Below are 57,274 nucleotides of genomic sequence, written 5' to 3'. Positions count from 1 at the left end.
GCCTCGTGTTCCTGGGCATCGCGAACAACGCGTTCCTCAACAGCTCCTCGTCGCTGTTCATCACCAAGATTCAGGGCACGGTGGTGGACCTGCTGGTGGCGCCGCTGGGGCCCGGCGAGCTGATGGTGGGCTTCATCGGCGGCGCCATGGTGCGCGGCCTGGTGGTGGGCCTGCTCACGTGGATCGTCGCGGCGGTGTTCTCCGGCTTCAGCCTGGAGCACCCGCTGGCGACGCTCTACTTCCTCCTGCTGTCCAGCTACGTGTTCAGCGTGCTGGGCATGCTGGCCGCCGTGTGGGCGGAGAAGTTCGAGCAGATCAACTTCTTCCCCACCTTCGTGATGCTGCCGCTCACGTTCCTGGGCGGCGTCTTCTACTCGGTGCGCGAGCTGCCCTCGCCGTGGAACCACATCAGCCTCTTCAACCCCATGGTCTACATGGTGGAGGGGCTGCGCTACGGCATGCTCGGCAGCAGCCTGTTTTCACCCCTGGTGGGGGGCGCCATCCTCGCCGTCACCGCGGCGGTCGCGACGGGCGTCACGTACGCGGTGCTTCGCTCCGGGTACAAGATGAAGGCCTAGACGTCATCAGCCCGCCTGCCGCCTCCACGGGTAGGAAGGCGGGCCCCTCCCCGGTGGACAGGGCCTCTGTCTTTTTGGAAGTCGGCTGTTTCCCGCCCGGTGAGAAAGCGCGGTATCCTCCCGGACACCCATGGCGGTGGTCTTCGGGAAATACGAGCTGCTTCGAAAAATCGCGTCGGGCGGGATGGGACAGGTGTTCCTCGCCCGGGAGCACGGGACGGGCTTCGAGCGCCTGGTCGTCCTCAAGCTCATCTTGCCGCACCTCGCCGAGGACGAAGAGTTCCTGGAGATGTTCCTGGACGAGGCGCGGCTGGTGGCGCGGCTGTCCCACCCGAACCTCATCACCATCCTGGACCTCACGGAGATTGAGGGCCGGCACTGCCTGGCCATGGAGTACGTGCAGGGCGAGGACGTGCGCCGGCTGGACCGCTTCGCGCGCAAGCAGGAGCGCCCGCTGCCGGTGGGGCTGGTCATCCGCATCATCGCGGACGCGGCGGCGGGGCTGTCCTACGCGCACGGCGCGAGGGACGGGCACGGCCAGCCGCTGAAGCTGGTGCACCGGGACGTGTCGCCGCAGAACGTGCTCGTCGGGTTCGACGGGGGCGTGAAGGTCATCGACTTCGGCGTGGCGAAGGCGGCCACCAGCGGCCAGCAGACGGCGACGGGCGTGCTCAAGGGCAAGTACCCGTACATGTCGCCGGAGCAGGCCAACGGCATGGCGGTGGACGGCCGGAGCGACCAGTTCGCGCTCGGGGTCGTGATGTGGGAGCTGCTCACGGGCAAGCGCCTCTTCAAGGGCGACACGGACCTGATGACGCTGCGGCTGGTGCGCGACTGCCAGGTGCCGCCGCCGTCGCAGCTCAACCCGAAGCTGCCGCCGGGCCTGGATGACATCGTCCTCAAGGCGCTGGCGCCCACGCCGGACGGCCGCTACGCGGACTGCGCCGCGTTCCGCCTGGCGCTGGAGGACTGGGCGCTCAACCTGCGGCTGCCGTCCAGCAGCGCGCACCTGGCCGCGTACCTGCGGGAGCTGTACGCGGACCGCATCGCCACGGAGGCGGACCCGGCGAAGCTGGACCAGCTCGCCGAGGACGTGGACCTGGACGCGCAGTCCAACTCCTCGCGGGACGGGATGCCCACGTCGGGTGCGCGGGGGCAGTCCGGGTCGCGCGCGTCGAAGCTGGTGGGGCCGCCGTCCCGTCCGCCCACGCGCGTGGAGCCGGAGAAGACGCGGAACACCGCGGCCCTGATGCCGGAGCCCCCGAAGCGCCGCCCGTGGCTGCCCTTCGTGGTGGGCGGCGTGGCGCTGGTGGTGGGCGGCGCGGCGGTGGTGCTGGTGCGCGGTGGCGCGGAGACGGTGACGCCGCCCCCCGTGGTGGTGGCCGCGCGGCCCCCGGAGCAGGCGCCGGAGACGGCTCCGCGGCCCACGCCGCCGGAGCCCCCCGCGCCCCAGCCGGTGCACCTGATGGTGACGAGCGAGCCGCCCGGCGCCACGGTGCAGGTGGCGGGCGAGGAGCGCGGCATCACGCCGGTGGCGCTGCCGCTGGTGCCCGGGGAGCCGTCGGTGGCGGTGACGCTCGCGCTCAACGGCTACGAGCCGGTGACGCGGCAGGTGTCCGCGGCGGACGCGCCCGCGGTGGCGGTGGCGCTCCAGAAGCGGGCGGCGCGGCCAGCGCCCCAGCCGAAGAAGCCGCCCTCCGGGTCGTCGCTGGGCATCAAGACGGGGCGCTGAGGCGCCTCTTCGTGCCGCCGGTCCGGCGGACAAGCCTTGCCCGGGTGAAGCGCTTCAGGAGCGCTTCGCTCGCGACTCCGCGGCCACGACGACCACGTAGCCGTCCGGGTCCTTTGCCCAGAACTCCCAGCGGCGCGAGTTCGGGTTCACGTGCGGCGCCTCCACCCACTCCGCCTTCAGCGCCCGCGCCGCCTCCACGCACGCGTCGAAGTCCGTGGTCTCGAACCACAGCAGCACGCCGTGGCCTCGCGGCGCCGTGTCCGGCCCCATCAGGTTCGCGTGCTCGTCCAGGTCCCACGCGTGGAGCTGGAGCACGAGCTCGCCGTTGTTCAGCAGCATCTCGTACTCGGGCCCGCCGTGCCCGCTCTCGCAGCCGAGCACCGCCTGGTACCAGCGGCTGCTCGCCTCCACGTCGCGCACCGCGATGAGGGGCTGCGAACGGACATGGCCGGTGCGGCGGGGCTTGCTCGGCACAAGGGCTCCAGGAGGTCCGGGAAGGACGGGGCACGGCAGCCCCGTCCTCCGGTGAGGCACTACCGCTTGAAGTGGTCCGCGACGACGCTCGCCACCGCGGCGGTCAGCTTCTTGCCCGTGGGGATGTGCAGGAACTCATTGGGCCCGTGCGCGTTGCTGCCCGGCCCCAGGAGGCCCGTGATGAGGAACTGCGCCTCCGGGAAGCGCTCGCCCAGCATGCCCATGAACGGGATGGTGCCACCCTCGCCCATCGCCATCGCGGGCTTGCCGAAGCACGCCTTGGACGCGCTCTCCACCGCGCTGGACAGCCAGCCGGCCAGCGGCGGCGCGTCCCAGCCCACCGACGCCTTGTCGCCTTCGAAGGACACCTTCGCGCCGTACGGCGGATCCTTCTCCAGCGTGTCCTTCAGCGCCTTCGCGGCCACCTTGGGGTCCACGCGCGGCGGGATGCGCATGGACAGCTTCCACGTCGTGAAGGGGCGCAGCACGTTGCCCGCGCTCGCCAGACCCGGCACGCCCTCCACGCCCGTCAGCGCCAGCGCCGGACGCCAGGTGCGGTTGAGCACCAGCTCCACGCCGTCCGTCGTCACCGGACGCGCGCCCTCCACCCAGGGGAACTTCGAGAACAGCTCGTCGCCCATCGTCTGGGCGGCGGCCTTCGCCTGCTGGCGCCGGCCCTCCGGAATCTCCGTGTGCAGGGCCTGCACCTTGATGTGGCCCGTCGCCTCGTCCTCCACGCGCGACAGCAGCATCCGCATGATGCGCATGGAGGACGCCACCACGCCCGTCGCGTCACCGGAGTGCACGCCCTCCGTGAGGATGTCCACGCGCAGGTTGCCGGCCACCATGCCGCGCAGGCTGGTGGTCATCCAGAGCTGCTCGTAGTTCGCGCAGCCCGAGTCCAGGCACACCACCAGCGACGGCTTGCCGATGCGCGGCGCCAGCGCCTCGATGTACGCGGGCAGGTCGTAGCTGCCGCTCTCCTCGCACGCCTCGATGACGATGGCGCAGCGCGCGTGCGGCACGCCCTGCTCCTTCAGCAGGCGCAGCGCGGACAGCGACGCGAACGCGGAGTAGCCGTCATCCGCGCCGCCGCGCCCGAAGAGCTTGTCGCCCTCGCGCACGGGGGTCCACGGCGTCAGGCCCTCGCGCCAGCCGGTCATCTCCGGCTGCTTGTCCAGGTGCCCGTAGAGCAGCACGGTGTCGTCACCGCGCGTGCCCGGCACCTCCATGTAGATGACCGGCGTGCGGTCCTTGCCGTCCGCCGTCTTCAGCCGCACCACCTCCACCGTCAGCCCCGGCAGGTGCGTGGCCTGCGCGCGGCACCAGTCCGCGATGAGCTGGACGGCCTGCTCCATGTGGCCGGACTTCACCCAGTCCGGGTCGAAGGCGGGCGACTTGTTGGGGATGCGGATGTAGCGCTCCAGCGCCGGGAGGATCTCCTGCTCCCAGATGCGCTCGGACGAGGCGAGGGCTTGGTCGACGTTCATGGCGGCGCCATGCTGCCCACCCCGGCGCCCCCTGTCGATGGAAAGCCCCGCCTCCCAGGGGCGGGGACACCCCCACCGGGGCCTCCCCGCCCGCCCTGCGCGCGGCCTGCCGTCCTGCGTCAGACCGCGCGCGAGCCTGGCTTCACGCGGGGTTCAGGGCTGGATTTCGCGAACACTCAGCCACTTGAAGTCCACGTCCGTCGCGTTGTCCCAGCGGAACACCGCGATGGGGCCGCCCCAGGTGATGGGCGCCGCGGGCACGGCGCCGCCGCAGTGCTGGGCGTCGCCGCCCCACCTGCCGGCGTCCGTGTAGTCGTAGGCCTTCTTCCACGTCACCTTGTCCGCGTTCTCGTTGACGTAGAGCTCCAGCTTCACCGCCGTCTGGCCGCTGACGGTGACGTTGCGCATGACGGCCTTGAAGCCCACCCAGCGGCCCTTGAGCGCGGAGGTGGCGGTGACGTAGGGCGTCTGGTCATAGGAGACGTGCCAGGTCTCCTTCTCCCAGCGGGCGCGGCCGTCGTAGTGCAGGCCGGCCTTGTAGCTGCTGCCCTCGCAGCCGGAGTACTTGTCGTTGTGCTTCCCGCCGCGCGCGTACCACGCGAAGTTGTCCTTCGCGTCGGACACGGCGTTGACCTTCACGAAGCCGGTCATCTCGATGTTCTTCCAGTCGTTCGGCGCCTGCATGTAGCCGCGGCTCGCGAGCACGTCCCGGTCGTAGGTGGGAATCTTCCTGTCGTCATAGCCCGTGGACGTGAAGACGCTCATCCGCACCTGCTTGTCCTTCATCTTCCAGGAGCCGTCGCTGTTGCGCGTAATCGTGTCCTGCGGGTCGAAGCGAGAATCCGCCAGCGCGTTGTCCGCCAGCGTCCACGCCTCGCCCCCGGACTGCGAGGGGTAGAGCATGGTGACGCCGAAGCGGTCCTGGCCCACCGTGGGAGCGGGCGCGGGCGGCGGCGTGGGCGGCGGCGTGGTGGTGCCGGTGATGGCGGCCCACTCCGCGATGCTGGCCCAGGTGTTGACGGAGTTGCCGTTGACGGTGACGCGCACGTAGCGGGCGTTGCGCGGGGTGAAGCTGTAGCGCTCGAAGTTCGCGGTGGTGCCGGACGACGTCGTGGACACGGCCGTGGACCAGGTGGCGCCGTCCGTGGACGTGGCGAGGACAAACGTGTTGGTCCGCTCGTTGCCCCGGTGCCAGGCGATGTCCACCGCGGACAGCGACTGCACGCTGCCCAGGTCGCCCCGGAGCCACTGCCCCACGCCGTCGCTGGACCAGCGCGTGCTGAGGTTGCCGTCGATGGTCGCGGACGGCAGGTTGCCGTCATTGCCGCTGGCGGTGACGGCGGTGAAGCCGGACGCGGCGAGCGCCGGCGCGGAGGCCCCGAGCAGCAGGAACGCGCTCGCGGTGGTGAGGTGCCGCTTCCACGGCGATGGATGAGATTGAGACAAGGTGCTTCCTCCTGGGGGCCGTGTACCGGCCAGCCCCCGAGGGCATTCCCTGTCGTTGCATGTTTCACTGTCCGGAAATATCGCGGCCCGCCTCCCCTGCCTCCGGGGTGACGGGCCGCGCGTGAAACAGTGTCTGCCTTTGCGTGCGGGTTACTCGCGCAGCTTCACCACCGCCGCGGAGGGGCCCTCCAGGCGCACGACGTTGCCGGTGAGCGGGGACGCCTCCACGGCGCCGCCGTAGCGCGGGTTCTCGCTCCACATGACGATGCCCGCGCTCGCGTGCGGGTTCAGCGAGTGCACCAGCGAGCCGCGCAGGTTCACGAAGATGAGGAACGTGTCCCCTTCCGCGCGGCGCTCCAGCACGAACGCGTCCGGCCCCAGCGCGCGGGCGTCGTGCGTGCCCTGACGGCTGGTGAGCACGGGCTCCGTGGCGCGCAGGCGCAGCAGCTCCTTGTAGAGCGTGTGCACGCCCGCGGCCTCGGCGTGGTCCAGCTCGCCCCAGTCCAGCGTGGAGCGGGTGAAGGTGTCGCGGGCCTGCGGGTCCGGCACCTCCTCGCCCTTGAAGCGCGAGAAGCCGGCGAACTCCTTGCGGCGCCCCTCCGTGACGAGCTTGCCCAGCTCCGCGTGGTGGTCCGTGAAGTAGAGGAACGGCGTGCGCGCGTTCCACTCCTGGCCCATGAAGAGCAGCGGCGTGAAGGGCGACATCAGGAGCAGCGTGCTCATGGCGCGGTAGGCGGCCGGCGGCACGTCCTCCGACAGGCGGTTGCCGAGGGGCCGGTTGCCCACCTGGTCATGGTTCTGGATGCAGTGGACGAAGTGCCACGGCCCCAGCCCCTTCGGGTCCGTGCCGCGCGCGTGGCCCAGGTTCTTCGACTTCTGGCCCGTGTAGAACCAGCCCTGCCGCAGCGTCGCGGCCAGGTCCTCCGCGCTGCCGGTGTAGTCCTGGTAGTAGCCCTCGTGGTCGCCCGCGAAGGCGCGCCGGAGCTGGTGGTGCAGGTCATCCGCCCAGACGCCGTCCAGGCCGTAGCCGCCCTCGGACGCGGGCGTGACGAGCTTGCGCTCGTTGCGCTCGTCCTCGGCGATGACGACCACGCGGCGGCCGGGGGCGGAGGCGTGGGCACGCTCCACGATTTCAGCGAGCAGGTGCGGCTGGCCGTCATCCACCAGGGCGTGCGCGGCGTCCAGGCGCAGGCCGTCCGCGTGGTAGTCGCGGATCCACATCTCCACGTTGGAGAGCACCAGCGAGCGCACGAAGCGGCTGCCCTCGCTGTCGTAGTTCACCGCGTCGCCCCAGGGCGTGTGGTGCTTGCCGGTGAAGTAGTGCGGCGAGTACGCGCGCAGGTAGTTCCCGTCCGGTCCAAAGTGGTTGTAGACGGCGTCGATGAGCACCGCGAGCCCGTGCGCGTGCGCCGCGTCGATGAGCTTGCGTAAGCCCCTGGGTCCGCCGTAGGTGGCCTGCGGCGCGAAGAGGTCCACGCCGTCGTAGCCCCAGTTGCGGGCGCCCGGGAAGCTGGCCACCGGCAGCAGCTCCAGCGTGTTGACGCCCAGCTCGCGCAGGTGGGCGAGCTTCGGGATGAACGCCTCGAAGGTGCCCTCCGGCGTGGCGGTGCCCACGTGCACCTCGTAGATGACCAGGGATTGCGGATCCGGTCCCTTCCAGTGCGAGTCCGTCCAGCCATGGTCGGAGCCCACCACCTCCGACGGGCCGTGGACGCCCTGGGGTTGCGAGCGGGACCAGGGGTCGGGGAACGGATCCGCGCCGTCCACGCTGAGCTTGTAGCGGGCGCCCTCGCCCAGGTCCGGCAGCGCGCCGCCGAAGCAGCCGTCCGCTTCGGGGGGGAGCGGCACCTTGCGCAGGACGCGGTCCTCCGCGTCGTAGAGCACCACGTCCACGCCCTGGTGGCCGGGCGCCCAGACGCGCCAGCGCACCGAGGAACCCTCCACCCACGCACCCAGCCGGGGCGCCTGGGACCGAGCTTCAATCGATTGAGCCATGTGCGCCCGTGTTAATGCGCACGCGCGGCTCCGGGGAGCACCCCGCGCACGCGGGGAGCGGCGCTGTTCACGGGTCGACCTCTGGGCGCCCACGAGTGCGGACCGGAGGACGGACCCGGGATGCCGCTTCCGCGTCTCACTGAACCCGTGACATCCTGTTGTCAGCCCATGACCCCACAGGTAACATGCCGGAGTCCCCAGGGGTCACTTTCCACCCAATTCCAAGTATGTCAGACTCGGAAAGTTAGTCTTCTTTTTCTCGAATTCCCATGCTAATGAATGAGCCCCAGGAAAGCGCCCTCGAACCAGGACACCGCGCATGGGGATTCAGCGAAGCCATTGGGCCGTGCCCTGGGCATGGGCCGCGCTGATGGTGGCGTGCTCCACACCGAACCCGGATGTCCGCGTCCGTGAGCTTCCGGATGGACAGCTCCAGGTCACCGGTCCGCTCGCGGGCCCCTTTCCCACGGTGGAGGAACTCGCCGGGAACGCGTGTGAGATCATGACCCGGCAGCCTGGGGCATCGTCGGGTGATTACGGGATGGAGTACTGCGCGCTGGTCTATTACTCGGGTGCGGAGGACGCGTACTACCTGAGCCATCTGTCCGACGTCCAAGGCACGAGCGTTGGCCGCACGAAGTCCTGTCTGGTCCCCACGAAGCTGGATGATCCGCGGCACCTGGATGCCGTCATCCTGGGGAGGGGCCACAACCATCCCCACAACCGGCGCTTCTCCCAGAAGGACATGGGGCGCGACCGCGAGTGGGTTCCCTCGCGGATCGCCGACTCGCGGACCGGCAAGGTCCTCCGGCGGCATCTCCTGCTGTTCTACCGGGAGAAAGCGGGCGAGTGCCGTGCCTACAAATTCGACTACGCCGACCGCGAGGTGGCCGCGCTTCGTGGAGGCGTCTGGGTTCCCATCGGCTCGGTCAGCGACGACCAGGGCAACATCGAGCTCTACGAAGGGCAGGACTGGACGCCATGAACGTGCGCACGCGGCCTCAGCGTCTGGCGCCCCTTCTGCTCGGCGTCATGGTCTGTGTCCTGAGCCAGGGCTGTAGCTACTTCGGCTATTACAAATACGAGCGGCCCGAACGCATCCCTCCCGAAGAGGGGGCGCGCATCCGGGATCCGCAGGCGTTCCAGACGACGACCGAGCTGGATGGTCCGACCTTCGCCGCGTTCCAGGCCGCGATGAAGGACTTCTTCCCCCCGGGCGCGAAGGCCAGCGGCAATCACGAACGGCTGGTCCGCTGCCTCGGGCGCAAGGACCTCTTCGACGTCCGCATCCAGAAGGTGAACGACGATTTGTACGTCATCGCCTTCTCCGCCAACCTCGACCGCTGCGAGGAGATGCCACCCGACGCCGTGGTCCTGGACGCGGGCGCCACCTATCTCATCGACGGCAAGGGCCGCATCCTCGACATCCGGTAGGGTGGCTTGTCGCGCCCCGGGGCCTCCCGGATGATGGGGCGCCACCGAGCCCGCCCCTCCTGGAGTTCACCGCGATGTCTCCCCGTTCCGGCGTCGAACCCTCCGCCTTCCCCGAAGGCCCGCCCATCCAGGAGCGCGTGGCCGCGCTGGAGGTGCTGTCGCCCCAGGAGATCGACGCGCGCCTGGGCGACCTGGGCTACCGGGGCCAGCCCGAGGCCCGCCGCGCGGCCTCCGTGCTCGCCTACCGCCACCTGCGCCGCATCCGCCGGCTCTACCTGGAGGGGCTGGAGCCCGAGCCCGGCACCCGCGAGAACGCCCTCTTCCTGGGCCCCACAGGCTCCGGCAAGACGTTCCTCGTGGAGCTGATGTTCCGCGAAATCCTCGGCGTGCCCACCGTGCTCGCGGACGCCACCCAGTTCTCCGAAACGGGCTACGTGGGCGACGACGTCAGCACCCTCCTGTCCCGCCTCTACGAAGCCGCCGAGCGCGACCCGGCGTGGGCCGCCTGCGGCGTCATCTGCATGGACGAGTTCGACAAGCTCGCCACCAGCCGCTCCGACAGCCGCTTCTCCGGCCAGCAGACCACCAAGGACGTCAGCGGCTTCGGCGTGCAGCGCAGCCTGCTGCACCTGCTCTCCGCGGCGCAGGCCACCTTCCCGCCGGACTTCGGCTTCACCAGCCGGATCCGCTCCGAGTCCCTGGACATGGGCTGCATCACCTTCATCGCCTGCGGCGCCTTCAGCGGCTTCCGGGGCACGGCCGCGACCCTGAACCACGTGGAGCGCGTGGGCTTCGGCCGCGAGCCCGGCAAGGGCGGCCAGAAGGACCTGGAGTCCATCGCCACGCGCATCACGGAGGAGCACCTGGAGAACACCACCGCGTTCTCCCGCTACGGCTTCATCCCGGAGCTGATTGGCCGCTTCAACCGGCTGGTGTCCTTCGACCCGCTGGACGCGGCCACGCTGGGGGACATCCTCCAGGACACCGTGCTGCGCACCTGGGAGCGCGAGTTCGCCCACGAGGGCCTGGAGCTCACCGTGGACCCCGCCGTGCGCGAGTGGATCGTCGCCCGCGCCCTCAAGCGCGAGACGGGCGCCCGCGGCCTGCGCACCGCCCTGGCCCCCGCGCTGGAGCAGGCCGCCTACGAGCACTTCGGCCACGGCAGGGCCGCCACCGTGCGCCTGGTGCTCCAGGACGACGCCGTGCGCGCCGTGCGCGGCTGACGGCGGGAGCAGCCGACGCGCCGGGGCCCGGTCCGCGGGGCCCCCGGAGTGTCGGTCAGCCGGGCCCGTCCTTCACCCGCGAGCCAGACGCCTTACGGTTGAGGCACACAAAAGCGGCGCGGAGGCGGCCCATGGCACACATCAACCAGGAAATCCCCCGGGAGCAGTGGGCGAGCTACCTCGCCGGCATCAGTAAGCAGGACGTCACCCAGTGGGTGCGCGTGGAGTCCATCGACGCGGAGACCGGCGACCAGCCCCTGGCCGACCGCCTGCCCCTGGTGGACATCTCCCTGGAGCGCAAGGGGAGCGACTCCGGCGCCGTGCAGATCATCGTGGGCCGCGAGGACGGGCGCATCACCCACCGCATCCTCGAACCGGACCACGTCTACGCGGAGCTGGATGAAGAGACGGGCGCGCTGGAGTGCCTGGAGATTGGTGAGCGCGGCGGCAAGACGCTCATCTTCTTCGAGCGCCCCACGGAGGCCGAGGAGGTCTCCGCCCGCTTCTGACGCCCCCCAAAACGGCACGGGGCCGACGGGAGCGAAGACGCTCCCACCGGCCCCTGCCCCCTCACGAGCGTGACGCTTGAATCACGGGTACAGCGCGCGGGCGCCCTGCTTGTCCAGGGTGGTCAGCACCAGGTCGCCCGTCTGGGTGCCGTTGCACTGCGGGTAGTGCATGACCGAGGCGCGGTCGTAGGTGGTGGTCAGCGCGCGCCACTGGCTGTCCTCGTAGCAGCCGCTCGAGGTGGAGCGGGTGTGCTCGTGACGGAAGCCCAGCGTGTGGCCCAGCTCGTGGCGCAGGATGCCCGTCAGCGTCCAGGGCGACAGGTTGCCGAAGGCGCTGCTGTCGATGAGGACGTTGCGGCCGGAGCGGCTGGAGTTCGGGAAGAACGCGCGCGCCACGTAGGACTGGCCCGACACCGGGCGGATGTCGAACAGCACGCCCGTCTGGGACGCGGTGCAGGCGCTGTCGTACTGGGACAGGTAGACGAACTTCACGCTCGCCGTGGCCTGCCAGGCCGCCGTCGCGCTCGCCATCGCGTTCACGACCTTCGTCTTGTTGGTGCCGAAGTTGTTGCTGATGCAGTAGGTGAGGTTCGTCTTCTGCGTGCTGCTCCACTTGATGTCGCCGCCGATGTAGTACACGGCCAGGCCGTCCTGCGACTTGCCCAACTGCGCCTCGACGACGTTGCGGAAGTAGGCCGCCAGCTCCTCCTCGGAGTCCAGGGCCTCGTCACCGTTGACGATGATCTTCCCGCCCTCCCACGGCTCACGGTACGCCTGGGCCTTGAACTCCTCCCACGTGGGCTTCGCCTCGGACTCCTGCGCGGACTCGGGGCCACCGCACGCGCCGAGCATCAGCGAAACGCCGGCCAGCATCGCAACAGAGCGGAACTTGAGCATTGGGGGACTCTTCCTGTGTGCTTCGAGGGATGCGCGGCCACCACCTGGCCTTCCCGCCAGGCGCGGTCCGCCGCGCGCCGGGCCAATGAGCAACTGCCGGGCCAACGGCCGTCCCCAGGAGAAAAACAGGAAACGCGGGGATAGCTGGAGCGCATCCGCTCCAGCCCCCGCCCCGTCAACCGTCACTTCACGTGACGTTTACAAACCCAAGTCCCCTGAAAGACGGAGGTTTTTCCAGGAACCTCTCGCTGCCCAAGAAAAAGACAGCGAGGTGCCCTGATTCCGGTCAGACCCCTGAATGGGTTTCCAGGGAATCCCTAGAGGATGGCGCGGCGCATCTTCCAGTAGGTCTCCTTGGCCATGCGGAAGGTGTTGGAGCCCGGGGGCAGCAGGGCGCGCAGCAGCTCCGCGGACTGGAGCTGGAGGGGGCGCACGCAGTGGGCATCCAGTTGGTGGCGCAGATAGCCCACCATGTCGCGGCTGCGGTACTCGTTGAAGTAGTTGCGCAGCTCGGCCTCCGTGCGGGCCTTGCCGTTGTCCGCGTACTTGGCCACGTAGGGGCTGAAGTCCGGGTAGAGGCTGCCCTTGCCGAAGCCGCCGTGCACGGTGGTCTTCATGAAGTTGCCGATGAGCAGGTCGTCGAACACCTGGTACTTCACGGCGGTCATCAGCGAGTTGCGGGGCGCCTCGAAGGTGATGCCCTTGTGGAAGCGGCGCTTGTTGAACTCGATGACGTGCTCCTGGCCGCCCACGCGGAAGCGGAGGAAGTCCAGCACGGAGCCCAGGTGCTCGACGGCGCGGAAGTACTGCTCCAGTTGCTTCACCTCGTCCGCCTCCAGGCGCTCGCTCCAGTCGTCCCCGAAGTCCTTGGGGTCCAGCGGCTTGATGACGCGCTCCTTGGGGTGGATGGAGGCGGAGGCGTCGTTGGTGAAGTCGTGGCGCAGGAAGGCCGGGAGCATCTCGCAGGTGTTGGAGGCGAAGCCCCGCGCGTAGTCCGGCAGCGTGGTGGTGTATTCGGAAGCCCAGACGCTGTCGGCGCGCTGGTACTTGTGCATGGAGCTGAAGGGGACGAAGTAGCGCACGCCGTACGTCTCCGCCATGCGAGCAATCGTCTGTCCCACGGGCGTCTTCGCCGCCGCGTACGGGAGGATGCGGCGCCCGTCCTCGGTGAAGAAGTTCATCATGTCCGCGTCGCCGTAGCCGGACAGGGCCAGGAGGTACGTCTCGCTGTACTCCTTGATGACCCGGCGCACGAAGCGGCCCTGGCCGCGGTCACCGGCGTCGTTGAGGTTGACGATGAGCCGGCCGCCCACCTCCACCAGCAGCACCGCGTCCTGGTTCACGTCCGGGATGCACAGCACGCGGATGCGCGGGGACAGGCGGGTCCACTCGCGGTCCTGGAGCACCTGGACCTTGAAGCCCGCCTCGCGCAGGTCGTCCCGGATGCGGCCGCCCACGTGGTTGGGGACCAGCAGCGTGCGCTCGCGCAGCTTCTCCAGCGACGCCATGCTCAGGTGGTCCGGGTGGCCGTGCGACAGCCACACGAAGGGGCAGTCCAGGATGGACTGGCGCTGCTCCTCCGGAACCTCGTGGGACAGCGTCCAGCTTCCGAAGTACGCGTCTCCGTCCGTCCACGGGTCCGTCACCAGCACCGGCCCGTTGTCGTGACAGATGAGTGTGGCGTTGCCAATCGTCTCGAAACCCAGCTCCATTGCGCGCCCCCTTGAACCCCTCACGCCGCTCCCATTGCGCGTGTGGACGAAAAGGTGGCACCCGGACTTTTGCCTACAAGCTTGGGAAACATGCTTCACGCCTGGCCGGTAGCCCTCCGCGCCTGCGGCCCAGGAAAGGGCTTTCCCTTGTCAGGGGGTTCGCGGCGGACGGCACGCCCCACGGCGGATCCACGCTGTCCCCCGGGGCTCGCGTCCGGGGGCACGCCGCTGCCCTGACAGGGCGGATCCGCGCCGCCCCTGTCCACCGGCGGACACGCGGATCCGCCAGCGGTCAGCGGCGGCGGGACACGAGCGAGAGGATCTGCGGGCCGTAGCGCTCCGTGAGAGCGGGGCCCACGCCGTGGATGGACATCAGCTCCGCGCCGCTGGAGGGCCGGGCGCTGGCGATGGCGTCCAGCACGCGGTCGGTGAGGATGCGGAAGGCGGGCACCTTGCGCTTGCGGGCCTCGGTGAGGCGCCACTCCTTGAGGGTCGCCACCAGGGCGGGGGGCGGCTCGAGGTCGGGCGGCGCGTTGCGGGACGCGTTCCAGGAGGCCCGTGGGCCCGGCGAGGCGTCCGGCGTGGCGCGCGCCTTCCAGCCGCTCCGGGCCGGCGGGGCCTCCGCGGGGAAGGACTCCTGGCTGAAGTCCGCGTCATCGCGCGGGGCCCAGGACGCCGAGCCTCCCCGGCGGCCCTTGCCGCGTCCCCGGGGCGAGGCCTCCGCGCTGGAGGCGGCGCGCTTGCGGGACGTGCGCTTCGTGCCGCCAGCCGCCGTGCGGCCCTTGCGCTTCTTGGAGGGCACCTCGCGCGCCTGGGGCAGCACCACCTGGCCGGGGGCGATGACGCGGGCGCGGCGGCCGGTGTCCGTGAGGGCCAGCCGCTGGAACTGGATGACCTGGCCGTCCTTGTCGAACGAGTCCGACTCCAGGCGCACCAGCCCCGCGCGCACCAGTCCTCCGACAAGCCGCTCGAAGTCACGGCGGTGGAGCTGCTCCCCGAAGAGTTCGCGGTGGAGCCGTCCGGTGGCCTGTCCGTCGCGGGCGTGGAGGGCCTCCAGGATGCGGCCCAGCGCGTGGGCCTCCAGCGCGGAGGGCTCCTCGAAGCGGACCACCTCGCAGGACTCGGGGGCGCAGACGTCGCACAGGCCGCAGGCGGCGCCGGAGTCCTGCACGTCGCCGAAGTGCGCGACCAGGTGGCGCATGCGGCAGTCGTGCGCCTCCGCGTAGCGGCCCATCTGCTCCAGGTGGAGCTGCTTGCGCTCGCGCTGCGCGATGTACGCCACGGCCCAGCCCGCGCGGCCGCGCCGCACGTCCTCGTCCGGGGTCATCTCCACGCCGCCGTGGATCCACAGTTGCTCCAGGGCCTTGTCGAAGATTTCCGGGTCGCCGCGCACACGGGCCTGGATGGAGGCCTTGGGCTCCAGCTCGTTGGAGGTGGCCTGGTAGATGCGCTCCAGGACGGAGGGGTCCGGGTAGTCGCGGCGGTGGAAGAACTCGTGGGTGCGCCGGTCCACGAAGGCGTGGAGCAGCACCGCGCGCGAGTCCTTGCCGTCGCGGCCCGCGCGCCCCAGCTCCTGGTAGTAGCCCTCTAGACTGGCGGGCAGCGCCGCGTGGATGACGGTGCGCACGTCCGGCTTGTCGATACCCATGCCGAACGCGGTCGTGGCGACGATGACCTCCAGGTGTCCCTTGAGGAAGGCGGCCTGGATGCGGTCGCGCTCCTGGGGCTGGAGGCCCGCGTGGTACGGCGCGGTGTGGAAGTCGTGCGCGAGAAGGTCCGCGTACTGCTCCGCGTGCTTGCGCGTGGACGCGTAGACGATGGCGGGCCGGTGCTCCGGGTTCTTGAGCAGGGACAGGATGGCGTCGCCGCGGGCGCCCGGGTTGAGCTCGCGCACCTCGATGGCGATGTTGGTGCGGCGGAAGCCGTGGATGAAGGTGTGCGCGGCGCCGCCCCGTGAGCCGCGCAGGCCGAGCTGCTGGACGATGTCCTTCTGCACGTCCGGCGTGGCGGTGGCGGTGAGCGCCACCACGGGCGCGGGGCGCAAGAGCGGCAGGCGCGAGCCCAGCAGCCGGTAGTCCGGACGGAAGTCGTGGCCCCACTGCGAGATGCAGTGCGCCTCGTCGATGGCGATGAGCGAGGGCGTGCGGCGGGCCAGCAACTCCACGAAGCCGGGGACGCCCAGGCGCTCCGGGGCGATGAAGAGGAAGTCCAGGCGCCCTTCAAGGTACTCGGCGCAGACCTGCCGGGAGGTGGCCCGGTCGCGGCCGGAGTGGATGCGGTCCGCGGCGAAGCCCAGCGACTGGAGCCGCAGCACCTGGTCCTCCATCAGCGCGATGAGCGGGCTGACGACGACGGTGGTGCCCGCGCGGGCCAGGCCCGGGAGCTGGTAGCAGAGGGACTTGCCCGCGCCCGTGGGCATCACCAGCAGCAGGTCCTCGCCGGACGTGGCCGCGCGGCAGACCTCCTCCTGGTACGGGCGGAAGTCGTTGAAGCCGAAGGCCTCCTTGAGGAGACCGCGAAGCTTGTCCGGAGGCGTGGGCGCGCGGTGCACGCGCTCCGGCCGGGTGCCGCCCATGTTCACGGTTTGAGGCTGGCGTTTGGCCCGGCCGAAGCCCTCCGAGGAGGCCTGCACGAAGGCGGTGCGCACCTCCGCGGAGGGGATGTTGGGAGGGCGGTCCTGCACGCGCGGCGACGCGGCCGGTGCGGCGGCGCCCGCGGAGCCGTCGTGGAGGCCGTGGGCCGGGGCGCCCACCGCGAAACGCCAGGCACCGGGGACGTCGGAGCCACCGTGGCCGGATGCCCCCGTGTGACGTGCGTCGCCTGCCGCGCCGTGGCCGAACGCGCGGGGGCCTTCTCCCGTCATGCTCGCGGAGGCACCGACCTCATTGCGCGCGGTGTTGGCTCGGGCCGCGGCCTGGACGGTGGCGGTCGTGGCCTCGCGGGTCCGGAACAGCTCCTCGGTGGGTGCCTTCGCGGGATGCGGCCTCGCGGCTTCGAACCGTGCGCTCGCAGCCGCGGCTTCGTTCCGCGGCGCGGCGCCGGCCACCGGCGTGGGCGGCAGCGACGTGGGCGCCTGCCCCACGACCTCCCGCACATACGCCTCGATGCCGCTCATGAACGCATCCAGCGCGCCCTGCCCGCGCTCGATGCGCTGGAGCCACGCCTCCCACTGCCCCGTCATCACGGGGGACTTCACGTCCGGGTGCACCACCTGGATGAGGTGGATGCCCTTGTCCGTGGCCACCAGGCGCTTGCCCTCGCGGGTCAGGTACTCGCGCTCGAGCAGCAGCTCGATGGTCGCGGCGCGCGTGGCGGGCGTGCCCAGCCCCGTGTCGCGCATCGCGTCCACCAGCTCCTTCTCATCCAGCGTGCGCCCCGCGGACTCCATCGCCGTCAGGAGCGTGGCCTCCGTGAAGCGCGGCGGCGGACGCGTGCGCTTCTTCACCGCCTCCACGTCCTCCACCGTCTGCGCCTGTCCACGCGCGAGCCCCGCGGGCAGGTCCTGCGGCTCGTCGTCCGGCTCCTCTTCCTTGTCCTTGTCCGCGCCCTTCCTACCCTCCGGCTTGAGGCGCGGCGCCTTCTGCCCGCCCCCCACGTCCAGGACCTTCCAGCCCACCTTCTCCACCTGCGTGCCCGCGCTGTGGAAGCGGTCCACCACGGGCCCCGCGTCCCCCTTCGACGTCACCGCGGTGATGACCGTGGTCACCTTCCAGACGTGGTCCTCGTGCCACGCCTGGAGCAGCCGCCGGCACACCAGGTCATAGAGGCGCTGCTCGTCCGGAGACAGCCGCACGCCGGACGCCGGCATGGGCGTGGGGATGATGGCGTGGTGGTCCGTCACCTTCGAGTCATCCACGTAGCGCTTGCCCAGCGGGCGCTCGCCCGTGCCCGGCGCCAGGTCCTCCTGGTAGGGCGCGGCGATGGCGCGCACCACCTCCGGCAGCGTGTCCGCCACCGTCTCCGACAGGTGCCGGCTCGCGGTGCGCGGGTAGCTCAAGAGCTTGTGCTTCTCATAGAGCGCCTGCGCGACCTCCAGCGTGCGCTGCGCGCTGAAGCCGTAGAGCCGGTTCGCGTGGCGCTGGAGCTCCGTGAGGTCGTAGAGCAGCGGCGGCGGCATCCGCTTGGTCTCCGCGTCCAGCGACTCCACCACCGCGTTGCCGCCGCGCACGCGGTCGATGACCCGGCCCGCCTCCACGCCGTCCGCGTCCAGCCGGCGCGCCTCGCGCACGGACTCGTAGCCCGGCGGAACCACCGGCTTGCCGTCCGGCCCCGAGCGGAACCACGTGCCCTGGTAGCGGGCCCCCACGGGCGCGCCCTTGCCGCGAGGGGAGAAGGTGGCCACGACCTCCAGGTAGTCCCGGGGCACGAAGTCGCGGATGGCCAGCTCGCGCTCCACCACCATGGCCAGCGTGGGCGTCTGCACGCGCCCCACGGACAGCATGTTGCCGTAGGTGCCGCTCGCCAGCGTGTAGAGGCGCGACAGGTTCATGCCCACGAGCCAGTCCGCGCGGCTGCGCCCCATGGCGGCGGCGGCCAGCGGCGCGTAGGCCTTGCCGTCCTTGAGGTGCTGGAAGCCGTCGCGGATGGCGCGCTCGGTGAGCGACGACACCCACAGCCGCCGCACCGGCTTGCGGCACCCGGCGGCGTCGTAGATGTAGCGGAAGATGAGCTCGCCCTCGCGCCCGGCGTCCGTGGCGCACACCACGGCGGACACCTCCGGCGCGTTCATCACGCGGCGGACGACCTCGAACTGGGCTTTCGTGGAGTCAGACACCACCAGCGGCCAGTCCCCCGGCAGCATGGGCAACTGGGAGCGGTGCCACTTCTTCCACTCGGGGCGCATCTCATGCGGCTGGGCCAGGCCCACCAGGTGGCCAATGGCCCACGTGACGACGTAGCCGTTGCCGCGCAGGAAGCCCTCGCCGCGCTCGGTGGCGCCGAGCACCCGGGCGATGTCGCGCGCCACGGCGGGCTTCTCCGCCACCACCGCGAGGACGGAGCCCCGCCCACCGCGAGCCGTCCCACCGTCCACGCTCGCGTCCCGCGACACCGACCTGTCCCATCCGGGCGACTCGCCCATCTCATCCCACCTCATGACCTGTCCCCTCCCCGCCCCTGGCCGCCCACCCGCGGGGTCGGGCCCCCCACCGTGCGCGTCCCTACCCTTCCCTATCGCGAGAGGCTGACATGGCCAGGGCCCCCCTGTCCCGCTCCGTCACGCCCGCTCCCCCACCAGGGGGCCGGCATGAGGGCATCAGGGGTGGGGACGGCCTGGATCCAAACGGAAATCGCCCCGGCGCCAGCAGGCACCGGGGCGACTTTTCGCACCACGTCCCAGGTCTTCCTGCCTCAGTGCACCGGCGCGGGCCGCGACGCCGGCAGCTCCGGACGCACCGGAGGAGGAGGCACGGCGGGGGCCTGGAGGGACGCCGCCAGGGCGGGCATGCGCTTCACCACGTTGCCGGTGATGAGCCGCATGTCCCGGCCTCCCTTGGTGAAGAAGGTGTAGCCCCAGTTCAGCATCACGGAGGCGCGGTTGCGGAAGCCGACGAGGTAGGCGATGTGCACGCCTGCCCAGACGCACCACGCGGGCAGCCCCTTCATGCGCCACTTGTCGAAGAGCAGCCCCACCGCGTAGCCGCGGCCAATCACCGCGAAGCTGCCCTTGTCGTGGTAGCGGAACGCGCGCAGCGGCTTGTCCGCCAGGCGGGCGCGGATGGTCTTCGCCACGTGCCGCCCCATCTGCATCGCCGCCGGCGCGATGCCCGGCACGGGCTTTCCGCGCTGCTCCGCCGCCGCCACGTCGCCAATCACATACACGTCATTCAGGCCCGGCGCCGTCAGCAGCGGCGTCACCTTCACCCGCCCCGCGCGGTCCAGCGGCACCTCCAGCGAGCGCACCAGCGGCGACGCCGCCACCCCCGCGCCCCACAGCACCGTGCGCGTGGCGATGTGCTCGTCACCGAAGGTGACGCCCTCCGCGTCGATGCCCGTCACCAGGGCCCCGGTGCGCACCTCGACGTGCAGCTTCTCCAGGTCGCGCTTCGCCGCTTCCGACAGCTCCTCCGGATAGGTGCTCAGCACGCGCGGCAGGCCCTCCAGCAGGATGACCCGCGCCTGACGCGTGTCGATGCGCCGGAAGTCCTTCGGCAGCCCGTGCCGCGTCATGTACGAGAGCGCCCCCGCCAGCTCCACCCCCGTGGGCCCCGCGCCGATGATGACGAAGGTCATCCACTGGCGCTGGCGCTCCGGGTCGGACTCGCGCTCCGCCGCCTCGAAGGCCGTCAGCACGCGCTCGCGCATGCGCACCGCGTCCTCCAGCGTCTTCAGCCCAGGCGCCACCTGCGCCCACTCCGGGTGCTTGAAGTACGAGTGCGTCGCGCCCGTGGCCAGCACCAGCGAGTCGTAGGGAATCTCTCCGCCCTCCACCACGAGCACCTTGCGGCGCGCGTCCACCGACTTCGCCTCCGCCAGCAGCACCTCCGTGTTGCGCGAGCGCAGCACCGTGCGGATGGGCGCGGAGATGTCCGACGGGTTCAGCACCGCCGTCGCCACCTGGTAGAGCAGCGGCTGGAAGAGGTGGTGGTTGTAGCGGTCCACCACCGTCACCCGCACGTTGTCCGCCTTGCCCAGGGCCTTCGCGGCCTGAAGCCCGCCGAAGCCCGCCCCCACGATGACCACGTGATGCCTGCTGTCCCGGTCGCGTTCCATGGCGGACAAGGTGCGGACGCATGACGCGCCCGGCCAGCATCCGCTGTCTCTCGCCTGCCCGGCGGCTGGGGGACGGATGCCCGGCCGCTCCCCGGCCAGGCACCCGGATGCCAGACGCGGCGGCTCAGCCCGCCTTCGCGGTGCCCTTCGCCTGGTGCCAGGCGGCGAGCACTTCCTTCTCCCGCTCGGCGGACAGGCCCGCGCGCAGCTTCTCCTGGCGGTCCGCCGGCAGCGCGTGGAACCAGGTCAGCGTGTCGCGCACGGTGTCCGCGAGCGGCCGGGTGACGAGCCCCGCCTGCGTGGCCCTGGCGATGCTCACCGCGCCGATGCCGCTCTCCGGTCCGGTGCGCGGCACCCACGCGGGCATGTCCCCGAAGGCCGTCACCTTCTGCTGCTCCAGGAACGCGCTGTCCACCCAGGTGAAGCGCGCGTCGCTCCCGGTCGCCTCGCGCAGGGTCTCCAGCATGCCCTTCATCTTCATGGGCTCCACCGGGCCGGTGACGTTGAAGATGCCCGCGGTGCGGCGCTCCACGTTGCGGATGATGAACGCGGCCAGGTCGCGCGCGTCGATGACCTGCACCGGGTCCTCGCCGTCGCCGGGGGCCAGCACCTCGCCGCCCTTCGCCACGCGCAGCGGCCAGTAGGTGAAGCGGTCGGAGCCGTCATCCGGACCCACGATGAGGCCGGGGCGGATGTTCAGCGTGCGGCCGGGCAGCGCGGCCTCCGCGGCCTTCTCGCAGAGCGCCTTGAGCGGGCCGTAGCTCTCCTCGCCCACCTCCTCCGTCGTCTCGTCGGCGATGGTGCCCACGGCGTCGGACTCGCTGAGGTTCTTCTTCGTCATCTCCTTGTAGACGGAGACGCTGGAGATGAAGACGTACTGCCCCACGTTGGGCGCGAGCAGCTCCGCGGACGCCTTCACGATGCGCGGCACGTAGCCGGACGTGTCGATGACCGCGTCCCACTTGCGGCCCGCCAGCGCCTTCAGGCCTTCACCCTTGTTGGGGTCGCGGTCCCCCTGGAGCTTCTCCACGTCCGGGAACAGGCCCGGGTTGGACTTGCCGCGGTTGAAGAGCGTGAGCGTGTGGCCGCGCGCCTGCGCCACCTGCACCAGCGCGGGGCCCAGGAACCGGGTGCCGCCCAGGATGAGGAGGTTCAGGGGCTTGCTGGGGGCGCTGTCCCCGTCCCCCGCCGCCGAGCCTGGGCCCGGGCCCGCCTTGGGGGACGACGCACAGCCCAACACCTGGACCGCGCCCAGCGCGGCCGCTGCTTGAATCACGCCTCTTCGGGACAGCTTCATGCCGTGGTTCCTCCAGAAAGGGTCGTTTGCGGGATGGATTCAGCGGCGCGCGTGCGCTGCTGGCGCGCCAGGTACAGGGCCACCGCGAGCCACAGCGCGGCCACGGGCACGGCCGCCAGCGACAGGCCCGTCATGCCCAGGCCCAGCGCGGTCAGCCCCCCCTGCAGCCACGCGCTCAGCGTGTCGCTGCCGCGGTACACCACCGTGTCGATGAAGCTCTTGGACTTGTAGCGGGCCTCGCGGTCCACCGTGGTGAAGAGGATTTCGCGCGACGGGCGCTCCAGCGCGTAGTGGCTCGCGCCCCGGAGCGACTTCACCGCGATGAGCACCGCCAGCACCGGCGCGAACGCGAGCACGCCAAAGCCCACCAGCGTGAGCACCGGCGCCACCGCCATGGCCACGCCCAATCCCAGACGCGAGATGACCCGCCCGGTGACGAGCGTCTGGAGGGCCAGCGTCAGCACCTGCACCCAGAAGTCGATGTCCGCGAACGCCGCCGTGCGCGACGCCGCGTCCTTCGCCAGCGACGCGACGAGCTGCACCTCCTGGTAGTACAGGAACGTGGAGGTCGCCGCGTACAGCAGCACCTGCATCCCCAGCGCGAGCAGGAACGGCGACGTCACCAGGAGACGCAAGCCCGCGAGCATCCCGCCGCCCACCGGGCCCTCGCGCGTGGCGGGCTGGTGCTGCACGTCCCGGGCCCAGTGGCCCAGGCGGCGCACGCACTGCGCGCTCACCTCCAGCATCACCGCGGACACGAGGATGAGGTTCACCGGCCCCACCGGCTCCGCGAGCCTGCCCACCAGGAACGGGCCGACGATCATCCCCGTGGTGCCGCCCGCGGCGATGAAGCCGAAGAGCCGCTTGCCCTGGTCGCTGGCGAACACGTCCGCCATGAAGCTCCAGAAGATGGAGACGACGAACAGGTTGTAGACGCTCAGCCAGACGTAGAAGGCGCGCGCCACGCCCTCCTTCGCCACGCCCCACTTGAGCAGCGCGAAGAAGGCCAGCAGGTTGAAGAGGAAGAAGCGGTACACGCGCGGCACCACCACCCGCCGAGGGTAGCGCGCCACCAGCGCGGAGAAGGCCGGCACCGCCAGCAGCATCACGACGAAGGTGACGCTGAAGAGCCAGGGCAGGTGCTTCACGTCCCCGGCGGTGCCCATCTCGTTGCGGATGGGCCGCAGGATGGCGTAGCCGCACATCAGCGTGAAGAAGTAGACGAACGCCCCGAGGACCGCCCCTCCCTCCTCGTCACGGACGTCCACGAAGCGCTTGAGCATGATGGCGGCGCTCCCAACGCCACGGCTGGCAGGCTATTCCCTGCCTGCCAGCCTGTGGAGGAAAGAGGCTACCGGGCCGCGAGGATTTCGCGCACGGTGGCCTCCACCCGAGGCAGCGCCTCCTCGATTTCGGCGACGGAGGTGGCGCCCACGGAGAGGCGGAACCAGCCGGTGTCCTCCTGGAGGCCGAACGCCTGGAAGGGCACCACGGCGAAGCGGGCCTTCTCCAGCAGGCGCTTGCGGATGGCGTCGTTGGTCGCGAGGCCGTCCCTGCCCACCACGTTGAAGCGCACGGTGAGGTAGATGGCGCCCTGCGGCGCGATGGCCTCCACCGGCAGGCCCGCGTCCTTCATGCGCTGGAAGCCCTTGTAGAGGGCCTCCAGGCGCTGGTCGACGCGCTGGCGCATCGTCGTCAGGAAGGACTCGGTGGCGGGCACGTCGTCCAGGTAGCGCGCGGTGGCGACCTGCTCGGCCTTGGGGGCCCAGGCGCCCACGTGGCCCAGCACGTCGCGCATGCGGGAGATGAGGGTGGGCGCGCCCACGCCCCAGCCCACGCGCACGCCGGTGGCGGCGAAGGCCTTGCTGATGCCGTCCACGAACACGGTGTACGGCGCCATCTCCGGCACCAGCTCCACGGGCGTGACGTGCTTCTTGCCGAAGTTCAGCACCCAGTAGATGTGGTCGTACATCAGGATGAGAGGCTTCTGGCCGCGGCCCTCGCGCGCGCGGTTCTCCTCCACGATGCGCTGGCAGATGGCGCGCAGGGCCTCCGCGTCAATCATGGTGCCGGTGGGGTTGAGCGGGCTGCACAGGCACAGCAGACGCGCGGTAGACAGGTGCGGCTCCAACTGCGCCAGCGTGGGCATGAAGCCCGCGGACGCCTCCGTCGTCACCACCACGCTCTTCGCGCCCAGCATGTGGGCGTAGTGGTTGTTGTTCCACGACGGCACCGGGTAGACGACCACGTCCCCCGGGTCGAGCACCGCGCGGTAGGTGGCGTAGATGACGGGCCGCGCGCCGCCCGCGATGGTGATGCCCTCCAGCGGGTACTTCAGCCCCAGGGAGCGCTCGTAGAAGCGCTGCACGGCCTGGCGCAGGTCCAGCACGCCGTCGGACGGCGGGTAGTTCGTCTCGCCGGCCTGGAGCGCGGCGCCAATCTGGTCGCGCAGGCCGTCCGGGACGGGGAACTCCTTCGGGCTGAAGTCCCCCACGGTGAGGTTGCACACCTTCGTGCCCTTGGCCACGAGCTCGCGGATCTCCGCGGCGATGCGGAGGATTTCGCTGCCCACGAGCCCACGCACCATGGTGCTCACGGTGGTGTCGTCGCGAGAGGGACGCGGGAGGGAGGTCAAATCAATGGCCATGGTGCGGATCTCTCCAGTGCACGAAGGGGGGCCGGGGGGACGCGGCCCGTCGGACCCTATACGCAACGGCGCCGGGAAGGCGCATCTTCCATGGTCCTGGGGAGCGCGGTGTGCGAGGACTCGGGAAGTCCCCGGCTGACGGGGTTTGATGGGAGGAACCGGATGCGCCTGCGACAGGGGCTGTATGTGGTGGGAGTGGTGTTGGGAGTGCTGGGCCAGGGCTGCCAGAAGCAGGAGCCCCAGACCGTCCCCATGGACGTACCGGCCGTGCCTCCGCCCGCCAGGACCGTGCCGCGCGAGGGACCGGCCGCCACCGCCCCGGTGGTGCACCAGGTGCTGGACGTGAAGGAGGACGCGGGCGGGCCGGCGCCCACGGCGGCGCCGGACTCCGAGGGCGCGGCGTGGACGACGGAGACGGTCCAGAAGCCGCGCGGCGAGCCCCCGGCCATCACGTTGCGCTCGGTGCGCACGGGGACGCACGCGGACTACGACCGCACGGTGTTCGAGTTCGACGGGCCGCGCCTGCCGGGCTACCAGTTGGGCTACGTGAAGTCAGCGCAGCAGTGCGGCTCCGGCGACGACGTGAAGACGCCGGGAGAGGCCATGCTGGAGGTGCGCTTCACGCTGGCGCGGGCGCATGACGACCAGGGGCAGGCGACGGTGGCGCAGCGCTCGCTCAAGCCCGCGCTGCCGTCCCTGCTGGGGCTGGAGCGCGTGTGCGACTTCGAGGGCGAGGTGACGTGGGTGCTGGGCACCGCGCGCCGCGTCCCGTTCCGCGTGCTGGAGCTGAAGGACCCCACGCGCCTCGTGCTGGACGTCCAGCACTGAGGCGGCGGGAGCGCCGGCTACTTCTTGGGCGGCTGGGCGCGCTTCTTCGCGACGAGCTCGCGCGCGTCCTTCTCCGAGTCCGCGAAGTCCACGTCCACCGTCCACTTGCCGGTGAAGTAGAGCGCGAGCATCAGCGCCTTGGCGCCCGCGCGCTGCAGCGGGCCCGTGCCCAGGTAGACGTGGCCGCGGAACCACTCGGCCTTGGCCTGCGCCACCAGCAGCTCGCGCGAGTCCTTGTCGATGCTGGAGGTGGACACGTCGGAGATGACGAACACCGGTCCGTTCTTCGACACCTCCTGGCAGATCTCCAGCACCTTCTTCGAGTCCTCCATCTTCGAGGGCCCGTTGAACTTCATCACCAACAGGTCCGGCTCCTCGAAGTACGCGCGATGCGCTCCGAACTCCCACTCACGATGTTTCGCCACGCGGTCCTTGCCTCACCCTGATCAAAGAATTGCCCAGACCCGATAGCATCGAGAACAGGGTTTTCCAAGGAGACTGGTTAGACCCGCTCTGTCCCGGTCGACCCGGGTCGAGCACGGACGCGGTACGCGGAAGGCGTGACGCCGAAGCGGGCACGGAAGCGGCGGACGAACTCAGACAGGTCGCCAAACCCACACGCGAAGGCGACGTCCGCGATGCGCTCGCGGCCAGTCCGCAGGCGTTCAGCGGCGAGTGTCAGGCGACGGCCCAGGATGTAGCTGTAGGGGCTCTCTCCCACCACCTTGCGGAAGGTGCGCAGGAAGTGGTGGCGGCCCATGCCCAGCTCCTGCGCGAGCACGCCCAGGGAGAGGGGCTCCACCAGCCGGTCCTCCATGAGCCGGAGCGCGTCCGCCATGCGCCGCTCCTCGGTGGCGGTGACGGGCCGTGCGGGGCCCGCGTGAAGGCCGCGCAGCGCGGCGCCCGCCATCCGCAGCGCCAGCTCCTCCGCGCCGCGCGAGCCAGGCTGCCCGGCCAGCGCCCAGGCATCCGCGATGAGCGGTGCGAGCCGCTGGAGGGGCGGCAGCCGGTGCTGGGGGAAGTCCGTGCGTGTCACCCCGGACAGGTCGCGGGCCACCTCTTCCATGAGCTCGGGCTGGAAGTGGAAGGCGATGCAGCGGTCGCCCACGCCGTGCTCGTGGCCGCAGCAGAAGGACGTGTGCTGTTCCCCGAGCAGCAGCGAGCCGGGCGTCAGCAGCACGCGGCCGTTCCGGGAACGGTAGGTGAAGCTCCCCGACAGGACGGCGGAGACGGACACCCAGGTGTGCTGTTCCTCGAAGACGGGGTCCCTGGGACCGGAGCGGCAGAGGATCTCGCTCACGCGCCAGCCGTCTCCGGACGCCAGCCGGCGAGCTGTCGTCAGGTCCACTTTCCCCAAGTCGGCCACGCGCCTTCCTTCCATCCTGTCCCCATTCATTCAAGCGGGGTGACCGAATCATGGCGACGGAGACAACGGCAGTCACGCGGGAGCTCATCTGGCGGCGCGTGATGGATGAACTGGGATTCGAGCATGCACGCGTGCGGCGCGGGCCGGAGGGCGCGGAGCTGTCCGGCTTGCTCCTCGTCGCGGAGCAGGGTGCTCCGCTGAGGGCGGAGTACTCCATCGTCTGTGACAGCGCCTGGCGCACGCGCCGGGTCAGCGTGACGCAGTCGTGGCGCGGTGAGCACCGGGCGCTCACGCTGGAGCACGACGGGCAGGGCCACTGGTGGAAGGACGGGCAGGTCGCGCAGGAGCTGGAGGGCTGCACGGACGTGGACCTGGGCCTGACGCCCTCCACCAATGCGCTGCCCATCAACCGGCTGCGGCTTGCCGAAGGCGCCCGCGCGGAGATCCGCGCGGCGTGGGTGCGGTTCCCCGAGCTGGAGGTCGTGCCCGCGCGGCAGGGCTACACGCGGACAGGGCCCGCGCGCTACCGCTACGAGGGCCTGGAGAGCGACTTCAACGCGATGCTGGACGTGGACGCGGACGGGGTGCCCATTGATTACGCCGACCTCTGGCGCAGGATCGCGGAGGGGCCCACGGCGCCGGTGACCGCGAAGCAGGCGTTCGTGGAGGCACTGGTGAGCCCGGGGCCCTCCAGCGAGCTGGGTGACGCGGCGGCGACCTTCGGGTGGCTGGTGGGCGGATGGGAGGGGACCATCCAGGACCATGATGCGGATGGGAGCGTTCGCGAGAGCCCGGGGGAGTGGTGGTTCCACTGGGTGCTGGACGGACGCGCCCTGCAGGACGTGTTCATCGTGCCGTCGCGGCGCGCCCCCGCGCGGCCGGGCCCCGGCGCGAACAAGCGCTACGGCACCACGGTGCGCACCTTCGACCGGGCCGCGGGCCAGTGGCAGATCACCTGGGTCAGCCCCACGGGCGGCGCCATCAACCGGCTGGCCGGGGGACGGGACGGCGACCGGCTCTTCCTCCTGGGCGAGCACCACGGGAAGCCCATCCGCTGGAGCTTCTCCGACATCGGACCGGACCGCTTCACCTGGCTCGGAGAGGTCCAGCAAGCCGATGGGCAGTGGAAGCGCCAGTCGCGCTTCGACATGCGGCGCATCCCCTGAGCCTCCGGCCACGGGCGTCCAGAACCTGTCCGACTGTCGGACAGGTTCGTGCCGGTCGCCCCCGGGGGGCGCGCTTCAGCGCACGCCGCTTCGCAGCCGGACAGCGGCTTCATCCAGCCGTGTCAGCAACTCCGCGTGCCGTGCGCGGGCCTCGGCTCCGCCCGCGCGCAGCGCCATGGCGAGCACCTGCGGCAGGTTGAGCGCGGCCCCCACGCGCAGCCGCTGCTGGTAGTGCTCGGCCCAGTCCGTGGGGATGCGCAGGGACCAGTTGCGCGCGTCCACGGAGCCCGGCGCGTTGTACGTGTCCGGCATGCCCAGCAGGTCCGCGAAGAACACCATCACGCTGCGCGCGCGGCTGGCGAACAGGTCCGCGAACTTCGCCTGCGCGAGCAGCCCGGGGTCCCGCGCCAGCCGACGCGCGAAGTCCTCACGCCCCTCCGCTTCGGGATACAGCCGCTCCGCGAGGTAGTCCGCCTGCGCGCGCAGCGCGTGCCTCCACTGCCACTCGGAGATCAGCCGCCAGAGTGACTTCGTGTCGTGGTTGCCCACCATCACCCAGTCCTCGGGGGCCACGTTCTCGCTGCGGTACACGTCCGCCGGGTTGTTCAGGTCCGCCTTCTGCGTGACGCGGAAGCGGCCCAGGCCATCGCGGGCCATCACCCGGGACAGCTCGTACGGCAGCGTGCTCAGCACCTCGCACAGCACGTCCTCGCGGGCCCGGCCGTGCTCGCGCGCCGTGCGCACCACGGAGTCGAAGAGGAGGGCGTACCGGCCCACCTGCTCCTCCGTGAGTCCCTTCACCCACCCGTCCGCGTAACGCGGCAGCGAGCGGTCCAGTTGCTCCGGGGCCACGATGGAGTACCGCGCGAGCGCCGGGTGGTCCGGCAGGTCCGGCGAGGAGAACAGGCGCGCCCCGCCCTGCACCGCGCGCAGCGGATCCGCCGAGCCCGCGCGGTACACCCACGGGCACACGAGCCCGTGCGGATGGTCGATGCGCAGCCCGTCGTACTCGGAGAGCATCTTGCCCAGCCGCGCGTCCAGGTAGCTCAGCACCGGCCCGGGGCCCGAGCCGTCCGGAGCGACGTACTGCTCCGGATCCAGCACCGGGTAGTTCCACGGCTGGCCCTCCGGGTTGGTGCGGCTGGGCGGAGCCCCCATGAGGTACGCGCCCAGGAACAGCCCCTGCCGGGCCCACGTGTCCCGAGGCGAGAAACCAATCTGGAGGTCCCCGTACAGCTTGAGCCCCCACGCCCCCGCGAGCTCCCGCAGCAGCCCGTGCTGCTCGTGCACGAGGAACTGGCGGAAGGCGTACTGCTCCACGGCGTCGGCCTCGGCGGTGAGCAGCTCCCGGATGCGCGCCTCCGCCTGCATCACCTCGCCAGCGCGCGGCGCGAACAGGCGCCCATCCAGCGAGTCCGCCCACCCGCGCCAGTCATCCGGCGTGTGATACCGGGCGGCCAGCACGTCGAAGAGCGCATCCCGCTCCAGCCACTCGCGGTGCTCCAGGCGGAAGTCCGCGAAGCGGCGGATGAGCGCGAGGATGGACGCGGGAGCATCCACGCGGTCCCGCTCGCGCCGGAAGGTGTCCCACGCCTCCTGGAGCGCCCGCGCCTGGCCCCGGCACGCGGAGGCATACCGGGCCTCCGGTCCCGCGGCTTCGGGCACCTCGGAGACGAGCCGCGCCAGGGTGTCCGGGGACAGCAGCGCGCCCCAGGGGCCGTGCGGATCCGTGAGCGGCGCGAGCGCCACGTTCAGCGTATTGCGGGAGAACAACGTGCCGTCATACGGCGACGGGTTGTACGCGGTGGTCTGCCCCTGCGGCCCCAGTTGGATGCCGGTGAAGCCCAGGTCGCGCGCGAAGGCGAGGAAGCGCGCGGCGCCCTCGGAGTACGGCGAGCCGCGCCCCAGGTCCTCTCCGGGGAGGCCGGGGAAGCTGGGGTCATGGATGCTCAGGACCCAGCGGGTGACGCCCAGCGCCTCCAGGGCTTCGGTGACGAGCGAGCGGTGCGAATCGGGCAGCGGGGACAGGAGCTCCACACTCCGGACCCTATGGCCCCCCGCGCGATGCGCCAACCGTTCCTTGAGGGTGACGCGAGCATCTCCTTCGCGTCACTCCTGCCGGGCCTGCGGTTGGGGCCGGGGCTCGCCGCCGCCGCCGTGCGCCGGCCCGTGGGTCTGGCCGCCCGGCTTGAACACCCGGCGCAGCTTCCCCGTCGTCCACGCGCGGGCGTCCGTCAGGATTTCATACACCGTCGGAATCACCAGCAGCGTGAGCAGCGTGGACGTGATGACACCGCCAATCACCGCGCGGCCCAGCGGCGCCCGGAAGTCGCCACCCTCGCCGTGCCCCAGCGCCACCGGCACCATGCCCGCGATGAGCGCGAAGGTCGTCATGATGATGGGCCGCAAGCGGATGCGCCCCGCTTCGATGAGCGCCTCGCGCAAGGGCATGCCCTTCTCGTGCTGCCATTTGGCGAAGTCGATGAGCAGGATGGCGTTCTTCGCGACGATGCCCATGAGCAGGATGACGCCGATGAGGCTCATGATGTTCAGCGTGTCCCCCGTCACCACCAGCGCCAGCACCACGCCAATCAACGACAGCGGCAGCGACACCAGGATGGCCAGCGGGTCGATGAACGAGCCGAACTGGATGACGAGGATGAGGTACATCAGCATCACCGCCACGCCCAGCGCCAGGAACACCCGACCGAACACCTCCTGCTGATCCGCGGACTCACCGCCCGTGGACACCTCGTAGCCCGGCGGCACCTTCACCGCCTTGAGCCGCGTCTGGATGTCGCCCATCACCTCCGACAGCGACCGCCCCGCCACGTTCGCCTGCACGTTGATGACCTTCTCGCGGTTCAGGTGGTCGATCTGCGCCGGGCCCACCGTCTGCTTCACGGTCGCCACCTGCCCCAGCGGCACCACCACCGGCGCGCCCGTGGCGCTGGTGCCCACCACCAGCGGCAACTGCGACAACTGGGACGGCGTCTCCCGGAACCGGGGCGCCAGGCGCACCATCACGTCGCGCGTCTCGCCAATGGGGTCCACCCAGTCGCCGGAGTCCAGGCCCGCGAAGGCCGGCCGCAGGGACTGCGCCACCTGCCCCACCGTCACGTTGAGCTGGCCCGCGACCCCGCGGTTCAGCTCCACCTCCAGCTCCGGCTTCTCGCCGCGCGTGGACAGCCCCACGTCCACCGCGCCCGGCACCTGCTTCACCTCCTTCATCACCTGCTGCGCCAGTTGGTTGAGCCCCTTGGCCTCCGGGCCGCGCAGCTCCAACTGGATGGACTTGATGGCCCCGCCAAAGCCGCTGGTGAAGACAGACACGTTCGCGCCGCCCACCGCGAGCAGCTCCTGACGCAGCGTCTTGCCCAGCACCTCCTGGCTGGCCTTGCGCTCCGCCTTCGGCTTGAGCCGCACGTACACCAGCGCCTGGTCCACGCCCGGTGAGCGCAGCGGCAGCGGCACGCCGATGGTCGTGTACGTGTACGCGACCTCCGGGTGCTGGCGCGTGAGGCGGGACACCTCCTCCACCTTGCGCCGCGTGTAGTCCAGGCTGGAGCCCGCGGGCGTCTCCACCAGCATCTCAATCTCCGAGCGGTCGCTCACCGGCACGAAGCCCGCGCCGCCGAAGACGCCCTGCAGCGCCACCGCGCCCACCAGCGAGCCCACCGCCAGCAGCACCATCGCGAGCCGGTGGTCCAGCGCCCACGCGATGACGCCCTTGTAGCGGTCCGCCTGCCGGTCGAACCAGTGGTTGAAGCGCGCAAGCCCGCGCGAGATGAAGTTGCGCCGCTCGCCCTTCTCCACCTGCGGGTCGGGCCAGTACGCGCTGAGCATGGGGTCCAGCGAGAAGCTCACGAACAGCGACACCAGCACCGAGCACGCGATGGTGAGCGCGAACGGCTTGAACCACTGCCCGGCCACCCCGTACATGAACGCCACCGGGACGAACACCGCCACGATGGAGAACGTCGTCGCCGCCACCGCGAGCCCAATCTCGCTCGTGCCCTCGCGCGACGCCGTGTAGTGGTCCTTGCCCATCTCCACGTGCCGCACGATGTTCTCGCGCACCACGATGGCGTCGTCGATGAGGATGCCGATGGCCAGCGTCAGCCCCAACAGCGACATCGTGTTGAGCGTGAAGCCGAACGCCCACACGCTCACGAACGACGCCAGCACGGACACGGGCAGCGCCAGGCCGGTAATCACCGTGGAGCGCCACGAGTTGAGGAACAGGAACACCACCAGCACCGTGAGCAGCGCGCCTTCAATCAGCGCCTGCTGCACGTTGACGACGGAGTTCTCCACGCGCGTGCCCGCGTCGCGGACGATTTCGAGCTTCGCGTTGGCGGGCAGCCGCTGCTGGAGCGTCTTCACCCGCTCGCGCACGCCGTCCGCGACCTCCGTGGTGCTGTAGCCCTTGGCCTTGATGACCTCGATGCCCACCGCCTGCGCGCCGTTGTAGAGCGACAGGGTGCGCGGCTCCTCGGTGCCGGCGAACACGTCCGCCACTTCCCCCAGCCGCAGCGTGCGTCCGTTGCGCTCCGCGATGGGCACCTGCGCGAAGTCCTCCGGCGTCTCCAGGCGGCCCTTGAGCCGGATGGTGCGTTCTTGAAGCTCGGTGTTGAGCCGGCCCACCGGCGCCGCCAGGTTCTGCGCCTGGAGCGCCGCAACCACCTGCGCCACCGACAGGCCCGCCGCCTGGAGCGACGCGGGCCGCACCTGCACCGTCATCTCCCGGTCCACGCCGCCCACCACCGTGGCCTGCGCCACGCCCGGCACCGAGCGCAAATCCCCCACCACCATCGGGTCCGCGATGAGCGACAGCGCGGGCACGTCCAGCGCGTCCGACGTCAGCACCAGCGACACGATGGGTTGGTCCGACGGGTCGAAGCGCGTGAGGATGGGCTCCTCCATCTCCTGCGGCAGGTCCGCGCGCTTGCTGGAGATGGCGTCGCGGATGTCCTGGGACGCCTCCTGCACGTCCTTCTCGAAGTCGAAGAAGACCGTGAAGTTCGCCAGGCTGTCCGTGGAGCTGGACGTGGTCTTCTTCCCGTCCACGCCGGAGATGGCGAAGATGGCGTCCTCGATGGGCTCCACGATTTCGCGCTCCACCGTCTCCGGTGAGGCCCCCGGGTACGCGATGGTGACGTTGATGACCGGCTGCTGAACGTCCGGGAACTCGTCCGTCTCCAGGTTGATGAGCGCGACGATGCCGAACACGACGAGCGCCACCATCGCCGTGATGGTGATGATGGGGCGCTTGATGGCGAAGTCGGAGATGAACACGGACGACTCCTGCGGTGCTGCTTCAAGAAGTGGAGACGCCTCGCCGCTACTTCGCGGGTGCCTGGGCCGGGGGCGTGGGAGTCCCGGCCGCGGCCGGAGCCCGCGCGGGGGCACCGCCGCCGGACGCGTTGCCCGCGCCGCCCACGCCCTGCTGGGCTTCCGGCGGAGAGACGGGCCGCTGCTTCTTCGGACCTTCCGGCGCGCCGGTGAGCTTCACGGGCGTGCCGTTGGTCAGGTCGCGCGCGGAGCCGAGCAGCACCACGTCCCCGGCCTTCAGCCCCGAGCGCACCTCCACGGCCTGCTCCACGTCGTCCCGCAGGCCCAGCGTCACCGGCACCTCCTCCACCTTGCCGTTGGAGATGCGCTGCACGGTGGGCGGCTCCTGGCGCGTGTCCAGCGCGTCCACCGGCACGGCCAGCGCCTCCCGGGACTGGGACGCCACGCGCCCCAGCGCGAACAGGCCGGACAGGAGCGTCTGCTCGCTGTTGGGGATGCTCACGTAGATGCGCACCTGGCCCGTGGCGGGGTCCACCGCCGGGTTGATGCGCTCCACCTCGCCCTTGAAGGCGCGGTCCTCGTAGCCGTTCACCCGGAAGTCCACGTGCGTGCCGACCTTCACCTGGCCCAACTGCGCCGAGGGCACCGAGGCCTCCAGCCGCAGCGTCTCCGGATCCACCACCGTGAAGAGCGGCGCGCCCGGCTGGACGATGTCGCCCGCGTTCACCTGCCGCTCGCTCACCACTCCCGTGAAGGGCGCGGCCACCTTCGTGCGAGACAACTGGTCCTGCGCCAGCTTCAACTGCGCTTGAGCCTGCGCCAGTTGGCCCTCCGCCTGCGTCCGCGACAACTGCGCGCGCTCGAAGTCGCGGCGGGTGATGACGCCCTGCTTGACCAGGGTCTGATTGCGCTGCTCGTCCGCCTTCGCCACCTGCAAGGCGTTGCGCGCCACGCGCAGGTTGGAGCTGGCCGCCAGCACCTGCTCGCGCAGCGTGTGCTCCTCCACGCGCGCCAGGAGCTGCCCCTCCTTCACCGTCTGGCCCTGGTCCGCGTTCACGTCCAGGATGCTGCCCCCCACCTCCGCGCGGACGCTGGCCATCCGCCGCGCCTGGAGCGTCCCGGAGACGACGGGGCCGTTCTCCAGCCGCATGGGCTCCACGCGCACCACGTTCTCCGGGCCCAGCGACACCACGGTCGGCGCGATGGGCGCGGCGACCTCCTGGGAGCGCTGCCCGCAGGCGCCGGCCAGCCAGACGATGGCCAGCACGGCGCCCCACCGCGAACCCGTGCGCCGGGCTCGAAGACCCGCTGTCTCTTCGGTGCGTCCCACGGCCTGCCTCCCCGGCCCCCAGGGGCATGCGGCCCTGGAGCTCCACCCGGGGGCGTCCCCGGGGCCGGGTAAACGTGGTGCCGCCCCCCCGGCCGGGGAAGTCGTGCCACCACCGGCCGTGAACCTGGAGAACACACCCGGCCTGGCCCCAGGGCAGGCGGAGGGGCATGCGGACGCCGGCTGGAAGGACGACGGCCTCCGTCCCACGCGAGGGGACGGAGGCCGCGCTGGCTTCACGTTCGAGCGGGGCTCAGTGGACGCTGGGAGGAGCGACCACGAACGACGTGGTGAGGCAGCTCTGGTTGGCCACCTGGTCCAGGAACGTCTGGCGCGCCAGCACCTCGTTGAAGGTGCGCACGGGCGCGCCGTCCGCGCGGTCCGGCACGGTGAGCGCGCCGCTGAGGAACGGCGACAGCGCGCCGGTCCAGCTCACGTGGGTGAAGTTCGTGCCCAGTTCGTCGCCGTGGCAGCCGTCGCAGGTGTTGAGCGAGAAGACGTGCCGCGCCTGACGGTTGGGGATGACGGCCGCCGGCTGGCTCCAGAAGGGCGGGACGGCCACGGGGTTCGTCACGATGGCGCGGCCCGCGCGGAAGGTGCCGCCGGCCCACGGCAGCGGGACGGAGTACGTGCCCGCGAGGATGGGCCCCGTGTTGGCGTTCACGTAGGACGGGAACAGCGTCGTCTGCCGGCTGCGGTCCGGCGTCTGCGCCACGGTGTGGCTGTTGAGCAGCCCCAGCGCCGGGGGCGGCGTGGTGGAGTACGAGTTCGGGTTGATGGTGCCGTTCCAGAGGCGGAACTCGCGCAGCTCCCAGGGGTGGGCCAGCCAGTCGTCGTTGGTGCGCACCTGGTTGATGGAGCTGCGGTTGGGCTTGCGCGGGGACAGGTCGCGCTTGGCGAACTGCTCCGTCAGGTTCTCCAGCGCCGCGTTGTACGCCGAGCTGCCCAGCGCCAGCCCGGACAGGGCCTGCCACTGCTGCGCGTAGGTCTTGATGGCCGCGCAGCCGCTCTTGTCCACCCCGTACTCCAGGATGACCAGGAAGGGCACCGTGTAGCAGCTCGACCCCGTGCCCGAGGTGGCCGCGAAGATGAAGCGCCCCTCGCCCGCGCTGCCGGCGCCGTAGGCCGGGTTGCTGCCGGCCAGGTCCAGCCGGTTCACGATGGCGATGAGCTTGAACGGCGACTTCGCCAGGTTCAGCTCACCGGAGGCCAGCTTCGGCCAGGGCCCGATGAGGTTCGACGCGATGGACGGGCGCGCCGGGTTCACGAAGCCGTTGATGGTGCGCGGCTGCTCCCACTGCCGCAGCCACTCGCGCACGAAGGTGGTGGGGGCCACGCCCGTGAAGGGCTGGTTGGCCATCTCCGTCATCAGGTAGTTGAACGTCCACTTGCCCGTCGGATTGCCCGCGCCGGTGCACGGGTCATACGTGCGCGTCACGTCGTTCACGACGGCGGGCGCCCGGATGATGAGCGAGCGCGCCGGATCCACCAGCGACGCCAGGCCGATGGGCTGGATGGGCACGGGCTGGCCCACCGGGAACTGCGGGTTCAGCGCCGTCACCGGCACGGTGCGCACCAGTTGGCGGTTCTCGAACACGGCCGTGGTCAACTGCGTCTGCGACTGGGACTGCGCCTGGGCGATGCGCTGCTGCTCCGCCTGGAGCGCCACGAAGTCGAACGTGCCGGAGGCCGTGAAGAGCAGGTCCCCCGCCACCGCGTCGCCGCCCTGGCCGTCGTCGCGGAACGTCAACTGCTGCGCCCCTTCCGTCATCGCCAGCGTCCCGCCGCGGAACGCCTCGTTCTCCGCGCGCTTCGGGTCCAGCTTCAACTGGAACACCGTGGCCGTGGACCGGCTGACCTCCGCCTGGGGCGTCGCGAACAGGGACTCCACCACCGGGCGCGCCGCGTCGCCCTCCAGGGCCTGCAGCGTCGCACCGAGCGCCACCTCCAGGTCACCGGACGGGTCCGCGGCCCGGGCGGTGGCGTCCACCTGGGGCGCGGAGGGGGCGGGGGTCCCGGACGTCTCCGGGGCGGGCTGGCCACAGCCCACCGCCAACGACGAGGCCAGCAGCGCGAACGGCAGACGCTTCCGGGAATGCTTCCACAGCAGGGACAGCTCGGGCTTCATGGGGAGTGCTCCACTCACGACGGGGTGACCGCGACGACAGCCTCGCGATGGGGCACCTTCCCCCTCACCGTGCGCGGAGCCCCGGACACACCGGCCCCGTCCCCCTCCGTGAAAGCGGAAAACGCCCCACGCGCCTCCGGTCCTTGCGACGCGGAGGCGAATGGAGCGTTCCTATATCATGAAACACTGACTTTTATCGACTTCCAGATTTTGTAACCTAAGCCGTTACAAGTCTGGGATTGCTGTAACCTGCCAGGCTACAGCCCGCTGGTGCCGTAGGGCGACTCGCTGATGAGGCGGGTGCCGGACTGGAAGTGGCTGGTGCTGCCGCAGTCGGGGATGGGGTTGAAGCCCGCGCACGTCACGGGCTCGTGGGCGCGGGTCTCCGAGGTGAAGCAGCGCGCGCCGGCCTCGTTCCACTCGGCCTCCACGCTCCAGGACTCGGTGTCGGCCTGGACGCCCACGCCGTCGTAGAGGTTGACCCACTGGCCATCGGTGGTGTGCGACGCGCCGTCGCCGCAGAAGTCCGCGCGCACCATGCGGGTGCAGGCCTGGTGGTGGCCCGCGAGGCTCTGGCCGTTGACGGTGGCCCAGGGCTTGTAACCGAAGTGCATGCACTTCGCGATGGCGGCGCCCTCGCACGCGAAGGTGAAGGCGGCGGTGTCGTCAATCTTCGCGCCGCCGCCCGCCACGCCCTGGAGGTAGTTCCAGCGGCCGGCCACGGCGATGGCGGAGAGCGCCCCGCCGTTCGCGTCCTGGCACACGGCGCGCCAGCCGCCGTCCGAGCCCTGGTAGGAGACCTGGTAGGACCACAGGTCGCTGTCGACGCCGCTGCCCTGGGTGATGCCGTCCACCCGCAGGAGCACGGTGGAGCCGTCGCCCAGGTTGCCGACGAAGCGCGCGCCGTTGAAGCCCATGCCCGTCACGGGGTTGGGGCCGTCCAGGCCGACGAAGACGGAGCCCTGCAGCCGCACGTTGGTCAGCGGGTTGCCGGAGGCGGCGGTGGCGCCCGCGTACGCCACGGACACCAGCATGCCGCCCAGCTCGCTGTTGTTCAGGTTGCGGCCGTTGAGGTTGCGCCCGTTGAGGTTGCGCCCGTTGGGAGAGACGACCTCCGCCACCTGCATGCGGAGGGAGGGAGCCTCGGGCTCCGACGATTCCGTGCCACAGCCCACCGCCACGGCGGCGAGACACGCCGCGACCACTCGCTGCAACGTCCTCATCTGGATGCCCCTTCCCGACCCCGACCCCGACCCGCACCGCGCTTTCACGGCACAAGGTCTGTCCGGTGGGCGGGAGCGGCAACGGCGCGTGGCCCGTCCGGGCACTTGCAGCGTCCAGTGGCTTCCAGTGGGTGGAGCCCCCGGGGTGACGCCAACGGTTCCCGGGGGTTTCAGTGTCCGGTGGTGCTCAACCGCCGGACGCGGGCGCGTCCGCGCACACGCGCAGGCCCACCGTGACGTCGCGCAGCGAGGCCTCCGGCAGCTCGCGGTTGGAGGACCGCGCGCTCGTCACGTTGAAGGTGAAGCTGCCGCCCCGGGCCACCGGGCGGCCGGGCTCCAGCCACGAGCGCGTCCACTCCCACACGTTGCCGGCCATGTCGTCCGCGCCGAAGGGGCTGCGGGACGCGGGGTGGCTGCCCACGACGTCCGGGCCGAAGCCGCCCGGGTCCTTGCCGTAGGTGACGTCCACGTTGGCCTCGTCCGGGCCCAGCCGGTTGCCGTGGGGGTACTCGCGGCCGTCCACGCCGCGCGCGGCGCGCTCCCACTCCAGCTCCGAGCACAGCCGCGCCCCCGGCACCCGGCCGGACTTGGACAGCCACGTCACGTAGGCCTCCGCGTCCGCGAAGGTGATGCCGCTCACCGGGAACTGGCGCCAGTCCTGCTCCGTGCGCTGCGAGCGCCGCGCGTACCGCACGGGCTCCCCCGTCCGCGCCGTGTAGCGCACGCCGCCGGGCTGGAAGCGCAGGCGCCAGCCGTTGCCGTCCGGCTCCAGCGCCAGGCCTCCGGCGTAACCGCCCGTGCCCACGCGGGGCTGGCGCGAGGCGCGCTCCTCCGGAGGCAGGGCCGCCAGGTACTGGAGCCAGTCCGCGTACGTCGTCTCATGGCGGGCGATGAGGAAGCCCTGCACGGGCACGGTGTGCAGCGGGGTGGCGTTGAAGAAGTCGCGCACGCTGGACTCGGCGGCGCTGCCGAAGCGCACGTCCCCCGGAGGCACGTACACGAACCCCGGCGGGAGCGAGCCCGCGCGGACGAGCGGCAGGACGGCGTCGCGCGCCTCCCCGCGCGTCAGCAGCAGCGGCTGCACCGACGCCTCGTGGCCCGGGGCGCGCACGGTGAGCTGGTAGGACCCCGGCGGCACGGTGAGGCCGGTCCAGGGGAGCGCGCCCGGGAAGGGCAGGGGCTCGCCCACGACCTCCGGCCCCGAGGCCTCACGTGAGACGGGGCGCAGCTCCGCGGAGGCGCCGGGCGCGTCCACCTGGAGGGACAGCCGCGCGGGCGCGTTCCAGCGGCTCCAGCGCACGCCGTCGGGGTCGTAGAGGCGCAGGCGCTGGAGCAGCGCGGGCAGCACGGGCTCGTGCTCGCTTTCGGCCCACAGGGCGCGCTCGTAGAGGAAGTCCGCCAGCGCGTCGCGCACGTCGGTGCGGGTGGGGGCCAGCGCCAGCGCGCGCTCCAGCCGGTCCGCCACGGCGTCGAAGTGGTGGGACAACTGGGCGCCATGCCCCGCCACCTTCGCCCAGGTCCGGTCGCCGTCCGCCTTGTGGCCCGTGTCGTAGAGCTGGAAGGCCTCCGCGCGCTCGGCCTGGAGCGCGTCGCGTTCGCGGCGCACGGACTCCAGCTCCGACGCGGCCGAGGCCAGCTCGCCGCGCACGCGCACGTCGAGGACGCGGCGCTCGCGCCACTGGAGCCCCGCGTACACGAGCCCCAGCGACACGAGGAAGCCCAGCGCCAGGCCCACCTTCAGGCGGCGGCTGCGCACGCCGGTGCGGCGCGAGGCGAGGAGGAAGGACTGCTCGCGCCGGGTGAGCTCGGACGGCTCCAGCAGCTCCGTCTCCGCCAGTTGGCGCGGGCCCCAGAGCGACTCGCGCGCATGGCCCAGGCGCTCCCACTGCGCGGCGGCGGCCTCCAGCCGGGCCTGCACCTCGCGGCGCTCGCCCGCCTCCACCAGCCAGCGCGCCAGCGTGGCCCAGCCGGAGAGGAGCGCCTCGTGGGCCAGCTCGTACGCGGTGCCGCCCTCCCCTTCGCGCGCCACGAGCAGGCGCGCGCGCACCAGGGCCTCCAGCGCGGCGCGGTAGCGCGGGTCGTCCCCCACGAGCTCGCGGTCCGTCTTGCGCGCGCGGGTGCCGTCCGCCGTCACCAGGCGCAGCATCACCCCGCGCGCCGCCGAGCGCTGGTCGGGCAGCAGGCGGGCCACCGCGGCGTCCGCGTGCCGGGCGAGCGCGCCGGACACGCCGCCCAATGAGTCCAGCGCCGCCTGGGTCATCACGCCCCGGGACTCGTCGCGCGCGTCCCACAGCTCCGCGAGCGCGAACTGGAGCAGCGGCAGGCCGCCGTCGGAGGCGGCCGTGGAGGCGACGAGCGCGTCCACCACGGCCTCGGACTCGAAGCGCACGCCCTTCACGCGCGCGGGGCCGACGATGGCCTCGCGCGTCTCCTCCGGCGTGAGCGCGCGCAGGAGGTACAGCGCGTGCGGCACCTCCGGGCCCAGGCCGGGCACGGCGGTGAGGCGGGTGAGGAAGTCGCTGCGGCCGGTGGCGAGCAGCCTCAAGCCCCCGGCCGCCTCCGTGAGCGACCCCAGCGCGGCGCCCGCGAGCGCGGCCTCCTCCGGCGGGGACAGCGTCACCAGCTCCTCCAACTGGTCCATGTAGACGAGCAGCGCGCCCTGCGTGCCCAGCTTCGCGCGCAGCCTGCGGCCGAGCGACGTGGGGTCCTGGCGCAGCGTCTCCGCGAGCGGCTCCTCGTCCACCTCCAGCACCGGCGCGAGCGCCACGGCGAGCGCGGACACGGGCCTGCGCCCGGGCACCAGCCGCGCGGTGCGCCAGCGCCGGCCGTCCTCCAGCGCGCCGTCCGCCACGGCGGGGAGGATGCCCGCCAGGCACAGGGACGACTTGCCCACGCCGGAGTCGCCCGTCATCAGCAGGAAGGCCTCCGCCTTGAGCCGCTCCAGCACGGCGCGCTGCTCGCGGCGGCGGCCGAAGAAGAGGCCGCGGTGCTCGGCCTCGAAGGCGCGCAGGCCCCGGTAGGGGTTGCCCTCCGGAATGGCGGCCGGGAGCTCCTCGCGCGTCAGGGCCTCCAGCGAGTCGAGCAACTGCGCCGCGGACGCGTGGCGCTGGGCCGGGTCGCGCTTGAGGCACTTGTCGATGGCGGCGGCGAAGCCCGGGTCCACCGTCGGGGCCACCTCCTGGAGGGGGCGCACGTCGCGGGTGCGCACGGCCTCGGACAGCTCGCGCCAGGGCACGTCGCGGAAGGGGCCCCGGCCCGCGCACAGCTCGTAGAGCACGACGCCCAGCGAGTACACGTCGCTGCGCGCGGTGAGCTCCTCGCCGGCCCAGGCCTCCGGGGACATGTAGTAGGGCGTGCCCACCAGCGCGCCGCGCGGCAGGGACGGCAGGAAGACGCCGTCCAGCGAGCGGGCGCCGAGCGCGGGGCTGGACTCGGGGTCCCAGTCCGCGGGCAGCTCCGGCGGCGGCAGGGGCGCGCGCGGCGGGGTGGACTCACCGGCCTCGGCGCGGTCGAGCAGCTTGGCCAGGCCGAAGTCGAGCAGCTTCACCTCGCCGCCCTCCGTGAGGACGGCGTTGCCGGGCTTGATGTCGCGGTGGAGCACGCCCCGGCGGTGCGCGGCGCCCAGGCCCCGGGCCAGGTCCCGGCCAATGCCCAGCGCGCGCTCCCAGGGCACGGGCCGGGTCAGCCGGTCCAGGCTGACGCCCCGGATGAACTCCGAGATGAGGTACGGCTGGTCCTCCAGTTGCCCCACCCGGTACAGGGTGACGACGTTGGGGTGCTGGATGCGGGCGGCGGCGCGGGCCTCCACCAGGAAGCGCGCCAGCGCGTTGGAGCCCAGCGCGGGGATGAACTTCACCGCGACGGGGCGCTCCAGGAGCGTGTCGTGCGCCAGGTACACCCGGCCCGTGCGCCCCCGTCCGAGCGGCCGCACGATGCGGTACTCGTCGAACTCCTCGGGAGGAGTCCACGCGTCGGGCGGAGAGGACGAGGCGGGAGAGCCCACCAGGGTTGCCTACGTTTCCCGCGTCCAGGGGTCAACCGGGGGGCCCGCGGGAGCCCGCCCCGGCGCAGGGTGCCGCGCCCGAATGTCCACCCATGGACACCGCGGGGAGCAGCCTGGGGTTACTCCTGACCCGAGCGGGGCTTCGCCTTGCTGGGTTTGAGCATGTTGCGGATCTTGTTCTCCAGGTCCTGGGGCAGGCAGGGCTTGGCGACGAACTCGTCCGCCCCCACGGACAGGGCGTGCTCGGCGTTGCCGGCGAGCACGTGGCCGGTGAGGGCCATCACGGGGATGTCGCGGGTGCGGGTGTCCTGCTTGATGCGCCGCGTCGCCTCCCAGCCATCCATGACGGGGAGGGACAGGTCCATGAGGATGATGTCCGGCTCTCCCTCCTGGGCCTTCTCGACGGCCTCCAGGCCGTTCTTCGCGGTGTCCACCTCAAACCCGCAGAACTCCAGGTATTCGGCGTACATCTCGCGGGCGTCGTCGAAGTCGTCGACGACGAGGACGCGCTGCTTGGCGTTCACGGGAGCGGGCCCACCGCTCGCGGTTGGCTCACCCTCTGGAGATGTCAGGACCGCGTTCTTCATGGAGCAGAGGCCTCGCATGTAGGGGAGGGGCGGAGCGAATCTAAACACGTCCACCGAAAAGCGCCCGTTCTCACAAGTTTTCCCTGGACGTCTCCCAGGGTAGGTCCGCTGTCCGCCGGGCGACAGGGACACAGCGGACGACAGTGTAGGTGGGCGGAGGGACTGGGGGTGGGGGTCAGTGGTTGAGGCGATACACGTGGACCTTCGCGCCATCCGAGAACAATGGAGCAGTCCCTTCAAGCCACGTGAGGAGCGGCTCGTCGTCCGCGACCATTCCGAGCATCGGGCGGCTGTAGGGGATCATGCCGGGTGACGGATTCAAGATCCCGCCAAGCGCCTCCCATTGAGTCCCGTTCCACCGTCGCACCTGGCCCTTGCCAGACCTGTTGGCATCGGTTCCCACCGAACCATGGAGCACCACGACAGGGCGCCCCTGGGTGTCCAGCTTCACCGAAGTCACGGTCGTGCTGTCCACACCCGGCAGAGCCTCCAACGCGCCACCCCACGGCTCCCAGGCGCTTCCCGTCCACTTCTGCAGGAGAGTCCTTGGCTTTCCCGTGAGCGTATCCAATGTCGCCACCAGCGGAGCATTGCCGGCGTCGAACGACAGGGCCGTCGAACGGCCTGACAAGGTGGATCCGATGTCCTGCCACGCGGTTCCAGTCCACCGCATCGCGGTGTTCGAGGGAACTCCTCCAATCTGCTCTCTCAACACCACGAATGGATATCCCTGGCCATCGACATCCATGAAGAAGGAGTCCACGACCGAGTTCACTCGCAGCTCGATGGCGGCCCCCAACTGCCCCCAGGCTCCGTCGCGCCATTGGCGGACGTAGATGCGATTCCACCCCGTGCCAACCTCATGGGTCGCGAGGGTGAGAGACGAGTGAGCGCCCTGAGCAAACCGCCAATCCGGCACATAGGTCGTCTGCGAGACGGGCGTCAACGCGGCGCCAACAGGTTCGAAGGCCTGCCCATTCCAGCGGCGGACGAACCATTGGATGTCATTGACATCTGGGTTCTCGAACCACGCGAGCGTTGGACTTCCGCCTGCATCTACCTGGAGCGTTCCCTGATAGGCATTGACAGGCCTACCCGAACTCAGTGGCGTCCCGATGACCTCCCAGGAGGTTCCTGTCCAACGACGAACGTGAACCTTGAGTGTCTCTCCCGCGCCCCCGGTCCACGCAACCATGGGGCGCAGGTCCGCTCCCATGCCAAATGAAGTGCTCTCGACGTAGGATTGAGTGGACGAAGCAGTGAGTGACGTCCCCAGGTGAAGATACGCGGGCACGAACCACGACCAACCCCTGGGTACCGCGTCGAGCCGGTTTCCGGCGAGATCGACGACCGTATCCGCCATCACCACCCGGACCTGCTGATTGACCGGTAGCGGCGAAGTCGGGCGCAGGGTCAAGGTTGTTCGATCCTCCGACAGAATAACCGTCGCCTCCAAACGCTCGGTCTCCGTCATGAGTTGTATCGACTGTCCATTCACGGTGGCCGGGTCCAAAGGTTCCGAGAAGCTGGCTTCAATGGGCGCCAGGACCGAAACCTCAAAGGCACCATGGGCGGGCACCTGGGCAACCATGCGTGGCTTCGTCCGGTCCACCAGCACCTGGCGCGGGGCGCTCAAGAACTCCTGTTCCCCTCGGAGCGCGCGGATGACGAACGCATGCGGTCCCTCTGAAATGGATTGGGTCTCCCAATCCAGGACGAAGGGTTCTTCCAAGGCAGAGACAGCGGTTCCATCCACGAGCAGTTCCACACGGTCCGGGGCAGCCCCCGTCAGTCGAACCTGGAGCCTCGCGGTGCTTCCGACCTGTGCCCCTTCCATGGGTGACACCCATTGGATGCCAATCGGCTCCTGCTCCTGCGGGTCCGTTCCTGCGTCACTGCCTGGAGGCGTCTCGGGTGGGACAGCGAGGTCAGGAATCTCGATGCATGCCACAGGCATGAGCAGCATCGCCATCCAGATGAGGCTGAGATTTTTCATGGTGACGCGGCTGAGCAAGAAGGAGTCCATCCGGAAGTGGACCCGCTCCGTATGCATCCTCGGCATGTTGCGCGTCCAGCGACGCTGGGACACGTCTCCATTCAAGACGGGAGGATCCCATCTCGGGGACAGCTTGAAACGAAGATGCCCCCGCGAAGCATGGGCTTCACGGGGGCATCCAGGAGGAGTCAACCTCCTACGTCAGGCTGACGCAGCAAGGCTCAAGGGTTAGTTGGGCAGGGGCGGCGGGGGCTGCTGGATGATGCCCGTCAGCTCCAGGTCCGCGTTGATCGGCTGGCCCCAGATGGACTCGTAGACGTCATTGGTGCCCAGGACGGGCGCCAGGTTGCTGAACACCACCTGGACACGCATCCGGTCCACGCCGACGAGGGCGTTGCCGTTGTAGATGAAGGAATAGCGGGTGCTGTACCCGGACGGCTGGATGCCAAACACCGGCAGTTCGGCCGGCGTGCGCGTCTGGATGGGCCTCGTCGGCTCGGCCATCTCCAGGGGGAAGCCCTGGCCACTGTTGTTGCCAATCTCACCGTAGGAGTTGCCACCCGTGCCGCCGACGCCGTCGATGTCGGCACCCAGGAGGACCTGGACGGACTGGCCGACCTGCTTCGCGATGGGCGCGCTGAAGGACACGTACACGGTCTCACCGGCATTGAGCTGGAACGCACCAACCGCCGGCGGCCGCTCGGTCTCCTGGTACCGCATCTCCGCGATGGTCAGCGCTCGCGGCGCGGACTGGTCGCCGCCGAAGAAGAAGCCCGTGCGGCTGTAGTTGCTGCCACCCTCGGCGGCCACCGCGCGCACGAAGATGTTGTACTCCTTGCCCTCCTGCACGATGCCGTTGCCCGGGGTGATGGTCGCCGAGTAACCGCCGACGTTCACATTCGCCGTCACCGGCAGGGACTCCTTGGCGTACTCGTCCGTCAGGCGCACGAACACCGAGCCCGGCTGCACCGGCTGGTTGAAGTACACGTAGATGGGCTCGCCAGGACGCACCATGTTCCGGAGCGGATCCACCTCCGCGGCGCCCTTCAGGCTGGACACGTTGCCACCCTCGATGGTCAGCGCTCCCGCGCCCGACGGCTTCGAGTAGGCCAACTGCGCCAGCGTCGTGGCCTGCGTGCCCACGATGGAGCCACCCGAGTAGCTCTTCGTGTAACCGCCCGTGTCCACCACGCCGTCACCGTTGGTGTCCAGCGGCGCGATCCACAGGTTGTACGAGCCGTTCAGGCGCGCCAGCTCCACGCCGGAGGGGATGCCGTTGAAGGTCAGGATGCCGTTGGAGTCCGCCGTGGACTCCACGTAGACCTTGCTCACCACCGAGTTGGCCTGGTCGTAGTTGCTCAGGATGACCGAGCCCGCCCGGTCCACTTCCAGCACGCCCTTCGCGCCCACCGCCGGACGGCCCTGCGGCGTCACCACCGTGACGGCCAGCGAGCCGTTCAACTGCGTCAGCGTCACCGGGCCGAAGCTCGCGTTGCCGTTGTTGATGGGCACCGTGCCCGCGGACGACGGCACCGTGGAGGTCGCGCGCAGCGTCGAGTAGCCGCTCTTGCTGAACGTCAGCAGCACCTGCGCGCCCGCCGGCACGTCCGTCATCACGAAGTTGCCGCTGGCGTCCGTCGTCGCCGACTTGCCCGTCGGCTGGCTGCCAATCGTCATCGCGACCGTGACGTCCGCGATCGGCTGCAGCGTCGTGCTCAGCACCTGGCCCGACACCGTGCCCTTCGGCGTGGAAGGCACCACCACCGACACGTTGTTCGGGTCCCGGATACCGTCCGCGACACCATCATTGTCCGCGTCAGTCGGGTCACCGCACCCCCAAGCCAGCAGCGGCAACACGGCCATCAGCACATGCTTCTTCATCGTCCCCACCTTGAATTTATGACGGAATTTTCACGCCCCAGACGCTCCAAAAGGGCGGAAATCGGACACTCCCCGACCCAGCCCCACGCCGTCAAGGTGGGGTGATTTATACCCAAGGGCTTCCAAGCGCCCCGGACTAGGATGACTCGCCATGTCAGACATCAACGACCCCTGCCTGGGCTGCGCCATCGTCCGTGGGGAGGTCCACCCACCGGGTGGCGTGCTCGCGCGGGCGCCCGGGCTCGTGCTCCACGGGGTGGCGTCCCCCAGCCCCGTCCCGGGCTGGGTGGTGCTCACCAGCGAGCAGCACGTGCGCGGCTGGTATGACCTGGACGAAGCGGCCTCGCGGGAGCTGGGCCCGTTCGCCGCCCGGGTGATGCGCGCCCAGCGCGAGGTGCTCGGCGCAGAGCACGTCTACGCCTTCGCCATTGGGGACGTGCTGCGCCACTTCCACCTGCACCTCGTCCCCCGCTTCGCGGACACCCCGTCCCACCTCCGGGGTCGGGGCGCCTTCGACGCGGCCCCGGCGGAGCACCTTCCGCCGGAAACGCTGGAGGCCGCGGCCCGGCGGCTGGCGGCGGCGCTCGCCCGCTGACCCACGCCGGGCGTGCGGCGCACGTCAGGGCCGGCCAGTGTCATGGACCTGACACCGTATCGGGGGAAGAATGCAGGCGTCCTCATGCGTGCATTCCCCCTCGGCCCCTGGCTGCTGTCCCTCTGGCTCCTCACCGCCGGTCCCGCGCTCGCGGACAACAACGCGGACGAGGCGGACATCGCCTTCGAGTTGGGCAACGACGCGTACTCGCACGGCAACTACACGGAGGCGCTGCGCTCGTACTTCACCAGCTACCGGCTGGTGCCCAACCGCAACGTCCTCTTCAACATCGCGCGCTGCTTCGAGGCCCTGGGCAAGTTCAACGAGGCGTACCGCTACTACAACGACCTGCTCGGCGAGGACCTGCCGGCCGAGGACGCCTCGGAGGTCTCCCGCTCGCTGGAGCGGCTGCGCCCCAAGGTCGCCCTGGTGCGCGTCACCACCAATCCCCGCGGCGCGGAGGTCTTCGTGGACCGCGCGGACCTGGGCAGCCGGGGCCGCTCGCCGCAGACGCTCGCGCTGTCGCCGGGCCGCCACAAGGTCCTGGTCCAGAAGTCCGGCTACCGCCCCACCGAGGCCAGCGTCACGCTCGTCCGCGGCCGGGAGGTGCCGGTGGACCTGGACCTGGCCCTCATCACCGGCATGGTGGACATCACCGGCGCCCCCGAGGGCGCGGAGGTGCGTGACAGCCCCACCGGCCCCGTCCTGGGCCGCATCCCCGCGAAGCTGCGCCTGTCTCCGGGCCAGCGCGTGCTGCACGTGCGCGCGCCCGGCCACGCGCCCGGCCAGTACGTCATCGACGTGCCCGCCGAAGGCACCCTGCCGCTCGCGGTCACCCTGACGGCCCAGACGGCGCCCAGCGGCCGCGTCGTCGTCACCGCCAACCACGACGGCGCCACCGTGCGCGTGGACGGCCGGCCCGCGGGCTTCACCCCCACCGTCGTCACCCTGCCGCAGGGCGAGCACGTGCTGGAGGTGGAGAGCCGCGACGTGCGCCCCGTGCGCCAGAAGGTCACCGTCGTCCCCGACCAGGAGGTGAAGGTCCACGCCACCCTGCGCTACGAGCCGCCCCCGGTGCGCGCCGCGTCCAAGCGCCTGTTGGCCGTGGACGAGGCCCCCGCCTCCACCACCGTGCTCACGCCGGAGGAGCTGCGCGCGTTCGGCTGGCGCACCCTGGCGGAGGCGCTGGCGGGCGTGCGCGGCTTCTTCCTCACCGACGACCGGACGTACACGTACCTGGGCGTGCGCGGCTTCTCGCCGCCGGGCGACCTCAACACGCGCATCCTCATCCTCTGGGACGGCCACGCGATGAACGACGTGTGGGCCGGCCAGGGCTACGCGGCGCACGACCTCAGCGTGGACCTGGAGGAGGTGGAGCGCATTGAAGTGGTGCGCGGCCCCGGCAGCGCGCTCTACGGCACGGGCGCGTTCTTCGGCGTCATCAACGTGGTGCCGCGCGAGTCGCTGGGCCTGGACCGGCGGCTGGAAGTCACCGGCGCCGTGGGCGCGCTGGGCGCCACGCGCTTGCACGCCACCACGTCCTGGGAGGACCCCCAGCGCTCCGTCCTCTTCAGCCTGGCGGGCATGAAGTCCCACGGCGCGGACACCACCCGCCTGGGCGACCCGGGGCCCATCGTCACCGGCCTGGACGGGGAGAAGGCCGGCACCGGTTCGCTGCGCGCGCGCCTGGGCAACCTGTCCCTGGTGGCCCAGTTGCACGGGCGCAGCAAGGACGTGCCCACCGCGCCCTATGGCACCGTGGTGGGCGCGCAGGGCACGCGCGTGCAGGACGTGCGCGGCTTCGTCGAGGCCAAGTACGAGCGCCCCCTGTCCGAGCGCTTCGTGCTGTCCCTGCGCGGCGCCCTGGACCTGAGCCGCTACAAGGGCCACTGGAACTACGGCGGCGACACCTCCGAGACGAACACCGACTCCGGGGCCGCGGACTGGCTCACCGCCGAGGGCCGCCTGCTGGCGGTCCTGTCCGAGGCCAACCGCCTCACCGTGGGCGTGGAGGGCCAGGCCCAACTGCGCGTGGACCAGAAGAGCGTGGGCCCCGCAGTGGCCGCGTCGCTGAACGCGCCGACGCGCTCGCTCGTGTCCGTGTACGCGCTGGACGAGTGGCGCCTGCACCCGCGCCTGAGCCTGTCCCTGGGCTTCCGCGTGGACAAGTACTCCGACCTGGACTCGCTGCCGCTCACGCCCCGGCTCGCGGTCATCGGCCGGCCGTATGAGCAGGGCCTCACCAAGCTCGTCATCGGCCGCGCGTTCCGCGCCCCCAACGTCTACGAGCTGTTCTACGAGGACAACCTCCTCACCCAGCGCCCCGCGAAGCAGTTGAACCCGGAGACCATCACCACCTTCGAGGTGGAGCACTCGCACGACCTGACGCACGAGCTGCGCGTGACGGTGGCGGGCTACCACAACCGCATCTCCCGGCTCGTCACGCTCACCACCGAGTCCCTGGCCACGCCCGCGTGCGGCACCCCGAGCGCGCCCACCCAGTGCCTGGTGTACGCGAACAGCTCCGGCGAGACGCTCGCGTGGGGCGCGGAGGCCGGGCTGCACTGGCAGCCGGGACGCTGGCTGCTGGTGGACCTGAGCTACTCCTACGTGACGCTGCGCAACGCCTCGCAGGACGTGGTGGAGGCCGCGCCCGCGCACCTGGCCTCCGGGCGCTTCCTCCTGCCCGTGGGCAACGGCGACATGCGCATCGCCACGCAGGCCACGTACCAGAGCGCCCGGGTGCCCGGCATCGCGGGCGCGGACAGCGGGGAGGCGCTGCTCGTGGGCTTCGGCGTGTCCGGGGACTACGGCCGGCTGCGCTACTTCGCGGGCGTGAACAACCTGCTCGACACGCGCTACACCTTCGTCGTGAGCGACGACGTGTCGGCCGGGCCCGTGCCGCAGTACGGCCGCACCTTCAACCTCCAGCTCACCGGCAGCTTCTGACAGACTTGCGCGCCATGAACGACCTCCGCTTCGACTTCATCGACCCCCGCCATCCGCTCTACGCGGGCGAGCTGGAGCTGCGCTTCCGCGTGCTGCGCGAGCCGCTGGGCCATGCCCGTGAGGACGTGAAGTTCCCCTTCGAGGACGACAGCCTCCACCTGGTGGCCCACGCGAACGGCGACGTGCTGGGCTGCGTGCTCTTCCACCCGGAGGACGCGCACGGCGGCCGGCTGTTCCAGATGGCGGTGTCCCCCTCCCTGCAGAAGAAGGGGCTGGGCGCGAAGCTGGTGCGCGCGCTGGAGGAGGAGCTGCGCACGCGCGGTTTCCGCCACGTGCACCTGCACGCGCGGGCCCCCGTCGTCCCCTTCTACGAGCGCCTGGGCTACGCGCAGTACGGCGAGCTCTACGAAGAGGTGGGCATCCCCCACCGGAACATGCAGCGCGACCTCTGAGGCCTCAGGTCGCGGGGGCGTGGGCCGCGGGCAGCCGGCGGCCGCTCCAGAGCACCACGACCAGCGCCGTGAGCGACATCGCCGCGCCCACCGCGCACACGCCCGGCCAGCCCGCGCGCGTCCAGGCCTCCATGCCCGCCCACGCGCCCGCGGCGCCGCCCACGAAGTAGGTCACCATGTAGAGCGTGTTGAGCCGGCTGCGGGCGTCCGGCCGCAGCGAGTACACCCGCGCCTGGTTGGCGATCTGATTCGCCTGCGCGCCCAGGTCCAGCAGCACCACGCCCAGCGCGATGCCCCACAGCGAGTGCCCCCAGAGCCACAGCACGCCGAAGGACGCCAGCAGCACGGCGATGGCCAGCGCGTTGATGCGCCGACCGACGCCCCTGTCCGCGAAGCGGCCCACCAGCGGCGCGATGGCCGCGCCCGCCACGCCCACCACGCCGAAGAGGCCCGCCACCTGCGCGTCGTAGTGCCCCGGCAGGGAGCGCAGGTAGAGCGCCAGCGTGGCCCAGAAGGCGCTGAACGCGCCGAAGGTCAGCCCTCCCAACAGCGCGTGCAGCCGCAGCACCGGCTCCGTGCGGGCCAGGTGGATGAGCGACCGCATCAACCGCGGATAGGGCATGGACGCCACGGGCGGCTGCGAGGGCAGCGTGAAGCGCAGCACCGCGCCCGTCACCCCCATCAGGCCCGCGGCCACGAAGAACATGGTGCGCCAGCCCAGGTGCGTGCCCACGAAGCCCGCCGCCGTGCGCGACAGGAGGATGCCGATGAGCAGCCCGCTCATCACCGTGCCCACCACGCGCCCGCGCTCCGAGGGCGCCGCGAGCTGCGCCGCGAAGGGGATGATCATCTGCGGCACCACGGTGGTGACGCCGATGGCGAAGCTCGCCGCCACCAGCACGTTCAGGCTGGGGGCGAGCCCCGCGGCCACCAGCGCCACGCCCACGCAGCCACACAAGAGGAGGATGACCTTGCGCCGCTCCAGGCTGTCCCCCAGCGGCACCAGGAACAGCATGCCCACCGCGTAGCCCACCTGCGTCAGCGTGGGCACCAGCCCCAGCGCGCTCCCGTCCGCGCCCAGCGTCCGGCCGATGTCTCCCAGCAGGGGCTGGTTGTAATAGAGGTTCGCGACGGTGACGGCGCCGGCCACCGCCATCAGCCAGACGAGCGAGGGACGGAGCGAAGCGGAGGGCGCGGGGTCGGAAGGCGTCTGCATGGCGGACGGCGCAACGGATATGCCCCGCCTGGACGCGCTTCAAGCAGGACGTGCGCGCCCATCACCGTCCGGCCGGGCAGGCCATGCGTGCCCCCCTTCCCCACGGGGCCCGCGCGCGGCAGGCTGCGGGCCATGCTTCGTTCCCTTCTGCTGTGCGCGGTGCTGGCCCTCGCGGGCTGTGGCGGTGACTCCTCCTCCGGCTCGGGCGACCCCGCGAAGGTGACCTACGCCGAGTCGCTGGGCGTGGACCTGTCCGCGATGAACAAGAGCGAGTCCGGCCTCTACACGCAGGACCTGGTCGTGGGCACCGGCAAGGAGGCCGTCAACAAGAGCTACGTGGTGGTCCACTACGCGGGCTGGTTGCCGGATGGCTCCATGTTCGACAACAGCCGCGCGCGCGGCAAACCCTTCGACTTCGTGGTGGGCCAGGACGACGTCATCAAGGGCTGGGACGAGGGGCTCGTCGGCATGCGCGTGGGCGGCAAGCGCCGGCTCGTCATCCCCTCCGACCTGGGCTACGGCTCGCGCGGCTCCCCGCCCGTCATCCCCAGCGACGCCGTGCTCGTCTTCGACGTGGAGCTGATGAACGTCTACTGACGCGCATCCCCGGACGCCGGTGGCGCCGGAGGCGAGCGCTTCCTGGGAATGGTGGAGCGCCCCTTCGGCCCCTTCAGCGCCACGCCCAGCAGCATCGTCGCGGGCAGCATCATGCCCAGCCCCTGCGTGAGGTCCTGCGGGGGATGGGTCACCACGCCCAGCACCATTCCGGCGAAGAGCAGGCCGCAGACGATGCGGAGGACAAGGGCGTTCACGGTCGGAGGCTCCCAGGCGGGCAGGGCCCGGTGGTTGGCGGCCGGAGCATAGCGCGCGGCGCCCCGCCGCGCCGTCCGTTAAGGTGGCCCCGTGAGCCCCCTCAAACGCTTCCAGCCCGGCTACGAACCGCCCGCCCGCTCGCGCGACGCCGCGCTCCTGTTCGCCGTGCGCGGCATGGACCTGCTCGTGTCCGAGCACGAGGGCCGCCTCGAGCTGCCCCGGGCCTCCGCCCTGCCGGAGGCCTCGGCGGGCGCCCACTTCCTGGGCATGCTCGACGACACGGACTGCTACGCGGCGCCCACGTCCGGGGACTTCACGCCGCCGGAGGGGCTGAGGTTCGTGCCCGCCCGCTCGCTCTACAAGCAGGTGGACGAGGCGACCTTCGCCGTGGCGGGCCGCGCGCTCTCCATCTGCGAGTGGGACCTGAACCACCGCTTCTGCGGCAGGTGCGGCGCGGCCACGCAACTGGTGCCCGGCGAACGCGCGCGCCGCTGCCCGGTGGACCACACGCCGTTCTACCCGCGCATCGCTCCGGCGGTCATCGTCCTCATCACCCGGGGTGACGAGATGCTGCTCGCGCGCAACGCGTCCTTCCCGGAGCCCTTCTTCAGCACCGTCGCCGGCTTCGTGGACGCCGGCGAGTCCCTGGAGGAGACGGTGCTGCGCGAGGTGAAGGAGGAGGTGGGCGTGGACCTGAGGAACGTCACCTACTTCGGCAGCCAGCCGTGGCCCTTCGGCCGCTCGCTGATGGTGGGCTTCATGGCCGAGTACGCGGGCGGCGACGTCGTGGTGGACGGCAAGGAGATCGCCGAGGCGCGCTGGTTCGGCGTGGACGACCTGCCGCGCATCCCGCCCCGCCTGAGCATCGCGCGCCACCTCATCGACACCTTCATCGACCGGGTGAAGGCCCGCCGGGCTTGACCCCCTCCCCCCAAGGGTGCGCTTGATGCGCCCCTTCGCACGCCATGCCTGCCGCACGCCCGCACATCGAGCCCCGCCGCGTCCCCACCGCCGACTCCGTCGTGGTGAAGGAACTCTACCTCTCCCTCCAGGGTGAGTCGTCCCACGCCGGCATGCTGTGCGGCTTCATCCGCCTCACCGGCTGCCACCTGCGCTGCTCGTACTGCGACAGCGAGTTCGCCTTCCACGGCGGCAGCCGCATGAAGAACGCGGAGGTCGTCCAGAAGGTGCTGGCCTGGAACACGCCCACCGTGGAGGTGACGGGCGGCGAGCCCCTGCTCCAGCCCGGCGTGTATCCGCTGATGGAGGCGCTGCTGGACGCGGGCCTCAAGGTGCTGCTGGAGACGAGCGGCGCCATCGACGTGCGGCTCGTGCCCCCGGCCGTCCATAAAATCGTGGACATGAAGACGCCGTCGTCCGGCGAGTGCGACCGCAATGACTACCGCAACCTCACGTCCATGAACGCCAACGACGAGCTGAAGATCGTCATCGGCTCACGCGTGGACTACGAGTGGGCGCGCGCGCTCGTGCAGGAGCACCAGTTGGGCAGGAAGCCCTACGGCGTCCTGTTCTCCACCATCTTCGACAAGCTCCACCCGCGCGAGCTGGCGGAGTGGATCATCGAGGACCGGCTGCCGGTGCGCTTCCAGCTCCAGATGCACAAGTACCTCTGGGACCCCAACGCGCGCGGCGTGTGACGCGCGCCCTCAGCGCCCCGGGGACAGCACGAAGACGGTGACCGCGCCCCACGCCAGGAGCCCCAGCAGGTTCAGCGCGGACAGGACGCGCAGCATGAGGGCGAAGCCCCGGTCGCCCACCTCTTCGCGGCGCCGCAGCTTGCGCGTGGAGATGATGGTGCCCGCCACCGCCGCCGCCAGCGTGCACGCCAGCTCCAGCAGCACCTCCAGCACCCCGTCCAGCGTCCCGTGGATGGACCACGAGAGCCGCGCCACGGGCGCGCCGAGGAACAGGAAGCCCGCGACGTTGGCGCCCAGCGCCAGCCGCACCGCGCGCGACGGGCGCGTGTCCTGGAAGCGCCGCTCGGCGCAGGGCGCGCAGTACGCCGTCTCCGCCAGCACCTCCGTGCACGCGCCGCACAGGTAGCCGCCGCAGCGCGCGCAGAGGGCCACCGCGGCCGCGTCCGGGTGCTGCCCACAGCGGGCACCGGTGGGGCTCGCGGTCATGGGCGGAGGCCTAGAAGCCGGGGGGCGGCATGCGGGCCGCGGCCGCCGCGATGCCGTGCGCGCCCATGCCCAGGAACACCGCCGTCAGCACGGTGCTGGCCACGAAGCCCGCCACGATGAGGTTCTTGCGCGGGTGCTCGAACTGGCTGAACGCGTAGACGAGCATGTAGCAGGGGATGAGCAGCACCATGACGCCCGTGCCCACGCTGCGGCGGAAGGCGTGCGTCAGCAGGAGGGCCGCGCACACGAGCGAGACGACCCCGAACAGGATGGCGAGTGGCAGGAGCGGCACACCCGTCCCCTTAGCATGCCTTCGCCCCTTTCGCGGCGGACGTGCGCATACTAAGGACGGCCCGCCGCCCACCCGCCGAGGAGGTCCCCCATGGCCATGCTCAAGACGTTCCTCATCTTCATCCTGGCCGGCACGCTGCTGGGAACCTTCGTCGCGTCGCTGGCGGCTCCCTCCTACATCGAGTGGAACAACAGCACGCCGCTCGCCACGCAGACCATGTGCAACCTGCCGGAGGTGGTGCGCAGCGTGACGGCATCGCTGATGCACTCGCAGCTCATGGGCGCGGGCATCGGGGCGGGCGTGGGCCTGGTGGCCGCCATCCTCTTCGCCGTGCGCGCCCGGAGCCGCGCGAAGCAGCGTCCGGGCTCCCCGCCGCCCGCGGCCACGGCCGCCTGAAGCCCGGCGGCGCTACTGCTGCTTCGGCAGGATGTAGAGCGCGGGCGACTGGCCCAGCAGCACGCCCCCGTTGTGGTCCTCCACCTCCACGTAGAGGTGGATGGGCTGGTTGGGGTCCTCCAGCGGCGCGGGCGCCGTCCAGGTGGGCGTGGCGATGTTGGGGTCGCTGAACACGCCGCCCGCGTTCGAGGGGTTCTGCGTCCAGCGGAAGAAGATCTCGTCGTCGTCCGCGTCCGTCACCTCCAACTGGAGCTGGATGACGGTGCCCTCCTCGAACTTGAGCCCGCCCGGCGTGGACGGCGAGCCCAGCGGGCGCGGTCCAGCGGTGATGACGGGCTGGTGGTTGGGCGCGCCGCACCCCACGCTCCCCAGACCCAAGGCAAGCAAAGCGAACATGAACGAGCGAGAACGCGACATGATCTTCCCCCAGCTAGGAACGGCCACACCCTAATTCGGCCCCCCGCGTCCCGTACACCCGCCCGGAGGCCCCGGCCGTTTCATCAGCAGGCGATGAAACACCCGCGGGCGCCGCGCCAACTGTCGCGAGGCGCGCATCCCGCGTCGTGAAGGGAACCCTTCCCGCCAACAAGCCCGGGGGACGTGCGTCAACGCCGTCCCGGGCGCCGCGCGAACAGCCGCAACTTGTCCGCGCGCGTCAGCCGCTTGATGGCGGCCTCGCGGCGCAGGGCGGCGCTCCGGTCCGGGGCGGGCTCGCTCCACACCAGCGTCACCGGCAGCCGGGCCCGCGTGTACGCGGCGCCCTTGCCCCGGCCATGCGTGGCCAGGCGGCGCTCCAGGTTGTTGGTGGCGCCCGTGTAGAGCGTGCCGTCACGGCAGCGCAGCATGTACACGGTCCAGGCGGTGGGCAGGGCTTCCGACACGGCGAGCCCCACTCTACCGCCAGGACCGCGCCCCTCAGGAAGGCTTCTGCCCGCCCCCACGCCTGCCGTGCAGGCGCGCCAGCCGCCGCGTCCGGGTGCGCACCGCGTGCGTCTTGCGAACGCGCGCCATGACGTCCGACACCTGCGCCAGCGGATCCGTCCGCCACCCCGCCAGCACCTGGGTTTCGTGCACCACGCCCACCAGGCTGCCCCCTGCCCCCACCACCCCCACCACCTGCACGTGGTGCCGCTCCATCACCTTCAAGGCTCCCAGCAGTGTGTCTGTGGGAAAAACTGTGGCGATGAAGGACGACAACACTTCCCTGAAACCCCGGCCCTGCCCCATTTCCACGACCTCCCCGCGATGGACGCACATCCCCTGCAACTGTCCTGCCGTTCCATCCACGGCCCTGTGCGACACACCGGCATCGGCCGGGCGACGGGCATAGACTGAAGGCGTGACATCACGACAGGCATCGGCACCCCGGTTGAGCCGGATGGCGGACCTCTTCACCAAGGCGGTGGAGCGGAGCAAGGAGGGGTTGCTGACCCTCTCATTCAAGCCGGACGAGCTGTACCGGGTGCCCACGGACGACGGAGCGGCCATCGCGCTGGGGCGCTACCACCCTCGGGGGGAGCGCCGGTTCGCGGAGCCCGTCCTCCTGTGCCACGGGCTGGGAGCCAACCGCTTCCACATGGACTTCAACGAGCAGTACAGCCTGGCGCGCCACCTGGCGCGGGCGGGGTTCGAGACCTGGGTCATCGAGCTGCGCGGCCGGGGGCTCGCCGGGGCGTGCGCGGACTGGAACTTCGACGACCAGGCCGAGCATGACGTGAGAACGGCTTTGCGCACCGTGATGTCCACCGGTGCCCAGCAGGTGCTGTGGGTGGGCCACTCCAAGGGCGGCCTGATGCTCTACGCCCACCTGGCGAAGAACCCCCAGGCGCCGGTGAAGGCGGCGGTGTCCCTGGGGGCGCCCTTCACCTTCGCGGTGCAGCCGGGCCTGCGCGCGTTCGTGCAGCGGATGGAGCCCCTGCTCAAGCTCAAGGTCATCCCCACCCGGCGCGTCACCAGCATCGCCTTCTTCGGGGCGCCGCCGGGGCCGCTCACCCGGTACATGATGCTGGCGGACAACATGGATCCGCAGGTGGTGCGCTGGGCGCTGGCCAACGTGCCGGCGGACGTGGCCGGGGGCGTGGGGCGGCAGTTCGCCCGGTGGATCACCACCAGCCAGTTCACGACGTTCGATGGCGGCTTCGACTACCGCGAGCCGCTCGCCGGGGTGAGGATTCCGTTCCTGCTCATCGCCGGCAGCCGGGACCTGCTCGCGCCGCCGCTGGCGGTGGCCCGGGCGAAGGAGCACCTGGGCGGCCCCGTGAAGATGCTGGTCGCCGGGCGCGGCCACGGCTTCGCGGCGGACTACGGCCACGCGGACCTGATTCTGGGCCGCAAGGCGCCGGACGAAATCTTTCCCCAGGTGGAGGCCTTCCTGGCCTCCAACGCCACGCCGCTCTAGGGGGTGTCCCTAATTAGCTGAAGAAAGGTGCTGGAGGCCGAGCGGCCGCCAGCACCGTGGTCAGGGCTGAGCTT

45 protein-coding genes (1 of these 45 cut by a window edge) are annotated in these 57,274 nt (G+C 71.1%); 16 read left to right on the top strand and 29 right to left on the bottom strand.

What is annotated here, in order from left to right:
- Both K8612_RS36300 and K8612_RS36295 read left to right on the top strand, forming a co-directional pair.
- On the top strand, window positions 1-578 hold the 3' portion of the coding sequence (locus K8612_RS36300) for an ABC transporter permease (RefSeq protein WP_014393340.1). Its footprint begins 184 nt before the window's first position; only the last 578 of its 762 coding nucleotides appear in the window; its start codon lies off the left edge, out of view; it ends in the stop codon at window positions 576-578.
- Window positions 579-708: 130 nt separating this feature from the next.
- Window positions 709-2,310, top strand: coding sequence for a serine/threonine-protein kinase (locus tag K8612_RS36295; protein WP_223765608.1), 1,602 nt, complete (start codon window positions 709-711; stop codon window positions 2,308-2,310).
- A 54-nt stretch (window positions 2,311-2,364) separates the two neighbouring features.
- Here K8612_RS36295 and K8612_RS36290 read toward each other — a convergent pair whose 3' ends face one another.
- From K8612_RS36290 to treZ, 4 genes are all read right to left on the bottom strand, one after another.
- Window positions 2,365-2,784, bottom strand: coding sequence for a VOC family protein (locus tag K8612_RS36290; RefSeq protein ID WP_223739489.1), 420 nt, complete (start codon window positions 2,782-2,784; stop codon window positions 2,365-2,367).
- Window positions 2,785-2,843: 59 nt separating this feature from the next.
- Window positions 2,844-4,274 (bottom strand): M20 family metallopeptidase, encoded by a 1,431-nt coding sequence (locus K8612_RS36285; RefSeq protein ID WP_223765607.1) that lies wholly within the window; start codon window positions 4,272-4,274, stop codon window positions 2,844-2,846.
- 153 nt (window positions 4,275-4,427) lie between these two features.
- The gene (locus tag K8612_RS36280; RefSeq protein WP_223765606.1) at window positions 4,428-5,720 is read right to left on the bottom strand and encodes a discoidin domain-containing protein; all 1,293 of its coding nucleotides are present in this window, start codon (window positions 5,718-5,720) and stop codon (window positions 4,428-4,430) included.
- A gap of 150 nt (window positions 5,721-5,870) precedes the next feature.
- Entirely contained in the window at window positions 5,871-7,715 is a 1,845-nt protein-coding gene (treZ, locus tag K8612_RS36275) for a malto-oligosyltrehalose trehalohydrolase (RefSeq protein ID WP_223765605.1), read from the bottom strand.
- Between the two features lie 319 nt (window positions 7,716-8,034).
- Between treZ and K8612_RS36270 the strand changes: the two genes are divergently transcribed.
- From K8612_RS36270 to K8612_RS36255, 4 genes are all read left to right on the top strand, one after another.
- On the top strand, window positions 8,035-8,700 hold the full coding sequence (locus K8612_RS36270; RefSeq protein ID WP_223739493.1) for a hypothetical protein: 666 nt from the start codon (window positions 8,035-8,037) through the stop codon (window positions 8,698-8,700).
- Complete coding sequence (locus K8612_RS36265; protein WP_223739494.1) at window positions 8,697-9,149, top strand: hypothetical protein; 453 nt, start codon at window positions 8,697-8,699, stop codon at window positions 9,147-9,149. Before K8612_RS36270 ends, K8612_RS36265 begins: the two co-directional genes overlap by 4 nt.
- A 74-nt stretch (window positions 9,150-9,223) precedes the next feature.
- Window positions 9,224-10,372 carry an AAA family ATPase gene (locus tag K8612_RS36260; protein ID WP_223739495.1) on the top strand — a complete coding sequence of 383 codons (1,149 nt, stop codon included), beginning with the start codon at window positions 9,224-9,226 and terminating at the stop codon, window positions 10,370-10,372.
- Window positions 10,373-10,503: 131 nt separating this feature from the next.
- A complete protein-coding gene (locus K8612_RS36255) occupies window positions 10,504-10,881 on the top strand; it encodes a DUF5335 family protein (RefSeq protein WP_223765604.1) in 378 nt (125 codons plus the stop codon).
- Between the two features lie 81 nt (window positions 10,882-10,962).
- Here the strand turns inward: K8612_RS36255 and K8612_RS36250 are convergent, their stop codons facing one another.
- The 7 genes from K8612_RS36250 to K8612_RS36220 all read right to left on the bottom strand — a co-directional run bounded on the left by K8612_RS36250 (window position 10,963) and on the right by K8612_RS36220 (window position 24,145).
- Window positions 10,963-11,778 carry a matrixin family metalloprotease gene (locus K8612_RS36250; protein ID WP_223765603.1) on the bottom strand — a complete coding sequence of 272 codons (816 nt, stop codon included), beginning with the start codon at window positions 11,776-11,778 and terminating at the stop codon, window positions 10,963-10,965.
- A gap of 317 nt (window positions 11,779-12,095) precedes the next feature.
- Window positions 12,096-13,490 carry an MBL fold metallo-hydrolase gene (locus K8612_RS36245; RefSeq protein WP_223765602.1) on the bottom strand — a complete coding sequence of 465 codons (1,395 nt, stop codon included), beginning with the start codon at window positions 13,488-13,490 and terminating at the stop codon, window positions 12,096-12,098.
- A 292-nt stretch (window positions 13,491-13,782) separates the two neighbouring features.
- Window positions 13,783-18,585 carry a DNA topoisomerase 3 gene (locus K8612_RS36240; protein WP_223765601.1) on the bottom strand — a complete coding sequence of 1,601 codons (4,803 nt, stop codon included), beginning with the start codon at window positions 18,583-18,585 and terminating at the stop codon, window positions 13,783-13,785.
- Window positions 18,586-18,839: 254 nt separating this feature from the next.
- Window positions 18,840-20,201 (bottom strand): NAD(P)/FAD-dependent oxidoreductase, encoded by a 1,362-nt coding sequence (locus K8612_RS36235; protein ID WP_223765614.1) that lies wholly within the window; start codon window positions 20,199-20,201, stop codon window positions 18,840-18,842.
- Window positions 20,202-20,325: 124 nt separating this feature from the next.
- On the bottom strand, window positions 20,326-21,498 hold the full coding sequence (locus K8612_RS36230; RefSeq protein WP_223765600.1) for an NAD-dependent epimerase/dehydratase family protein: 1,173 nt from the start codon (window positions 21,496-21,498) through the stop codon (window positions 20,326-20,328).
- Window positions 21,495-22,781, bottom strand: coding sequence for an NTP/NDP exchange transporter (locus K8612_RS36225; RefSeq protein WP_223765599.1), 1,287 nt, complete (start codon window positions 22,779-22,781; stop codon window positions 21,495-21,497). Before K8612_RS36225 ends, K8612_RS36230 begins: the two co-directional genes overlap by 4 nt.
- A 68-nt stretch (window positions 22,782-22,849) precedes the next feature.
- On the bottom strand, window positions 22,850-24,145 hold the full coding sequence (locus tag K8612_RS36220) for a pyridoxal phosphate-dependent aminotransferase (RefSeq protein ID WP_223765598.1): 1,296 nt from the start codon (window positions 24,143-24,145) through the stop codon (window positions 22,850-22,852).
- Window positions 24,146-24,307: 162 nt separating this feature from the next.
- On the opposite strand from K8612_RS36220, the gene K8612_RS36215 reads away from it, so the two are divergent.
- The gene (locus tag K8612_RS36215; RefSeq protein WP_223765597.1) at window positions 24,308-24,973 is read left to right on the top strand and encodes a hypothetical protein; all 666 of its coding nucleotides are present in this window, start codon (window positions 24,308-24,310) and stop codon (window positions 24,971-24,973) included.
- Window positions 24,974-24,990: 17 nt separating this feature from the next.
- Here the strand turns inward: K8612_RS36215 and K8612_RS36210 are convergent, their stop codons facing one another.
- A complete protein-coding gene (locus tag K8612_RS36210; protein ID WP_223739504.1) occupies window positions 24,991-25,398 on the bottom strand; it encodes a hypothetical protein in 408 nt (135 codons plus the stop codon).
- A gap of 77 nt (window positions 25,399-25,475) precedes the next feature.
- Window positions 25,476-26,273 (bottom strand): AraC family transcriptional regulator, encoded by a 798-nt coding sequence (locus K8612_RS36205; protein ID WP_223765596.1) that lies wholly within the window; start codon window positions 26,271-26,273, stop codon window positions 25,476-25,478.
- Between the two features lie 116 nt (window positions 26,274-26,389).
- Here K8612_RS36205 and K8612_RS36200 point away from each other — a divergent pair, with 116 nt between their 5' ends.
- Window positions 26,390-27,505 carry a putative glycolipid-binding domain-containing protein gene (locus K8612_RS36200; RefSeq protein ID WP_223765595.1) on the top strand — a complete coding sequence of 372 codons (1,116 nt, stop codon included), beginning with the start codon at window positions 26,390-26,392 and terminating at the stop codon, window positions 27,503-27,505.
- Between the two features lie 75 nt (window positions 27,506-27,580).
- On the opposite strand, the gene K8612_RS36195 is transcribed toward K8612_RS36200, so the two are convergent.
- The 9 genes from K8612_RS36195 to K8612_RS36155 all read right to left on the bottom strand — a co-directional run bounded on the left by K8612_RS36195 (window position 27,581) and on the right by K8612_RS36155 (window position 45,945).
- Window positions 27,581-29,542, bottom strand: coding sequence for a 4-alpha-glucanotransferase (locus K8612_RS36195; protein WP_223765594.1), 1,962 nt, complete (start codon window positions 29,540-29,542; stop codon window positions 27,581-27,583).
- 72 nt (window positions 29,543-29,614) lie between these two features.
- Entirely contained in the window at window positions 29,615-32,803 is a 3,189-nt protein-coding gene (locus K8612_RS36190; RefSeq protein ID WP_223765593.1) for an efflux RND transporter permease subunit, read from the bottom strand.
- 46 nt (window positions 32,804-32,849) lie between these two features.
- Window positions 32,850-34,130, bottom strand: a complete 1,281-nt coding sequence (locus K8612_RS36185; protein WP_223765592.1) for an efflux RND transporter periplasmic adaptor subunit — start codon at window positions 34,128-34,130, stop codon at window positions 32,850-32,852.
- Between the two features lie 250 nt (window positions 34,131-34,380).
- The gene (locus tag K8612_RS36180; RefSeq protein ID WP_223765591.1) at window positions 34,381-36,255 is read right to left on the bottom strand and encodes a hypothetical protein; all 1,875 of its coding nucleotides are present in this window, start codon (window positions 36,253-36,255) and stop codon (window positions 34,381-34,383) included.
- 257 nt (window positions 36,256-36,512) lie between these two features.
- On the bottom strand, window positions 36,513-37,478 hold the full coding sequence (locus K8612_RS36175; RefSeq protein ID WP_223765590.1) for an ADYC domain-containing protein: 966 nt from the start codon (window positions 37,476-37,478) through the stop codon (window positions 36,513-36,515).
- A 187-nt stretch (window positions 37,479-37,665) separates the two neighbouring features.
- Window positions 37,666-41,481 carry an SUMF1/EgtB/PvdO family nonheme iron enzyme gene (locus K8612_RS36170; protein WP_223765589.1) on the bottom strand — a complete coding sequence of 1,272 codons (3,816 nt, stop codon included), beginning with the start codon at window positions 41,479-41,481 and terminating at the stop codon, window positions 37,666-37,668.
- Window positions 41,482-41,600: 119 nt separating this feature from the next.
- Window positions 41,601-42,068 carry a response regulator gene (locus K8612_RS36165; protein WP_171421672.1) on the bottom strand — a complete coding sequence of 156 codons (468 nt, stop codon included), beginning with the start codon at window positions 42,066-42,068 and terminating at the stop codon, window positions 41,601-41,603.
- 175 nt (window positions 42,069-42,243) lie between these two features.
- Window positions 42,244-44,094 (bottom strand): Ig-like domain-containing protein, encoded by a 1,851-nt coding sequence (locus K8612_RS36160; protein ID WP_223765588.1) that lies wholly within the window; start codon window positions 44,092-44,094, stop codon window positions 42,244-42,246.
- A gap of 198 nt (window positions 44,095-44,292) precedes the next feature.
- Entirely contained in the window at window positions 44,293-45,945 is a 1,653-nt protein-coding gene (locus tag K8612_RS36155; RefSeq protein ID WP_223765587.1) for a carboxypeptidase-like regulatory domain-containing protein, read from the bottom strand.
- Between the two features lie 151 nt (window positions 45,946-46,096).
- Between K8612_RS36155 and K8612_RS36150 the strand changes: the two genes are divergently transcribed.
- From K8612_RS36150 to K8612_RS36140, 3 genes are all read left to right on the top strand, one after another.
- On the top strand, window positions 46,097-46,540 hold the full coding sequence (locus K8612_RS36150) for an HIT family protein (protein ID WP_223765586.1): 444 nt from the start codon (window positions 46,097-46,099) through the stop codon (window positions 46,538-46,540).
- Between the two features lie 84 nt (window positions 46,541-46,624).
- A complete protein-coding gene (locus K8612_RS36145; RefSeq protein ID WP_223765585.1) occupies window positions 46,625-49,489 on the top strand; it encodes a TonB-dependent receptor domain-containing protein in 2,865 nt (954 codons plus the stop codon).
- 14 nt (window positions 49,490-49,503) lie between these two features.
- Window positions 49,504-49,941 (top strand): GNAT family N-acetyltransferase, encoded by a 438-nt coding sequence (locus K8612_RS36140; RefSeq protein ID WP_223739517.1) that lies wholly within the window; start codon window positions 49,504-49,506, stop codon window positions 49,939-49,941.
- Window positions 49,942-49,945: 4 nt separating this feature from the next.
- Here the strand turns inward: K8612_RS36140 and K8612_RS36135 are convergent, their stop codons facing one another.
- A complete protein-coding gene (locus K8612_RS36135) occupies window positions 49,946-51,157 on the bottom strand; it encodes an MFS transporter (RefSeq protein ID WP_223765584.1) in 1,212 nt (403 codons plus the stop codon).
- 132 nt (window positions 51,158-51,289) lie between these two features.
- Between K8612_RS36135 and K8612_RS36130 the strand changes: the two genes are divergently transcribed.
- Window positions 51,290-51,754 (top strand): FKBP-type peptidyl-prolyl cis-trans isomerase, encoded by a 465-nt coding sequence (locus K8612_RS36130; RefSeq protein ID WP_223739519.1) that lies wholly within the window; start codon window positions 51,290-51,292, stop codon window positions 51,752-51,754.
- On the opposite strand, the gene K8612_RS36125 is transcribed toward K8612_RS36130, so the two are convergent.
- Window positions 51,748-51,969, bottom strand: coding sequence for a hypothetical protein (locus tag K8612_RS36125; RefSeq protein ID WP_223739520.1), 222 nt, complete (start codon window positions 51,967-51,969; stop codon window positions 51,748-51,750). The two genes, K8612_RS36130 and K8612_RS36125, sit on opposite strands and share 7 nt — an antisense overlap.
- A gap of 91 nt (window positions 51,970-52,060) precedes the next feature.
- On the opposite strand from K8612_RS36125, the gene nudC reads away from it, so the two are divergent.
- Both nudC and K8612_RS36115 read left to right on the top strand, forming a co-directional pair.
- Window positions 52,061-52,891: an NAD(+) diphosphatase gene (gene nudC / locus K8612_RS36120; RefSeq protein WP_223739521.1), complete on the top strand. Its 831-nt coding sequence runs from the start codon at window positions 52,061-52,063 to the stop codon at window positions 52,889-52,891.
- 44 nt (window positions 52,892-52,935) lie between these two features.
- Window positions 52,936-53,628 carry a radical SAM protein gene (locus K8612_RS36115; protein WP_223765583.1) on the top strand — a complete coding sequence of 231 codons (693 nt, stop codon included), beginning with the start codon at window positions 52,936-52,938 and terminating at the stop codon, window positions 53,626-53,628.
- 9 nt (window positions 53,629-53,637) lie between these two features.
- Here the strand turns inward: K8612_RS36115 and K8612_RS36110 are convergent, their stop codons facing one another.
- On the bottom strand, window positions 53,638-54,114 hold the full coding sequence (locus tag K8612_RS36110) for a hypothetical protein (RefSeq protein ID WP_223765582.1): 477 nt from the start codon (window positions 54,112-54,114) through the stop codon (window positions 53,638-53,640).
- Window positions 54,115-54,124: 10 nt separating this feature from the next.
- The gene (locus tag K8612_RS36105; protein ID WP_120562529.1) at window positions 54,125-54,406 is read right to left on the bottom strand and encodes a hypothetical protein; all 282 of its coding nucleotides are present in this window, start codon (window positions 54,404-54,406) and stop codon (window positions 54,125-54,127) included.
- Window positions 54,407-54,496: 90 nt separating this feature from the next.
- Here K8612_RS36105 and K8612_RS36100 point away from each other — a divergent pair, with 90 nt between their 5' ends.
- Window positions 54,497-54,802, top strand: a complete 306-nt coding sequence (locus K8612_RS36100; RefSeq protein ID WP_223739524.1) for a hypothetical protein — start codon at window positions 54,497-54,499, stop codon at window positions 54,800-54,802.
- 12 nt (window positions 54,803-54,814) lie between these two features.
- Here the strand turns inward: K8612_RS36100 and K8612_RS36095 are convergent, their stop codons facing one another.
- The 3 genes from K8612_RS36095 to K8612_RS36085 form a co-directional block, all read right to left on the bottom strand.
- On the bottom strand, window positions 54,815-55,219 hold the full coding sequence (locus tag K8612_RS36095) for a hypothetical protein (protein ID WP_223739525.1): 405 nt from the start codon (window positions 55,217-55,219) through the stop codon (window positions 54,815-54,817).
- Between the two features lie 188 nt (window positions 55,220-55,407).
- Window positions 55,408-55,647, bottom strand: coding sequence for a GIY-YIG nuclease family protein (locus K8612_RS36090; RefSeq protein WP_223739743.1), 240 nt, complete (start codon window positions 55,645-55,647; stop codon window positions 55,408-55,410).
- Between the two features lie 70 nt (window positions 55,648-55,717).
- Entirely contained in the window at window positions 55,718-56,029 is a 312-nt protein-coding gene (locus K8612_RS36085) for a CBS domain-containing protein (RefSeq protein WP_223739744.1), read from the bottom strand.
- A gap of 151 nt (window positions 56,030-56,180) precedes the next feature.
- Here K8612_RS36085 and K8612_RS36080 point away from each other — a divergent pair, with 151 nt between their 5' ends.
- The gene (locus K8612_RS36080; protein WP_223765581.1) at window positions 56,181-57,200 is read left to right on the top strand and encodes an alpha/beta fold hydrolase; all 1,020 of its coding nucleotides are present in this window, start codon (window positions 56,181-56,183) and stop codon (window positions 57,198-57,200) included.
- Window positions 57,201-57,274: the final 74 nt, after the last annotated feature.

The sequence above is a fragment of the Corallococcus sp. AS-1-6 genome (assembly GCF_020037015.1).
Classification (GTDB): Bacteria; Myxococcota; Myxococcia; order Myxococcales; family Myxococcaceae; genus Corallococcus.
This window is presented reverse-complemented; position numbering and strand designations above follow the sequence as displayed.

What these genes read in the sequence shown, in the direction of transcription:
- K8612_RS36295 (WP_223765608.1), top strand. Translation starts at nt 709, where the DNA reads ATGGCGGTGGTCTTCGGGAAATACGAGCTGCTTCGAAAAATCGCGTCG.
- K8612_RS36285 (WP_223765607.1), bottom strand. Translation starts at nt 4,274, where the DNA reads ATGAACGTCGACCAAGCCCTCGCCTCGTCCGAGCGCATCTGGGAGCAG.
- treZ (WP_223765605.1), bottom strand. Translation starts at nt 7,715, where the DNA reads ATGGCTCAATCGATTGAAGCTCGGTCCCAGGCGCCCCGGCTGGGTGCG.
- K8612_RS36270 (WP_223739493.1), top strand. Translation starts at nt 8,035, where the DNA reads ATGGGGATTCAGCGAAGCCATTGGGCCGTGCCCTGGGCATGGGCCGCG.
- K8612_RS36265 (WP_223739494.1), top strand. Translation starts at nt 8,697, where the DNA reads ATGAACGTGCGCACGCGGCCTCAGCGTCTGGCGCCCCTTCTGCTCGGC.
- K8612_RS36260 (WP_223739495.1), top strand. Translation starts at nt 9,224, where the DNA reads ATGTCTCCCCGTTCCGGCGTCGAACCCTCCGCCTTCCCCGAAGGCCCG.
- K8612_RS36255 (WP_223765604.1), top strand. Translation starts at nt 10,504, where the DNA reads ATGGCACACATCAACCAGGAAATCCCCCGGGAGCAGTGGGCGAGCTAC.
- K8612_RS36250 (WP_223765603.1), bottom strand. Translation starts at nt 11,778, where the DNA reads ATGCTCAAGTTCCGCTCTGTTGCGATGCTGGCCGGCGTTTCGCTGATG.
- K8612_RS36245 (WP_223765602.1), bottom strand. Translation starts at nt 13,490, where the DNA reads ATGGAGCTGGGTTTCGAGACGATTGGCAACGCCACACTCATCTGTCAC.
- K8612_RS36240 (WP_223765601.1), bottom strand. Translation starts at nt 18,585, where the DNA reads ATGAGGTGGGATGAGATGGGCGAGTCGCCCGGATGGGACAGGTCGGTG.
- K8612_RS36235 (WP_223765614.1), bottom strand. Translation starts at nt 20,201, where the DNA reads ATGGAACGCGACCGGGACAGCAGGCATCACGTGGTCATCGTGGGGGCG.
- K8612_RS36230 (WP_223765600.1), bottom strand. Translation starts at nt 21,498, where the DNA reads ATGAAGCTGTCCCGAAGAGGCGTGATTCAAGCAGCGGCCGCGCTGGGC.
- K8612_RS36225 (WP_223765599.1), bottom strand. Translation starts at nt 22,781, where the DNA reads ATGCTCAAGCGCTTCGTGGACGTCCGTGACGAGGAGGGAGGGGCGGTC.
- K8612_RS36220 (WP_223765598.1), bottom strand. Translation starts at nt 24,145, where the DNA reads ATGGCCATTGATTTGACCTCCCTCCCGCGTCCCTCTCGCGACGACACC.
- K8612_RS36215 (WP_223765597.1), top strand. Translation starts at nt 24,308, where the DNA reads ATGCGCCTGCGACAGGGGCTGTATGTGGTGGGAGTGGTGTTGGGAGTG.
- K8612_RS36200 (WP_223765595.1), top strand. Translation starts at nt 26,390, where the DNA reads ATGGCGACGGAGACAACGGCAGTCACGCGGGAGCTCATCTGGCGGCGC.
- K8612_RS36180 (WP_223765591.1), bottom strand. Translation starts at nt 36,255, where the DNA reads ATGAAGCCCGAGCTGTCCCTGCTGTGGAAGCATTCCCGGAAGCGTCTG.
- K8612_RS36175 (WP_223765590.1), bottom strand. Translation starts at nt 37,478, where the DNA reads ATGAGGACGTTGCAGCGAGTGGTCGCGGCGTGTCTCGCCGCCGTGGCG.
- K8612_RS36165 (WP_171421672.1), bottom strand. Translation starts at nt 42,068, where the DNA reads ATGAAGAACGCGGTCCTGACATCTCCAGAGGGTGAGCCAACCGCGAGC.
- K8612_RS36160 (WP_223765588.1), bottom strand. Translation starts at nt 44,094, where the DNA reads ATGGACTCCTTCTTGCTCAGCCGCGTCACCATGAAAAATCTCAGCCTC.
- K8612_RS36155 (WP_223765587.1), bottom strand. Translation starts at nt 45,945, where the DNA reads ATGAAGAAGCATGTGCTGATGGCCGTGTTGCCGCTGCTGGCTTGGGGG.
- K8612_RS36150 (WP_223765586.1), top strand. Translation starts at nt 46,097, where the DNA reads ATGTCAGACATCAACGACCCCTGCCTGGGCTGCGCCATCGTCCGTGGG.
- K8612_RS36145 (WP_223765585.1), top strand. Translation starts at nt 46,625, where the DNA reads ATGCGTGCATTCCCCCTCGGCCCCTGGCTGCTGTCCCTCTGGCTCCTC.
- K8612_RS36140 (WP_223739517.1), top strand. Translation starts at nt 49,504, where the DNA reads ATGAACGACCTCCGCTTCGACTTCATCGACCCCCGCCATCCGCTCTAC.
- K8612_RS36135 (WP_223765584.1), bottom strand. Translation starts at nt 51,157, where the DNA reads ATGCAGACGCCTTCCGACCCCGCGCCCTCCGCTTCGCTCCGTCCCTCG.
- K8612_RS36130 (WP_223739519.1), top strand. Translation starts at nt 51,290, where the DNA reads ATGCTTCGTTCCCTTCTGCTGTGCGCGGTGCTGGCCCTCGCGGGCTGT.
- K8612_RS36115 (WP_223765583.1), top strand. Translation starts at nt 52,936, where the DNA reads ATGCCTGCCGCACGCCCGCACATCGAGCCCCGCCGCGTCCCCACCGCC.
- K8612_RS36110 (WP_223765582.1), bottom strand. Translation starts at nt 54,114, where the DNA reads ATGACCGCGAGCCCCACCGGTGCCCGCTGTGGGCAGCACCCGGACGCG.
- K8612_RS36100 (WP_223739524.1), top strand. Translation starts at nt 54,497, where the DNA reads ATGGCCATGCTCAAGACGTTCCTCATCTTCATCCTGGCCGGCACGCTG.
- K8612_RS36095 (WP_223739525.1), bottom strand. Translation starts at nt 55,219, where the DNA reads ATGTCGCGTTCTCGCTCGTTCATGTTCGCTTTGCTTGCCTTGGGTCTG.
- K8612_RS36090 (WP_223739743.1), bottom strand. Translation starts at nt 55,647, where the DNA reads ATGCTGCGCTGCCGTGACGGCACGCTCTACACGGGCGCCACCAACAAC.
- K8612_RS36085 (WP_223739744.1), bottom strand. Translation starts at nt 56,029, where the DNA reads ATGGGGCAGGGCCGGGGTTTCAGGGAAGTGTTGTCGTCCTTCATCGCC.
- K8612_RS36080 (WP_223765581.1), top strand. Translation starts at nt 56,181, where the DNA reads ATGGCGGACCTCTTCACCAAGGCGGTGGAGCGGAGCAAGGAGGGGTTG.